The organism is Methylobacterium marchantiae (genome assembly GCF_042679825.1).
GTDB lineage: Bacteria > Pseudomonadota > Alphaproteobacteria > Rhizobiales > Beijerinckiaceae > Methylobacterium > Methylobacterium marchantiae.
In genome coordinates this window covers 178,123-233,077 of record NZ_JBHTND010000001.1, presented here as the reverse complement: position 1 = coordinate 233,077, position 54,955 = coordinate 178,123, and the positions used below count along the sequence as shown (strand labels likewise).

At 67.5% G+C, this 54,955-nt stretch carries 55 protein-coding genes, 1 tRNA gene, 1 pseudogene and 1 riboswitch (2 of these 58 running past the window's edge); of the genes and pseudogenes, 32 read left to right on the top strand and 25 right to left on the bottom strand.

The features are described from left to right. The 3 genes from ACFQ4G_RS01130 to ACFQ4G_RS01120 all read left to right on the top strand — a co-directional run. A protein-coding gene (locus ACFQ4G_RS01130) for a Trm112 family protein (protein ID WP_238206926.1) crosses the window boundary here: on the top strand, positions 1-41 show its final stretch. It extends 166 nt beyond the left edge of the window; the window shows 41 of its 207 coding nt (coding positions 167-207); its start codon lies off the left edge, out of view; the stop codon is at positions 39-41. A gap of 8 nt (positions 42-49) precedes the next feature. Continuing rightward, positions 50-1,039, top strand: coding sequence for an asparaginase (locus ACFQ4G_RS01125; protein WP_238206928.1), 990 nt, complete (start codon positions 50-52; stop codon positions 1,037-1,039). Between the two features lie 312 nt (positions 1,040-1,351). Then, positions 1,352-1,744 carry a hypothetical protein gene (locus ACFQ4G_RS01120; RefSeq protein ID WP_238206930.1) on the top strand — a complete coding sequence of 131 codons (393 nt, stop codon included), beginning with the start codon at positions 1,352-1,354 and terminating at the stop codon, positions 1,742-1,744. A 3-nt stretch (positions 1,745-1,747) separates the two neighbouring features. Here the strand turns inward: ACFQ4G_RS01120 and ACFQ4G_RS01115 are convergent, their stop codons facing one another. Both ACFQ4G_RS01115 and ACFQ4G_RS01110 read right to left on the bottom strand, forming a co-directional pair. Then, the gene (locus ACFQ4G_RS01115; protein WP_238206933.1) at positions 1,748-2,107 is read right to left on the bottom strand and encodes a SpoIIAA family protein; all 360 of its coding nucleotides are present in this window, start codon (positions 2,105-2,107) and stop codon (positions 1,748-1,750) included. 104 nt (positions 2,108-2,211) lie between these two features. Then, positions 2,212-4,398 (bottom strand): primosomal protein N', encoded by a 2,187-nt coding sequence (locus tag ACFQ4G_RS01110; protein ID WP_238206934.1) that lies wholly within the window; start codon positions 4,396-4,398, stop codon positions 2,212-2,214. A gap of 188 nt (positions 4,399-4,586) precedes the next feature. Between ACFQ4G_RS01110 and ACFQ4G_RS01105 the strand changes: the two genes are divergently transcribed. After that, positions 4,587-5,327: an esterase/lipase family protein gene (locus ACFQ4G_RS01105; RefSeq protein WP_238206935.1), complete on the top strand. Its 741-nt coding sequence runs from the start codon at positions 4,587-4,589 to the stop codon at positions 5,325-5,327. 112 nt (positions 5,328-5,439) lie between these two features. Here ACFQ4G_RS01105 and ACFQ4G_RS01100 read toward each other — a convergent pair whose 3' ends face one another. After that, on the bottom strand, positions 5,440-5,571 hold the full coding sequence (locus ACFQ4G_RS01100; protein ID WP_379039517.1) for a hypothetical protein: 132 nt from the start codon (positions 5,569-5,571) through the stop codon (positions 5,440-5,442). Beyond that, on the bottom strand, positions 5,572-5,886 hold the full coding sequence (locus ACFQ4G_RS01095; protein WP_238206937.1) for a hypothetical protein: 315 nt from the start codon (positions 5,884-5,886) through the stop codon (positions 5,572-5,574). Between the two features lie 653 nt (positions 5,887-6,539). On the opposite strand from ACFQ4G_RS01095, the gene ACFQ4G_RS01090 reads away from it, so the two are divergent. From ACFQ4G_RS01090 to ACFQ4G_RS01075, 4 genes are all read left to right on the top strand, one after another. Then, positions 6,540-7,619 carry an ABC transporter ATP-binding protein gene (locus ACFQ4G_RS01090; RefSeq protein ID WP_238206938.1) on the top strand — a complete coding sequence of 360 codons (1,080 nt, stop codon included), beginning with the start codon at positions 6,540-6,542 and terminating at the stop codon, positions 7,617-7,619. Between the two features lie 134 nt (positions 7,620-7,753). Next, on the top strand, positions 7,754-8,773 hold the full coding sequence (locus tag ACFQ4G_RS01085) for an extracellular solute-binding protein (RefSeq protein WP_238206940.1): 1,020 nt from the start codon (positions 7,754-7,756) through the stop codon (positions 8,771-8,773). Between the two features lie 10 nt (positions 8,774-8,783). After that, a complete protein-coding gene (locus ACFQ4G_RS01080; protein ID WP_238206942.1) occupies positions 8,784-10,511 on the top strand; it encodes an ABC transporter permease in 1,728 nt (575 codons plus the stop codon). A gap of 37 nt (positions 10,512-10,548) precedes the next feature. Then, a tRNA-Val gene (locus ACFQ4G_RS01075) sits at positions 10,549-10,623 on the top strand. A 6-nt stretch (positions 10,624-10,629) separates the two neighbouring features. Here the strand turns inward: ACFQ4G_RS01075 and gph are convergent. Next, entirely contained in the window at positions 10,630-11,319 is a 690-nt protein-coding gene (gene gph, locus ACFQ4G_RS01070; RefSeq protein WP_238206945.1) for a phosphoglycolate phosphatase, read from the bottom strand. Between the two features lie 326 nt (positions 11,320-11,645). Between gph and ACFQ4G_RS01065 the strand changes: the two genes are divergently transcribed. From ACFQ4G_RS01065 to ACFQ4G_RS01050, 4 genes are all read left to right on the top strand, one after another. Next, positions 11,646-12,098, top strand: a complete 453-nt coding sequence (locus tag ACFQ4G_RS01065) for a hypothetical protein (protein WP_238206947.1) — start codon at positions 11,646-11,648, stop codon at positions 12,096-12,098. Positions 12,099-12,257: 159 nt separating this feature from the next. After that, on the top strand, positions 12,258-12,968 hold the full coding sequence (gene rpiA, locus ACFQ4G_RS01060; RefSeq protein ID WP_238206949.1) for a ribose-5-phosphate isomerase RpiA: 711 nt from the start codon (positions 12,258-12,260) through the stop codon (positions 12,966-12,968). 55 nt (positions 12,969-13,023) lie between these two features. Next, the gene (locus ACFQ4G_RS01055; RefSeq protein WP_379039513.1) at positions 13,024-13,617 is read left to right on the top strand and encodes a DUF2059 domain-containing protein; all 594 of its coding nucleotides are present in this window, start codon (positions 13,024-13,026) and stop codon (positions 13,615-13,617) included. A 21-nt stretch (positions 13,618-13,638) separates the two neighbouring features. Further along, positions 13,639-14,856, top strand: coding sequence for an O-antigen ligase family protein (locus ACFQ4G_RS01050; protein WP_238206951.1), 1,218 nt, complete (start codon positions 13,639-13,641; stop codon positions 14,854-14,856). Positions 14,857-14,870: 14 nt separating this feature from the next. Here ACFQ4G_RS01050 and ACFQ4G_RS01045 read toward each other — a convergent pair whose 3' ends face one another. Together ACFQ4G_RS01045 and ACFQ4G_RS01040 are read right to left on the bottom strand one after the other, a co-directional pair. Continuing rightward, the gene (locus ACFQ4G_RS01045) at positions 14,871-16,244 is read right to left on the bottom strand and encodes a PleD family two-component system response regulator (RefSeq protein ID WP_238206953.1); all 1,374 of its coding nucleotides are present in this window, start codon (positions 16,242-16,244) and stop codon (positions 14,871-14,873) included. A gap of 54 nt (positions 16,245-16,298) precedes the next feature. Then, positions 16,299-16,679 (bottom strand): response regulator, encoded by a 381-nt coding sequence (locus ACFQ4G_RS01040; protein ID WP_019905553.1) that lies wholly within the window; start codon positions 16,677-16,679, stop codon positions 16,299-16,301. Between the two features lie 76 nt (positions 16,680-16,755). Between ACFQ4G_RS01040 and ACFQ4G_RS01035 the strand changes: the two genes are divergently transcribed. Further along, entirely contained in the window at positions 16,756-17,061 is a 306-nt protein-coding gene (locus ACFQ4G_RS01035; RefSeq protein WP_238206955.1) for a DUF3572 domain-containing protein, read from the top strand. Further along, on the top strand, positions 17,058-18,338 hold the full coding sequence (locus ACFQ4G_RS01030) for a DNA polymerase IV (RefSeq protein WP_238206967.1): 1,281 nt from the start codon (positions 17,058-17,060) through the stop codon (positions 18,336-18,338). Before ACFQ4G_RS01035 ends, ACFQ4G_RS01030 begins: the two co-directional genes overlap by 4 nt. 12 nt (positions 18,339-18,350) lie before the next feature. Here ACFQ4G_RS01030 and ACFQ4G_RS01025 read toward each other — a convergent pair whose 3' ends face one another. Continuing rightward, on the bottom strand, positions 18,351-19,214 hold the full coding sequence (locus ACFQ4G_RS01025) for a cell envelope integrity EipB family protein (RefSeq protein ID WP_238206969.1): 864 nt from the start codon (positions 19,212-19,214) through the stop codon (positions 18,351-18,353). Positions 19,215-19,524: 310 nt separating this feature from the next. On the opposite strand from ACFQ4G_RS01025, the gene ACFQ4G_RS01020 reads away from it, so the two are divergent. Next, entirely contained in the window at positions 19,525-20,049 is a 525-nt protein-coding gene (locus ACFQ4G_RS01020; protein ID WP_379039510.1) for a GcrA family cell cycle regulator, read from the top strand. A 304-nt stretch (positions 20,050-20,353) separates the two neighbouring features. Here the strand turns inward: ACFQ4G_RS01020 and ACFQ4G_RS01015 are convergent, their stop codons facing one another. From ACFQ4G_RS01015 to ACFQ4G_RS00975, 9 genes are all read right to left on the bottom strand, one after another. Continuing rightward, positions 20,354-21,637, bottom strand: a complete 1,284-nt coding sequence (locus ACFQ4G_RS01015) for an aminotransferase class I/II-fold pyridoxal phosphate-dependent enzyme (protein WP_238206973.1) — start codon at positions 21,635-21,637, stop codon at positions 20,354-20,356. 68 nt (positions 21,638-21,705) lie between these two features. After that, entirely contained in the window at positions 21,706-22,626 is a 921-nt protein-coding gene (locus tag ACFQ4G_RS01010) for an ROK family protein (protein WP_238206974.1), read from the bottom strand. An 11-nt stretch (positions 22,627-22,637) separates the two neighbouring features. Beyond that, the gene (locus ACFQ4G_RS01005) at positions 22,638-24,029 is read right to left on the bottom strand and encodes a dicarboxylate/amino acid:cation symporter (protein WP_238206975.1); all 1,392 of its coding nucleotides are present in this window, start codon (positions 24,027-24,029) and stop codon (positions 22,638-22,640) included. 268 nt (positions 24,030-24,297) lie between these two features. After that, a complete protein-coding gene (locus tag ACFQ4G_RS01000; RefSeq protein WP_238206976.1) occupies positions 24,298-25,191 on the bottom strand; it encodes a hypothetical protein in 894 nt (297 codons plus the stop codon). 296 nt (positions 25,192-25,487) lie between these two features. Then, positions 25,488-25,895: a peptide-methionine (R)-S-oxide reductase MsrB gene (msrB, locus tag ACFQ4G_RS00995; protein WP_238206977.1), complete on the bottom strand. Its 408-nt coding sequence runs from the start codon at positions 25,893-25,895 to the stop codon at positions 25,488-25,490. A 64-nt stretch (positions 25,896-25,959) separates the two neighbouring features. Beyond that, positions 25,960-27,039, bottom strand: a complete 1,080-nt coding sequence (locus tag ACFQ4G_RS00990; protein WP_238207062.1) for a YihY/virulence factor BrkB family protein — start codon at positions 27,037-27,039, stop codon at positions 25,960-25,962. Between the two features lie 162 nt (positions 27,040-27,201). Next, positions 27,202-28,722, bottom strand: coding sequence for a malonate--CoA ligase (locus ACFQ4G_RS00985; protein ID WP_238206978.1), 1,521 nt, complete (start codon positions 28,720-28,722; stop codon positions 27,202-27,204). Between the two features lie 54 nt (positions 28,723-28,776). Next, complete coding sequence (locus ACFQ4G_RS00980; protein WP_238206979.1) at positions 28,777-30,183, bottom strand: malonyl-CoA decarboxylase; 1,407 nt, start codon at positions 30,181-30,183, stop codon at positions 28,777-28,779. A 172-nt stretch (positions 30,184-30,355) separates the two neighbouring features. After that, complete coding sequence (locus tag ACFQ4G_RS00975; protein WP_238206981.1) at positions 30,356-30,550, bottom strand: hypothetical protein; 195 nt, start codon at positions 30,548-30,550, stop codon at positions 30,356-30,358. A 399-nt stretch (positions 30,551-30,949) separates the two neighbouring features. On the opposite strand from ACFQ4G_RS00975, the gene ACFQ4G_RS00970 reads away from it, so the two are divergent. After that, positions 30,950-32,146, top strand: coding sequence for an MFS transporter (locus ACFQ4G_RS00970; protein ID WP_238207064.1), 1,197 nt, complete (start codon positions 30,950-30,952; stop codon positions 32,144-32,146). On the opposite strand, the gene cobD is transcribed toward ACFQ4G_RS00970, so the two are convergent. Then, complete coding sequence (gene cobD, locus ACFQ4G_RS00965; protein ID WP_238206983.1) at positions 32,147-33,166, bottom strand: threonine-phosphate decarboxylase CobD; 1,020 nt, start codon at positions 33,164-33,166, stop codon at positions 32,147-32,149. A 51-nt stretch (positions 33,167-33,217) separates the two neighbouring features. Here cobD and cbiB point away from each other — a divergent pair, with 51 nt between their 5' ends. Then, positions 33,218-34,219: an adenosylcobinamide-phosphate synthase CbiB gene (gene cbiB, locus ACFQ4G_RS00960; protein ID WP_238206986.1), complete on the top strand. Its 1,002-nt coding sequence runs from the start codon at positions 33,218-33,220 to the stop codon at positions 34,217-34,219. Between the two features lie 35 nt (positions 34,220-34,254). Continuing rightward, positions 34,255-35,328 (top strand): DUF3616 domain-containing protein, encoded by a 1,074-nt coding sequence (locus tag ACFQ4G_RS00955; RefSeq protein WP_238206988.1) that lies wholly within the window; start codon positions 34,255-34,257, stop codon positions 35,326-35,328. 229 nt (positions 35,329-35,557) lie between these two features. Here ACFQ4G_RS00955 and ACFQ4G_RS00950 read toward each other — a convergent pair. The 5 genes and pseudogenes from ACFQ4G_RS00950 to cobU form a co-directional block, all read right to left on the bottom strand. Further along, positions 35,558-35,740: pseudogene (locus ACFQ4G_RS00950) on the bottom strand (MFS transporter); the annotation flags it as partial. A 137-nt stretch (positions 35,741-35,877) separates the two neighbouring features. Then, the gene (locus tag ACFQ4G_RS00945; RefSeq protein WP_238206990.1) at positions 35,878-37,338 is read right to left on the bottom strand and encodes a cobyric acid synthase; all 1,461 of its coding nucleotides are present in this window, start codon (positions 37,336-37,338) and stop codon (positions 35,878-35,880) included. A 45-nt stretch (positions 37,339-37,383) separates the two neighbouring features. Further along, the gene (locus ACFQ4G_RS00940; protein ID WP_238206992.1) at positions 37,384-38,052 is read right to left on the bottom strand and encodes a hypothetical protein; all 669 of its coding nucleotides are present in this window, start codon (positions 38,050-38,052) and stop codon (positions 37,384-37,386) included. Positions 38,053-38,087: 35 nt separating this feature from the next. Next, positions 38,088-38,693 (bottom strand): cob(I)yrinic acid a,c-diamide adenosyltransferase, encoded by a 606-nt coding sequence (gene cobO, locus ACFQ4G_RS00935; protein ID WP_238207066.1) that lies wholly within the window; start codon positions 38,691-38,693, stop codon positions 38,088-38,090. Between the two features lie 11 nt (positions 38,694-38,704). Continuing rightward, a complete protein-coding gene (gene cobU, locus ACFQ4G_RS00930) occupies positions 38,705-39,238 on the bottom strand; it encodes a bifunctional adenosylcobinamide kinase/adenosylcobinamide-phosphate guanylyltransferase (protein ID WP_238206994.1) in 534 nt (177 codons plus the stop codon). 85 nt (positions 39,239-39,323) lie between these two features. After that, positions 39,324-39,517, top strand: a riboswitch (cobalamin riboswitch). Positions 39,518-39,572: 55 nt separating this feature from the next. Between cobU and ACFQ4G_RS00925 the strand changes: the two genes are divergently transcribed. The 9 genes from ACFQ4G_RS00925 (at position 39,573) to cobJ (ending at position 49,156) form a co-directional block, all read left to right on the top strand. After that, a complete protein-coding gene (locus ACFQ4G_RS00925; RefSeq protein ID WP_238206996.1) occupies positions 39,573-39,749 on the top strand; it encodes a CbtB domain-containing protein in 177 nt (58 codons plus the stop codon). A 29-nt stretch (positions 39,750-39,778) separates the two neighbouring features. Continuing rightward, the gene (locus ACFQ4G_RS00920) at positions 39,779-40,558 is read left to right on the top strand and encodes a CbtA family protein (protein ID WP_238206998.1); all 780 of its coding nucleotides are present in this window, start codon (positions 39,779-39,781) and stop codon (positions 40,556-40,558) included. Next, positions 40,551-40,985, top strand: coding sequence for a DUF1636 family protein (locus tag ACFQ4G_RS00915; RefSeq protein WP_238206999.1), 435 nt, complete (start codon positions 40,551-40,553; stop codon positions 40,983-40,985). The genes ACFQ4G_RS00920 and ACFQ4G_RS00915 overlap by 8 nt, the downstream gene beginning before the upstream one ends. Further along, positions 40,982-42,016: a cobalamin biosynthesis protein CobW gene (gene cobW, locus ACFQ4G_RS00910; protein ID WP_238207000.1), complete on the top strand. Its 1,035-nt coding sequence runs from the start codon at positions 40,982-40,984 to the stop codon at positions 42,014-42,016. The genes ACFQ4G_RS00915 and cobW overlap by 4 nt, the downstream gene beginning before the upstream one ends. 160 nt (positions 42,017-42,176) lie before the next feature. Continuing rightward, positions 42,177-45,551, top strand: coding sequence for a cobaltochelatase subunit CobN (cobN, locus tag ACFQ4G_RS00905; RefSeq protein ID WP_238207001.1), 3,375 nt, complete (start codon positions 42,177-42,179; stop codon positions 45,549-45,551). Then, positions 45,548-46,981 carry a hypothetical protein gene (locus ACFQ4G_RS00900; RefSeq protein ID WP_238207002.1) on the top strand — a complete coding sequence of 478 codons (1,434 nt, stop codon included), beginning with the start codon at positions 45,548-45,550 and terminating at the stop codon, positions 46,979-46,981. The genes cobN and ACFQ4G_RS00900 overlap by 4 nt, the downstream gene beginning before the upstream one ends. After that, positions 46,978-47,610 carry a precorrin-8X methylmutase gene (locus ACFQ4G_RS00895; protein WP_238207003.1) on the top strand — a complete coding sequence of 211 codons (633 nt, stop codon included), beginning with the start codon at positions 46,978-46,980 and terminating at the stop codon, positions 47,608-47,610. The genes ACFQ4G_RS00900 and ACFQ4G_RS00895 overlap by 4 nt, the downstream gene beginning before the upstream one ends. After that, on the top strand, positions 47,610-48,401 hold the full coding sequence (locus tag ACFQ4G_RS00890; protein WP_379039504.1) for a precorrin-2 C(20)-methyltransferase: 792 nt from the start codon (positions 47,610-47,612) through the stop codon (positions 48,399-48,401). The genes ACFQ4G_RS00895 and ACFQ4G_RS00890 overlap by 1 nt, the downstream gene beginning before the upstream one ends. Continuing rightward, on the top strand, positions 48,398-49,156 hold the full coding sequence (gene cobJ / locus ACFQ4G_RS00885; protein WP_238207004.1) for a precorrin-3B C(17)-methyltransferase: 759 nt from the start codon (positions 48,398-48,400) through the stop codon (positions 49,154-49,156). Before ACFQ4G_RS00890 ends, cobJ begins: the two co-directional genes overlap by 4 nt. 98 nt (positions 49,157-49,254) lie before the next feature. Here the strand turns inward: cobJ and ACFQ4G_RS00880 are convergent, their stop codons facing one another. Continuing rightward, positions 49,255-49,992 carry a cobalt-precorrin-6A reductase gene (locus ACFQ4G_RS00880; protein ID WP_238207005.1) on the bottom strand — a complete coding sequence of 246 codons (738 nt, stop codon included), beginning with the start codon at positions 49,990-49,992 and terminating at the stop codon, positions 49,255-49,257. A gap of 14 nt (positions 49,993-50,006) precedes the next feature. Here ACFQ4G_RS00880 and cbiE point away from each other — a divergent pair, with 14 nt between their 5' ends. From cbiE to ACFQ4G_RS00860, 4 genes are read left to right on the top strand one after another with little or no spacing between them, the layout of a single operon-like run. Beyond that, on the top strand, positions 50,007-51,251 hold the full coding sequence (gene cbiE, locus ACFQ4G_RS00875; RefSeq protein WP_379039501.1) for a precorrin-6y C5,15-methyltransferase (decarboxylating) subunit CbiE: 1,245 nt from the start codon (positions 50,007-50,009) through the stop codon (positions 51,249-51,251). Continuing rightward, positions 51,248-51,814, top strand: a complete 567-nt coding sequence (locus tag ACFQ4G_RS00870) for a cobalamin biosynthesis protein (RefSeq protein ID WP_379039499.1) — start codon at positions 51,248-51,250, stop codon at positions 51,812-51,814. The genes cbiE and ACFQ4G_RS00870 overlap by 4 nt, the downstream gene beginning before the upstream one ends. Next, positions 51,811-52,593 (top strand): precorrin-4 C(11)-methyltransferase, encoded by a 783-nt coding sequence (gene cobM / locus ACFQ4G_RS00865; RefSeq protein ID WP_238207009.1) that lies wholly within the window; start codon positions 51,811-51,813, stop codon positions 52,591-52,593. The genes ACFQ4G_RS00870 and cobM overlap by 4 nt, the downstream gene beginning before the upstream one ends. Further along, complete coding sequence (locus tag ACFQ4G_RS00860) at positions 52,590-53,918, top strand: cobyrinate a,c-diamide synthase (RefSeq protein WP_238207011.1); 1,329 nt, start codon at positions 52,590-52,592, stop codon at positions 53,916-53,918. The genes cobM and ACFQ4G_RS00860 overlap by 4 nt, the downstream gene beginning before the upstream one ends. A gap of 10 nt (positions 53,919-53,928) precedes the next feature. Here ACFQ4G_RS00860 and ACFQ4G_RS00855 read toward each other — a convergent pair whose 3' ends face one another. Then, positions 53,929-54,327 (bottom strand): helix-turn-helix domain-containing protein, encoded by a 399-nt coding sequence (locus ACFQ4G_RS00855; protein WP_238207013.1) that lies wholly within the window; start codon positions 54,325-54,327, stop codon positions 53,929-53,931. Positions 54,328-54,779: 452 nt separating this feature from the next. Here ACFQ4G_RS00855 and ACFQ4G_RS00850 point away from each other — a divergent pair, with 452 nt between their 5' ends. Beyond that, positions 54,780-54,955, top strand: partial view of an antibiotic biosynthesis monooxygenase family protein gene (locus ACFQ4G_RS00850; RefSeq protein WP_238207014.1) — the 5' portion only. Its footprint extends 172 nt past the window's final position; the window shows 176 of its 348 coding nt (coding positions 1-176); it begins with the start codon at positions 54,780-54,782; the stop codon falls past the right edge of the window.

Below are 54,955 nucleotides of genomic sequence, written 5' to 3'. Positions count from 1 at the left end.
CGATCATGCTGCCCGAAGAGGCGCGGCCCCTCACGGATTGAGGCCGGATATGGCCGGCATGTCCCTGCCGACGGTGGCGGTGGTCGCCACCGGCGGCACCATCGCGATGAAGGTCGATCCGGTGACGCATGCACCGGTGCCGGCTCTGTCGGGTGCCGACCTCGTCGCCGCTGCGCCGGGCCTGGAAGGGCTTGCGCGCATTGCCGTGACGGAGTTCTCGAACATCCCGAGCGCGGAGATGGGACCGGACCTGTGGCCCTCGCTCACGCGAGCCGTCGAGGGATTGCTCGGCGATGCGGACGTCGCCGGCGCCGTGATCCTGCACGGGACCGACACCCTCGATACCACCGCCTTCTTCCTCGACCTGACCCTTCGCAGCGACAAGCCGGTCGTGGTCATCGGCGCTCAGCGCAACGCCTCCGATCCCGACAGCGACGGCGCGCGCAACCTGCTCAACGCCGTGCGCCAGATCCTGACGCCAGGCGCCGCGTCGCTCGGCGTCACGGTGACGCTCAATCACGCGATCAACGCGGCGCGCGAGGTGAGGAAGACCCACACCAACAACGTCGAGACCTTCCGCTCCGGCGAGACAGGCTATCTCGGCACGATCGACGAGGATCGGGTGGTGCTCCGCCGCGCCCCCCTGCGACGGCAGACCCTGCCCCTGCCCGACCGGCTGGCCAGGGTGGACATCGTCGGCATGTACGCCGGCGCGGACGGCAGTCAGATTCGCCATGCCGCCGAGACCGGCGCCGAGGGGATCGTGGTGGCGGCCCTCGGCATGGGCAACGTCAACGCAGCCCTCCTCGCCGCGATCGAGAGCGTCATCGCCCGGGGCGTGAGCGTCGTCATCGCCACCAAGCTCGAGAATGGCCGCGCCCTGCCGGTCTACGGCTTTCCCGGCGGCGGCAGCACCCTGAAGACGGCCGGCGCGGTCTTCGCCGACGATCTGACACCGGACAAGGCGCGGGTGTTGGCCCAACTCGCCCTGCCGATCACGCGCGATCGCGACGCCCTGCAGGCCTACTTCGATCGTTGAAGCGAACCGGACTACCGATCGGCCCGTTTCGCGGCTTCCGCGCCTGACGCTTTGGCGAGACATCAGCGTGGCTATAGGTCTCGCACGAAATCACTTCATTTTTGTTTCGCTAGTGATTTCGAACGATTCGGCTCGTCGTCCGTCAATATTCCCTCGATACAACGGCAACGCTTAGCTCGGCAAATGCCATAAATTTGCCCTTCGGCTCCGATATCTATAGATTCTAACGATTCACTTAGCATTCGATTCCTTTCAAGAGCGCCGAGAGGCTGCCATGGGAATCCTTTGTCCATCTTCAACGCAGGGGGAAACATGTCGAAACTCGTCGCTGTGCTGGTGCTCGGAGCAGGACTGTCCTCGGCCCATCTTCAACCGGCGATCGGCCGTGAGGGCGCCAACTTTAACGGTGCCTGGTCGGTGGAGCTGGTGACCGAGAGCGGCATCTGCGACAGCCGCTACAGCTACTCGGTCTCGGTCCAGGACGGTCAGGTCCGGCTCGTCTCCTCGGCGGAGCGGGCGACGATGACGGGCCGCGTCGGCACGGACGGGACCGTGGGCCTCAGCGTGTCGAACGGATCGGCCACCGGCGCCGCTTCGGGCCGGCTCGACGCCCGTTCCGGACGCGGTACCTGGAAAGTCTCCCCGCTCTGCTCGGGAAGCTGGACGGCGCGGCGCCAGACCACGCGCACCGCCCAGGCGGAATAGCCGTTACGCAGCGGCGAGCCAGCTCCGCGCCTCGTCGATATGGGCGCGGTCGAAGGTCTTGATCTGGGCCGGCGACACCTTGCCGAACGTATCGGCGATCATGCGCAGCCAGGACGCGTCCGTGACGAGGGCGACGTGGCTGACGCCCTTCATCATGGCCAGACCGAAGCGCACGTCCTTGAAGAAGGCGGCCGGCTCCATGCCCTTGAACTCGCGGACATCCTCCAGCAGCTTGAGTTTGCCGCCCTTGTCGAGGTCGGCCTGCATGGCGGCGATGACGGTGTTCATGTCCTGATCGGTGATCTGACCGTCGACGACGATCTCCGCGACGGTCGAATCCGGCTTCTTGGTGTAGGTCAGCACGTGCAGCACTCCTGATCAGATCGCGGGTCTTCGTCGGGTCAGATGACTTCGTCGGACCGCAGGTCTTCGCGTCGAACGCCACCCAAGCGAACGTCGGGCCAGTGTTATAGGAAACTCTGGGGGTCGACGTCGATGGCGACCTTCACGTTGCCGCGAACCTTCGGTCCACGCTTCAGCCAGTCCCGCAGATAGGTCTGGAGATCGACCGCGCGCTCGGTCTTCACCAGCAGCCGGAAGCGATAGCGCCCGCGGATCAGCGCGAGGGGCGCCTCGGCCGGCCCGAGCACCATGACGCCATCGGGCGGCTCGGCGGCGCGCGCCAGGGCCTGCCCATGCGCTTCAGCGACGTCACGTTCGTTGGCCGACACGATCAGCGCGGCGAGCCGACCGAAGGGCGGCAGGCCGGCGGCCTCCCGCGCGGCGATCTCTTCCTCGTAGAACCGCGTCGCGTCGCCGGAGAGGAGTGCCGCGATCACCGGATGGTCCGGCTGGTAGGTCTGGACCAGGGCGCGGCCCGGCCTCTCGCCGCGCCCTGCCCGGCCCGTCACCTGCTGCAACAGCTGGAACGTGCGCTCGGCCGCGCGCGGATCGCCGGAGGTGAGACCGATATCGGCATCGAGCACGCCGACGAGGGTGAGGTGCGGGAAGTTGTGGCCCTTGGCGACGAGCTGGGTGCCGATGACGATGTCGCAGTCGCCGTCCGCCACGCTCTGCAGCTCGGCGCGCAGACGTTCGGCGCCGCCGGGAAAGTCCGAGGAGAGCACGATGACGCGCTTGTCCGGAAACAGTGCCGCCACCTCCTCGGCGATGCGCTCGACCCCCGGCCCGCACGGCGTGAGGTTGTCGAACGTGCCGCATTCGGTACAGGCCTCCGGGCGGCGCTCGGCATAGCCGCATTGATGGCAGACCAGAGCCCGGCGGAAGCGATGCTCCACCAGCCAGGTCGAGCAGTTGCGGCATTGGTAGCGGTGGCCGCAGGCGCGGCACAGGGTGAGCGGGGCATAGCCCCGCCGGTTGAGGAACAGCAGCGCCTGATCGCCGGCCTCGATCGTGGCGCGGACGGCATTGACCAGGGGCGGGGCGATGAAGCGGCCCTTCTCCGGCTTGTCGAGGCGCATGTCGATGGCGTGGATGTCCGGCAGCCGCCGCCCGCCGAACCGTTCGGGCAAGACGATATGGGCGTAGCGCCCCTTCTCGGCATTGACCTTGGTCTCGATGGAGGGGGTCGCGGAGGCCAGCACCACCGGGCAGTTCTCCAACCGTCCCCGCACCACCGCCATGTCGCGGGCATGGTAATGGACGCCGTCCTCCTGCTTGTAGGCGGCCTCGTGCTCCTCATCGACGACGACGAGGCCGAGATCGGCGAAGGGCAGAAACAGGGCGGAGCGCGCGCCGACGACGACGGAGACCTCGCCGGCCGCCACCCCGGCGCGCAGGCGCTCGCGGCGCTTCGCTCCGATGCCCGAATGCCACGTGGCCGGGCGGACTCCGAAACGCTCGGCGAACCGACCGAGGAACTGCGCCGTCAGCGCGATTTCCGGCATGAGGATGAGCGCCTGATGCCCGCGCCGGACAGCTTCGGCCACGGCCTCGAAATAGACCTCGGTCTTGCCCGATCCGGTGACGCCTTCGAGGAGGACGGTCGGAGCCTTCGGCGCCCCTTCGCCCTCTGCGGATGGGAAAGCGAGGTCGATGAGGTTCTGCGACGCCTCGGCCTGCGCCTCAGACAGGGGAACGCGCGCGTGGTCAGGGTCGGGCGGCAGCGCCACCGGCTCGGGGGCCAGGGCGACCGCCTCCAGAGCGCCGTCGTCGATGAGGCCGTCGACCACGCTGAGCGAGACGCCGGCTTCCTTGGCGAGCGCGCTCTTGCCGCGCATCGTCCCGTCGGCGGCCACGGCGAGCACCTTCATTCGCGCCGCCGTCGGCCGGGCGGGCGGCTTGCCCGAGGCGCGTACGCCGATGCGGGACGTCTCGCTGCGGGCCGCCTCGTCGGGCAGGCGCAGGGCCATGGCCAGGGCCGAGCCCTTCGGCGCCAGGGTGTAGCGGGCGAGCCAGTCGACGAGTTCCCGCAGGGAGTCGGACAGGGGCGGCGCCTCGACCCGGCCGGTCACCGGCCTGAGGTTCGACCCGCCGGGGCTTTCCGACACCTGCCAGACCACCCCCACGGTCTCGCGAGGACCGAGCGGCACCTGCACCACATCGCCGGGCGCGAGGATCAGACCTGCGGGCACGGCGTAGCTGTAGGCGTTGTCGAGCGCGAGCGGGATCAGGATGTCGGCGACGCTGGGCATGGGGTCTTCTGTACCGGAACAGCGTTCTATGTATGTCCTCTCGGACCCGCATGCGAATGACGGTCGCGCGCCAATCCCAGGGCCACCAGCAAGATCGCGCATTTCCTCGCTTGCATCACGGCCGTTGCCCGCACTACCCCGCCCAAAGCCCGCTTATTCTCGGGCGATGCGTTGCGGAGAGCAATCCGATGGCGGCTCTAGCGCTCTCGACTGTCGGTCTCCAGACGCGGGATTCGGCCCGGCAAGGCGTAGAGGGCGTCGTACTCCTTCACGGCATTGCACGCCGCTCGGCCTCCCTCGGGCGGATGGAACGCGCGTTCCGCGCGGAGGGCTATCAGACTCTCAACATCGATTATCCCGGACGAAGAGCCAGCATCGAGAGCATCGTCGCGGGTGTCGCGCCGCAAGTGGACGCCTTCGCGTCGGGCGTCGACCACTTGCATTTCGTCACTCATTCCATGGGCGGCCTCGTCGCGCGCGGGGTCATCACCCGGCACCGTCCGGCCAATCTCGGGCGCGTGGTGATGCTGGGCACGCCCAACGGCGGCAGCGAGGTGGCGAATTTCCTCCACCGGATGCTGCCCTACCGGCTGTTCTTCGGACCGGCTGGCGCACAACTGACGACCTTCCGCAATGCGGAACTCAGTGCGCTCCTCGGCGAAGTCGACTTCCCGCTGGGGATCATCGCTGCCAACCGCTCGTTCTGGCCGATCGAGTCGCTCCTGATCCTGCCACGCCCCAATGACGGACGCGTCAGCGTGGCGCGAACCCAGGTCGCCGGCATGACCGACCACCTCACGATCGGCTCGACCCACGACCTAATGATTCTCAATCGGACCGCCATCGCGGCCTCCCTGCGCTTCATCCGGCATGGCCGGTTCCGGATGGACGACGTTACGTTGTTCGCCTCCGATCTACCTTCGTTCTGAAGCGGATTCGGTGGCCAGCAGGGCGCCACTAAAACGTATAGGTCAGCGTACCGAGGACGGTTCTGCTCGTGCCAACGAAGCAATCTCCGCGCGAGAGGCAGGTGGAGACATATTAAGTGCCCGCGATATTCGATACGTTGATCTGCGCGCGCCAATGTTCGTCTTCACAGCCGACCATCGCGTCGGCCAGAGTCACCGCCGGAGTGTTGAAGCTGTTGGTCGATCCGTCGAAGGATTCGCCCATTTAGCAGACGCTGCCGCCCACCCGTAACCCAGGAATACCAAATAGGGAGAAGCGATGCTTCACCCAGACCGAAACCAAGTGCAAAGGCATCGATTCTACGCTTGCACCAACCGTGTCGCCGGGGAGCACCCGCGCATCGGTACAGGCATAGGCGGCGATGACGTCGGTATTGCCGGCGATGGTGACGAGCGCCTCGATCTCGCCGCCCTGAATGCCGACCTTGCCCGTCTGGATCGCGAGGAAGGGGTTGGCGGGATCCGAGGTCAGCTGTTGTGCTCGACCGTGTCGTAGATCGATGCGTTGACCCTCAGCCAAGGCATCGGGTTGTACTTGATACCGCCCTCGATCTGCTTACCCTGCAACGACTAGCACAAGCCGGCACCTCTCGCCCGCTTCGTTTAGCGGCAGGCGATGCCATCCAAGATCAGGTAGACACAGTCGGGATTGTCACCAAAAGCGGATGAGATCGGCCCCGGACCCGACACTTTGCGGCTTCACACTGATCCGTCAAAGGGCCGATTTTCGTCCTCGAATAGCATGGAAAAGCTTTGGAGTTTGAGGATCAAAGGACTTCCTAAGAGACGATGGTGTTTCGGATCGTCTTTGGCTTGGTCATTGCGGCATCGACAGACTCTATTATGCTGCCGCATTGCCTCTCGTCTAAAATATACACTCGAATGGAATCGACAGATCGAGCGCTAAAGCCTCGAACACGATCGACATAAGCCCTGTAATTCCAGTTTATTCTATATTATGCGACGTAACCCAGTTCCAAGGACGGATATGCGGGAAGTAGGGTTTCCCACTGACACGATCCGACGCGACGTGGCCGCCCCCTTACCCGCGCTGCGGTCAACCTAGATCGGCGATCGACGAACCGCCCGGCATGCGAAGCGGCCGCTTGACCTGACGCGTCATCCGGCGAGAAGCGCTTGATTCCTTCCGCGCCAGCAAGTGAGAGACAGGTCATGGCCGAGCCCGATCCGACCGAGGGCCGCCGCTCCGACGATCCCCCCCCGCGCCTCGAAACGCGGGGCCTCACCATCGCATTCGGCCGGAAGACCGCCCTTGACGGCGTCTCGTTCTCGGTCCGGGCAGGCGAGATCATCGCGCTTCTCGGTGATTCCGGCTGTGGCAAGAGTACCCTTCTGAGAGCAGTGGCGGGGCTCGAACAGCCGAGCGCCGGTCATGTTCTGCTCGACGGGCGGGCGATGAGCGCTCGGATGCCGCCGGAGGAGCGCGGCGTCGGCATGATGTTCCAGGACTACGCCTTGTTTCCTCACCTTACCGTTCTGCAGAATGTGCGCTTCGGCCTTCATCGATGGAGCAGCGGCGAGGCCGATGCCATAGCCAAGGCACGGCTGGAACAGGTCGGCCTCGCCGACCGGGCCTCGAGCTATCCCGGCACGCTCTCCGGCGGAGAGAGTCAGCGCGTAGCGCTGGCCCGCGCCTTGGCACCGGGACCGCGCGTTCTGCTCCTCGACGAACCCTTCTCGAATCTCGACCGGCGCAACCGGGACAGAGTCCGGGCCGATACCGTTTCGGTCCTGCACGCCACCGGCGCAACGGCGCTGCTGGTGACGCACGACCCTGAGGAAGCGCTTCTGGTGAGCGATCGTATCGTCCTCATGCGGGAGGGCCGCATCGTACAGATCGGGTCGGGAGCGGATCTCTATCGACGCCCGACCTCGCACTTTGCCGCGAATTTCTTCGGCGACCTCATTACATTCCCCTCTCGCTGCATGGACGGCGTCGCCAGGACGCAACTCGGCGCGTTCCCGGCTCCCGGCACGGCGGACGGAGCACTGGTTCTCTCCTGCGTCAGGCCGGAATCCATTACACTCTCCGATCCCGGCGCCGGCTGCCCGGCGCGCGTGATCCGGCGTCGCTTCCTCGGTGCCTTCTCGGAACTGATCCTGGCAGCGGAAGGACTTGCAGAGCCTTTGCGCCTGACAGTCGCGAACGACATCTCCACGCGGGAGGGAGACATCGTCGGCCTGCATGTCGACAGTGAGGCAAGCTTAGTTTTTCCAATCGAACCGGATTAAACAAGCCTATCCGTTCGTGGCCTCCGGCAACCCGAAGTACAGATTTTAACTGTAATAAATCAAAGACATAGCGCTTGCATTTCCTCCCATGATGCCGCCCTGAACCGTTCACTAGGAAAATGGGGACGGACATCATGGTCGGTTGGGTTTCGCAATGTCTACTCGGCGGTGCCGTGGCATTCGCCTGGATCACCGGAGCTTCCGCGGCCGAAGTGAATCTTTACACTACGCGGGAGCCCGGATTGATCAAACCGCTGCTCGATGCCTACACCGCCAAGAGCGGCGTCACGGTCAACACCGTCTTTGTCGAGAAGGGCCTCGCAGAGCGGGTGGCCGCTGAGGGAGAACGCTCGAAGGCGGACGTGCTCATGACCGTCGACATCGGCAACCTGATCGAACTCGTGGATCGCGGGCTGGCGCAGCCGGTGCGCACGGAGGCCCTGGTCGCCGCCGTTCCGGCGCCCCTGCGCGATTCCGGCGGCCTCTGGTACGCGCTCTCCATGCGCGCCCGCGTCGCCTATGCCGACAAGGACCTCACAGATACCGCCCTGACCTACGAGGATCTCGCCAACCCGAAATGGAAGGGCAAGCTCTGCCTGCGCGCGGGCCAGCATCCCTACAACACGGCGCTGATCGCTCACTTCATCGTCAAGCACGGACCAGAGAAGGCGAAGGATTGGCTCACCGGTGTGAAGGCCAACCTCGCACGCAAGCCCGCTGGCGGTGACCGCGACGTCGCCCGCGACATCCTCGCCGGCACCTGTACAGTCGGTCTCGGCAATTCCTACTATGTGGGCCTGATGCGCTCGGGTAAGGGCGGTCCGGACCAGCAGAAATGGGGCGACGGCATCAAGGTCGTTCTGCCGACCTTCGCCGGCGGCGGCACCCACGTGAATGTCTCCGGCGCCGTCGTTGCCAAATCGGCGCCGAACCGTGACGAGGCGGTCAAGCTCCTCGAATACCTCGTCTCCGACGAGGGCCAGGGCCTCTATGCGAAGGGAAATTTCGAGTATCCGGTGAAGCCCGGTGCGCCGGTGGACCCGCTGCTCACCGCACTCGGCCCGTTGACCATCGATACGGTGCCCTTGGCCGACATCGCCCGCAACCGCAAAGCGGCGAGCCTGCTGGTCGATACGGTCGGCTTCGACAACTGACGCAAAGCCGATGTCGGTCACAGTCGAGTTGGCCGAGACGCGGGCCGCAATTGGCTCGGGCGCCGCTGACGTCACGGCGCCACGCCTGCGGGCCGCCCCTCTCGCATGGGCGGCGGCGGCCGTCGCCCTGGCCGCTCTGATCCTCAGTCCGGTGGCGTCCCTAACGCTGACGGCGATGCAGGGCTCGGGCGAGGTCTGGCCGCATCTCCTCGCGCATGTGCTGCCGCAGGCCACGATGACCACGGCCCTGCTTCTGGGCGGTGTCGGCATCGTCGTGGTTGTGCTCGGAGTAGGTGCGGCCTGGCTCGTCTCGGCCTACGAGTTCCGGGGCCGGCGCCTCATCGAGATCGGCCTGCTGCTGCCATTGGCGATGCCGACCTATATCGTCGCCTTCGCCTATCTCGACCTGCTTCATCCGATCGGCCCGGCCCAGAGCGGCCTGCGCGACCTCCTCGGCGTCACGCGGCCGAAGGACCTGCTGCTACCGGAAATTCGCTCCCTGCCGGGCTGCGTCATACTCCTTGGATTCGTGCTCTATCCCTATGTCTACCTGCCGACGCGGGCGCTGTTCCTGATGCAGGCGGGCAGCCTCATCGAAGCGGCGCGCATCCTCGGGCGGTCGCCGTCTGCAGTCTTCCTCAGGATCGCCCTGCCGCTGGCCCGCCCGGCCATCGCGCTCGGCACCAGCCTCGCCCTGATGGAGACGCTCAACGATATCGGCGCCGCCGAATTCCTCGGAGTCCGGACGCTCACGGTGCAGGTCTATGCCACCTGGATCAATCGCTCGGACCTACCCGGCGCAGCGCAGATTGCTCTGGTGATGTTGGCGATGGTGCTTCTGCTCCTCGCGATCGAGCGTTGGGGGCGGCGCGGCCGCGGCTATGCGGGCTCTGCCCAGCGCCAGCGCAGCATGGCCCGTCACCGTCTTTCCGGTGCGTTGGGTCTGGCCGCGCTCGGCCTCGGCATGGTCCCTATTGTTATCGGCTTCCTGGTCCCGGCGGCCTACCTCGTCCACTCCGCGATCGCCCGGATCAGCCGACTTGGGTTCCCGCACGGCGTCATCGCCGAAGCTGGCAATACACTGCTCTATGCAGGGCTCGGTACGATGCTCGCTGCGGCCTGTGGTTTCTTCGTCGCCGCCGCCCCGAGTCTCGTCTCACGCCGTTTCGGACAGGGACTGATCCGGCTCGCCGCCCTCGGCTATGCCCTCCCCGGCGCGATCCTGGCGATCGGGCTGCTCGGCCCGCTGACGCTCGCGGATGGAGCCGTGTCCGGCGTCACGACGACGCTCTTCGGCACCGCACCGGCCATCATCGGCGTCGGTGCGGGGGGCGCCCTCGTGGTCGCCTATCTCGTCCGCTTTCTCGCGGTCGGAGTCGGCGCCTGCGAGGCAGGATTGTCCAAGGTGCCAGGCTCCCTCGCAGAGGCCGGACGTATGCTGGGCCGGACTCCCATCGCCACGCTGCTGCGCGTGCACCTGCCGATGACGTGGCCGGCAGTGCTCAGCGGCGCGCTGCTCGTCTTCGTTGATTGTGTGAAGGAGTTACCGGCAACCCTTCTCCTACGCCCGCTCAACGTCGAGACCTTGGCGACCCATCTCTACGGCGAGGCGATCCGCGGCACCTACGAAGACGGCGCGGTGGCCGCCCTGCTCATCGTCCTCGTCGGCCTGATCCCGGTGGCACTGTTGTTACGGCTCGGTTCGCCGGCAGACACGAGAGCGCAGAACGGCCCTTGACGGGTCGGCAGGGCTCGCCCTAGAAGGCCGTCGGTCCGGGTGCGTAGCTCAGCGGGAGAGCATTCGCTTCACACGCGAAGGGTCACAGGTTCGATCCCTGTCGCGCCCACCATTCACCTCAGACCGTGCCTGAAGCCGGAATGAGGGCTTCGACCGCGTCTTCCAAAGCATCGAAATGTTGGATCACCGTGGTGGGGCCGAGTTGCTCCACCGGAAGGTCGGTATAGCCGAACGGAACCGCGATCACCGGAATGCCCGCCGCCTTCGCCGCGTCGATATCGGCACGGGAATCCCCCACCATGACGGCACGGGAAACGTCGCCCTTCGCCCGCTCGACCGTGAGCGTGATATGGGCCGGGTTGGGTTTGTGGACCGGGAAGGTGTCGCGTCCGCAGATCGCCGCGAACCGTTCAGCGACGCCGAGTTCCTCCAGCAATTGCTTGGCATGAGCCTCGACCTTGTTGGTGCAGACCGCCAGCAGGAAACCACGCGCACTCAACGCATCCAGAGCCGCCTCGACGCCGGGGAACAGGTAGGAATGCTCGCTCAGATGGCGGCCGTAATGGTCGAGGAAGTCGACGAAGAGCGTCTGCAGGCGGACATCATCGATGGTCTCTCCGGCCGCCTCGAAGCCACGCTGGATCAGCGCTTTCGCGCCGGCACCGATCATGTCGCGTGCCCGATCGAGGGGAAGCGTCGGAAGGCCCTCGCGAGCGAGGATCGCGTTGAGGGTGCCAACGAGGTCGCCTGCCGTCTCGGCGAGGGTCCCGTCGAGATCGAACACGACGATGGGCGGCAGGCTGGGCATGATCACTCACGAGGGTTGGTCAGATGGAAGGCGCGACGGGAGCGAAAGGGCTTCGCTCGGGTGTCGGCCTTCGCTAAACACCCCCGGTGATGCGATTAAGGCGCTGCCGAGCGGGCCACGGTTGCGCCGCAAGGCCTCTATAGAACGGCAGACACGAGGCTCCCGGCATCCATCTTCCCTTGCCGGTGCTCCGAATTCCCTGTCTCCATCAGGACACGAAGGCGATCATGCGTTCGATGCTGCCCACTGATTTCGCGCTCACGTCGATCATTCCCGCCGCGCTCCTGCGATCGGGCAGGCGGAGCCGAACGGGCCTAGGCTGGCGTATGGCGGCGTTTGCCCTCCTTTGCGTGACGGCCAGCGAGGCCGAGGCGGCGTCCTATGAATTCGTGCCCGCCCCGCAGATCGACCTCAACCGGGTCTACCGTGTGGACAAGGTGACCGGCGAGGTTACGTCCTGTCAGTATGGTCTGCGCGAAGGTGCTGTCGGCAGCGTCGGCCTCACTGTCTGCTATGGTGCAGGGGAAGGCGCCAGCGCCCAGGCTCCGTCGGAATACGGCCTCGTCGCCTCCCGTCATACCCGCGAGGCCGGGGTGTTCCGCGTCAACTACCGCACCGGCGAGATGAGCATCTGCTACGTCCAGCTTCAGAAGGAGGCGGTGGTGTGCACGGCGCAGGCGAATCCGGCCACGAGCGGCACCGACGAGGCCGCCGCGACCGGGCAGGCACCGGGCCGCGCCGGACCGAGCGCCACGCCACCCCAGAACACGCGGCCCTGACGACTGGCGCTGATCGTTGCGAGTCTTCGGCGCAGCCTGCGTTGGACGGCGTTGCCAGCCGTGCTAGGGCCTCCGGACTTTCAGCGGCGCAGTCAAGCCTTAGTCCGAGAGCCTCACCATGCGCCTCGTTTCAACCCTCTCCACTGACAGGACTGACTCGTGAGCGCTCCGGACCTGCGTCGCGCCGCCGCCGCCCGCGCCATTGGTCTCGTCGAAGACGGGATGCGGCTCGGCATCGGCACCGGCAGTACCGCCAATGTCTTCGTGGAGCTTCTCGGGGCGCGGGTACATGATGGCCTGAAGGTCACGGGCGTCCCCACGTCCGAGGCGACGCGCGTCGCGGCCGAGCGCGTCGGCATTCCCCTGGCCACCCTCGAAGACCTGCCCGAACTCGACCTCACGATCGACGGCGCCGACGAGATCGATGCCCGGATGCGCCTGGTAAAGGGCGGCGGCGGCGCGCTTCTGCGGGAGAAGATCGTGGCCTTCGCCAGTCGCCGTATGGTGGTGATCGCCGACGCGGCGAAATCGGTGACGACGCTCGGAGCGTTTCCATTGCCGGTCGAAGTCAACGCGTTCGGGCTCGGCGCTACCCGCATCGCCTTGGAAAGGGCGATCGAGAGGGCCGGTTGCACCGGTGACCTCGTCCTGCGCATCGGTCCTGGCAATGCACCGTTCTTCACGGATGGCGGCCATCTGATCCTTGATGCCCATCTGAAGGTCATCGCCGATCCGGAACGCCTATCCGCTTCGCTCTGGGCTGTGCCGGGAGTCGTCGAGCACGGTCTGTTCCTGGGGCTCGCCACCGGTGCGATTCTCGCGGAGGCGCGCGACGGGCAGGCTCACGTTACCTGTCTCGGCGCGGTCTGACGCGACTCCACGTCTCCTTTTTCCTCTGATCGACACGCCCTCCGGAGCGCTCGCCATGTCCCGCCGCCCCCTCTTCTCCGTTCTCACTGCTCAAGTCATGGCGGGTCTCCTCGCCGCGACCGTTCCGACAATCGGCCATGCCCAGGCTCAGAAGCCGACTGCACCGGCCAAGCCCGGCGCAAAGCCAGCGGCCCCTGCCCCCACGACGCCCGCCGCCCAGCAGCCGAGCTTCACCCCGAACCATCTGGCCCTCGCCCGCGAGGTCACGCTCAGTTCCGGCATCGCCCGCTCGTTCGATTCGATCCTTCCGGCCTTCGGCCAGCAGATCAAGCAGGCCGCCATCACCCGCCCGGACCTGACAAAGGATCTCGACGAAGTCCTGGCTTCGCTGGCGCCGGAGATGGAACTGCAGAAGCAGATGATGATCGAGACGGCGGCCAAGATCTATGCGAACCGCCTGTCCGAGGCTGAGCTCACCGAGATCGTCGCCTTCTTCCATTCGGCAGCCGGCAAGCGCTACGTCGAAACCCAGCCGCAAGTGCTCGACGAGATCGTCCAAGCCATGCAGACTTGGACACAGGGCGTATCGGAATACATGATGGTTCGCGTGCGTGCCGAGATGGGCAAGCGCGGCCACGAGCTTCAGTAGTCGCCGGGCTCCCCCTTTCCGATGTTAGCGACACTGCCTCGATCGGACACGGTCGCGCGCCTGCGCATTGCTGGTGCCATCACCCTCGCCGTGCTTCCCGTGGCGATGGCGCTAGCGAACCGCTCGAGCCCCGTCGTCGTCGGTCTCGGCGCCCTCCTTTTCCTCGCCGCAGGGCTGATCGAGGATCGACGCGGAACGATGCGGTTCGTGCTGAACCCCCTCGCCACGCCCATCGGCCTCGCCGCGCTCGCCTTCATCGGCTGGGCCCTTGCGAGCATCGCCTGGAGTCCGTTCGCAGGATTGTCCTGGCGCAGCATCGGCGAGTTCCTGCCGACTCTCGTCGCGGCCTATCTCCTCGCCCGCCTGGCGCCGGGAAACATGCCGGCCTTCGCCCCCAGGCTCGCCGCTTGGTCCATCGCGCTCGCCGGCCTCTACGTCGTCGCGGCCCTGGCCACCGACCTCCCCCTCCATCGGGCCATGGGTTCGCGGGTCGCGCTGTTCGTCCTGAACCGGCCAGTCCTCACAATTCTGCCGATCGCGGGGCCCCTCGTCTTCCTTCTCTACCGGCGTGGATACAGGATTGCGGCGCTTCTCGTGCTCGCGATCAGTGCCGCGGCGATCCTGCGGTCGATCAGTGGTGCCGCCGCCATGGGGCTCGCAGCCGGTGCCGCCATGGGGCTCATCGCATTCCTGGTTCCGAGGAGAGTCAGTCTCGGCATCGCAGGCTTCGCCCTTGCCCTCTCCTTCATCCTCGCCCCCGTGGAGGGCGACCTCCTCAACAGGGCGATGCCGGAGGCGATGCACGAGCGGCTGGTCCAGAGCTCTTCGCGTGCCCGGGTCGCCATCGCCCGCAGTTTCGGCGCGGCCGTGGCGCTCGACCCCTGGCGCGGGGCCGGGTTCGGCACCTCGGCGCGGTTCATCGAGACGCCGGTCGCCGCGCGGATCGAGCCGGACCTGCGGCCGATGCTGGCGGTGGGCCACCCGCACAATATCTTCCTGCAGATCTGGGCCGAGCTCGGCATCGTCGGCGCCGGCCTGGCCGCGGCGATTCTGATGATGATGCTGGCGCTCATCGCACGCCTGCCGCGGGGTGAGAGCGTGGTCGCCCTCGGCCTCGTCGGCTCGTGCACGGCGGTGGCCTTCGTCGAGCACGGGGCCTGGCAGGGCTGGTGGATCGCTGCGCTCGGTGCCGCCATCGCCTGGGCGCGCGAGGCCGGCAAGGCGCCTAGGCAATTCTGATCCCCGGACGGGTCTCAGGCGGCTTCGGCTTCGACCCTGTTCCGCCCTGAGGACTTGGCGCGGTAGAGGGCGAGATCCGCCCGCTTCAGCATGTCCGCCGGTCCCTGGTCATCAGCATGACGGCACGCCACCCCGATGGAGACGGTGACGCGGACTTCCCGCGTCTCACGCTGGATCAGGAACGGTACGGCCTCGATGCGCTCGCGGATACGCTCGGCGATGACATGGGCCGCGTCCGGCTCCGCATCGGGCAGGATGATGACGACCTCCTCGCCGCCGTAGCGGGCGACGATGTCGATGCCGCGGGTATGCAGGCGAATGCGGCCGGCGAAGGCACGGAGCACCTCGTCGCCGGCTTCGTGGCCGTAAGTGTCGTTGATCGACTTGAACCGGTCGATGTCGAGCATCAGCGCCGAGACCGGTCGGTGCCGCAGCGCCGCGTCGCAAAACAGCACGGAGAGATGGCTGTCGAGGTAGCGCCGGTTGTGCAGGCCGGTGAGGCCGTCGGTGACGGCCATCTCCATCGAAGCCTGCACGGCGCCGCGAAGGGTCTCCGAGAATCGGCTGCGGCGCACCTGGGTGCGCACGCGCGCGACGAGTTCGTTCCGGTCCACGGGGCGCATGAGATAATCGTGCACGCCGAATTCGAGGCCACGGATCACCCGAGCACGATCGTGCTCCTCGGCGATCATCATCACCGGCATGTTCCGCGTACGGTCGAGGGAGCGCAGCTGGCTGCAGAGGCGCAGGCCGTCGAACCCCTGCAGATCGAGGCTCACGAGGGCGAGTTCGAACGTCCCTTCGGCGGCGAGGACGAGGGCATCGTGCGGATCGGCGGCGACCGTCACTTTATGGTGCTGACCCAGCGCCGCCGAGAGCCGCTCGGCCGAACTCTTCCGATCCTCGACCAGAAGGATCGAGGCGTTCTGGCCGGTCTCCGCAGCGGCCAGAGCGAGGGGATCGCCCATGCCGAACTCACGCGAGGCCAACGCCCGGTTGCGAAGTTCGTCGGTGACCGCCTTCAGTCGGACGAGGCTGCGTACACGTGTGAACAAGGCGGTGTCGTCGATCGGCTTCGTCAGGAAGTCGTCGGCTCCGGCATCGAGGCCGCGCAGACGATCCGCCGGCTGATCGAGTGCCGTGACCATCACCACCGGGAGATGGGCGGTGTTGGGATTGCTCTTGAGTCGGCGACAGACCTCGAACCCGTCCATGCCGGGCATCATCACGTCGAGCAGGACGAGGTCGCACAGACCTTTCTCGCAGATCGCGATGGCATCCGGCCCGTTCATCGCTGCCAAAACGTCGAAATACTCCAGCGACAGCTTGGTCTCGAGCAGCTTCACGTTCGGAAAGAGATCATCGACGATCAGGACTTTGGCCGACATCGGTCCTCGCGATCTAAAATGAACTCGGCCAGGCGACACCGCCGATGGTCGCAATTATGAACGGACGCCGTCGCCGAGATAGAGACGGACGGTGGCAAGAAATTTAGCCACGGAGATCGGCTTCGAGAGATAGGCTTCGCAGCCGCCTTCACGGATGCGCTCCTCGTCGCCCTTCATGGCGAAGGCCGTAATGGCAATGACCGGAATATGCTTGAGGTCGTCGTCTTCCTTCAGCCACTTCGTGACCTCCAGTCCGGAGACCTCCGGAAGCTGGATGTCCATCAGGATCAGGTCGGGCCTGTGAGCGCGGGCGAGCTCGATCGCCTCGATGCCGTTGGCCGTCTTGAGTGTCGCGTAGCCGTGCCCTTCCAACAGATCGTTGAAGAGCTTCATGTTCAGTTCGTTGTCCTCAACGATGAGCACGGTCTTCGTCATGGCTCATTGTTCCCGGCAGGCTGGCGGCGCATTCTGGAAGGATCGACGTCCAGCTCGAAAAGACCTTAAGTGATACATGTTGACGAAACGCAAACCTGACCATCCAGACGATTCCGCAGAGCGTCTCGCCATCTCCGTGCTCGGGTGGCTCGCGGAGGATTCGGACAGGCTCCTGCCGTTCATGGCCGCCTCCGGCCTGACGCCCGACACATTGAGGGCGAGCGCCACCGATCCGACCTTCCTTTCGGCGGTTCTCGACCATGTCACGGGGGACGAGGCGGTGCTCGTGGCCTGCGCCCATGCCCTCGACGTGAAGCCGGAGCGCATCGCCGCCGCCTGGCGTCGGCTCGGGCCACCCGATCCCGACGCCGATTTCGCGTGACGTCGGTCTGCCGCGACTGCTGCACGTCCCAGCCGGGCACCGGTCGCTGCCGGGCCTGCGGATCGCCGCGGCTGCTGGCGCATCCCGAACACGACCGGTTGACCATCGCGCATGTGGATTGCGATGCCTTCTACGCGGCGATCGAGAAGCGTGACGATCCCTCCTTGAGGGACAGGCCGCTCATCATCGGCGGCGGCCGGCGCGGCGTGGTGTCGACGGCCTGCTATCTCGCCCGGGTCTCCGGCGTGCATTCCGCGATGCCGATGTTCCAGGCCTTGAAGGCCTGTCCCGACGCGGTCGTCATCCGGCCGAACATGGAGAAATACGTCCGGGTCGGCCGGCAGGTGCGCGCGATGATGCTGGACCTGACGCCCCTGGTCGAACCGGTCTCCATCGACGAGGCCTTCCTCGATCTCTCCGGCACCGAGCGCCTGCACGGGCGGAGCCCGGCACTGACGCTGGTGCGTTTCGCGGCGCAGGTCGAGGCGGAGATCGGGATCAGCGTCTCGATCGGCCTGTCCGACACCAAGTTCCTCGCGAAGATCGCGTCCGACCTCGACAAGCCTCGCGGATTCTCCATCCTCGGCCGTGCGGAGGCCGAGGCGTTCCTCGCCGACAAGCCGGTCTCGATCCTGCCCGGCATCGGGCAGGCGGCCAAGGCCCGGCTCGCCGAACTCGGCCTGCGCAAGGTCGCGGACCTGGGACGCTCGGACCCGCGCCTCCTCCAAGCCGCCCTAGGCCGGGACGCGTCCCGCCTCGCGAAGCTCGCCCGCGGCGAGGACGAGCGCCCGGTGCGCAGCGAGCGCGAAACCAAGAGCGTCTCGTCCGAGACGACGTTCTCCGCCGACCTGAAGGCTTTCGAGATCATGCGGCCGATCCTCTGGCGGCAATGCGAGAAAGTCTCGGCTCGGCTCAAGCGTGCGGGCCTCGCCGCGTCGAGCGTGACACTCAAGCTGAAGGACGACGGCTTCCGCCAGCGCACCAGGACGCGCGGAGGCCTCGCGCCGACGCAGCTCGCCGACAGTCTCTTCGTCCACGGCGAAGCGCTCCTGCGCGAGGCCTGTGACGGGACCGCCTACCGGCTCATCGGTATCGGCGGCGGCGACCTGTGCGACGCGACCCATGCCGATCGGGGCGACCTCGTGGACGGCTCCACGAAGCGCATCCGCGAGAGAGAAGCCGCTCTCGACCGCGTGCGGGAAAAGTTCGGCGACCACTCGATCCAGCGCGGGCTCGCCTTCGCCAGCGCCCCCTTACGTGAGAGGGGCAAGGCTTGAGCCGTTACCACTTCACGGCTTGCACTCGGCTTCCGCCTTCGCGTCGACTTTCGCGAGATCGAGACGGGTGAGGTCGCCGGCGATGGTGAAGTCGCCGTAATTGAGGCTGAGGCCGCCGCTCACACCGTTCTCGTAGAGGAGAAAGGTCAGGACGTAGACCGGGGTGCGCTCTCCCTGGCCGGAGGTGAAGTAGCTCAATGTCACCGGCCAGCGCTTCATCGAGGCCATCTCCCCATCCCGCAACGGCTTGTCGCGGTCGGCTTCACCCGAAGCCTTCGCCGGCTCGACTGCTGTGATGGGTTTCCCGATGACCGCCAGCGTATCGAAGATCTTGCGGCCGTCATCCGACCCGTCGAACACCTTGGCCGACATCGTCGTCTCGCCGGCCTGCGCCGCCTCGATCACGCGGCGCATGTGGAACGTCGGAAACAGCACCGGGCCGTTCTCGGTATACTGGTCGCGCTTGGGCTCCTTCAGTTTCACCTTGAGGGCCTCGGCGCCGCTCTCGGCCGTGCCATCCACCGCCGCGGACGGGCTGCCGTTGAGCACCGTGTTGGTCTTGAAGCGGAAAGTGTGGCCGTCGCCACCCTCGAAGGTGGTGTTGCGCAGATCGGAGAGGCGCTTGCCGGTCTCGCCGCTGTCGAGTTCCGTCACCTGCCGGGTCTGCATCGTGTAGCCCTTGCAGGCATCCCCGCTGAAATCGAGCACGATGCGGCCACGTGCACTCTCCACCGCCCGCGCCCCACGGCTCTCGACCAGCGACAAGTCGTAGACCGCGCGATGGCCGGCCAGTCGTATCGGCGCGGCTACGGCAGTCGCCCCGGAGACGGTCAGAAGACTGACCACGGCGACGAGGGTGGAACTTGGCAACCGCATGAGGTCTCCCGATGGACACGCCGGAGAAAGCGGGCGGCGTGCCGGACGCGTCGACACAGATAGGGGGTCGACGCCGGAGCGGCAACGGCGGCCTTCCCGGCCGGCCGCATCGGTTTGCCGGTGGAAAGTCCCCCCCTCCTTCCGGGCGCTCTTGCATCGGTGTCGAGCCGTCCTGTACGGTTCGTGTCGTCGCCGGAAGGGTGCCCTGGGCGACCACCATCTGTACGGTAGTGGACGGATCGGCTACGCGCGCTGTCGCGGGGCTCGTTCGGTGTCGGTCAGGGGAATCGAGCGGATGTCGGAGGGGGCGATGACGGATACGGGTTCTGGCTGGACGGACGAGCGTGTCGACCTCCTGCGGCGCTTGTGGGACGAAGGGTTGAGTGCGAGCCAGATCGCGGCCCAGCTCGGAGGGGTCACCCGTAACGCCGTCATCGGCAAGGTGCATCGGCTCGGTCTTTCGGGCCGCGTCAAGGCCGCGGATTCACCGGGCAACGGCCGCAAGAAGCCCGCGCCCCGCGAGGCCGAGGCGGACAACGTGGTCGAACTCGCAGCAGCGGCCGATCCCGTCGCGGCCCCGATCCTGTCGTTTCCCGAGACGGCTCCGGTGATCGTGCCGCAGAGTGTTCCGCTGGCCGTATCGAAGCGCGTCACCATCATGGATCTGCGTGAATCCATGTGTCGCTGGCCCCTCGGTGATCCGACATCCCCGGATTTTCACTATTGCGGCGATCGCTCGATCACCGGATTGCCCTACTGCACCCACCACGCTCAGATCGCGTATCAACCCGCAGCCGAGCGCAAGCGCGACCGGAGGGTCGGCGGTTTCCGCTGAATCACCGACCGGGCGATCTTTGTCTCGGTGTCTCGTGGCATCGTCGCGTCAAAATCCGCTGAGCCTTTGATCTCAGAAGCGATGAAAGGACGGCGACGGTGGCGTTGCCTTCTTTGGAAGGATCGACGGGACCACGGCACTTGCAGTTCCTCTCCGCGAAATTTGACGGAGATGTCCAGCATTCGAGCCGCCGGGCGAGTCCCGGGCGGCAGATCAATCATCATGTCAGTCTGATGCGAATGCCCTCCCTGCGGGCGGGGAGAGGGAAGTTTTCCAAAGCAGAAGCGATCACCCGGCCACCGTATCAGGCGGCCTCGGCCGTTTGGGTCTCGAGCCCGGCGAGCAGGATGCAGAGCGCGATACCCTCTGCAGCCGCCTTCACGTCCGAGAGCGACGGAAACGTCGGCGCGAGCCGCAGGGTGCGGTCGTGCGGGTCGCGTCCGTAGGGTGAGGTCGCACCGGCTGGCGTCAGGGCGATTCCGGCATCCTTGGCGAGGGCGACGACCCGCTGTGCCGCGCCATCCACCGTATCGACGGTGATGAAATAGCCCCCTTCCGGCTTCGTCCAGGTCGCGGCACCGGTTCCGCCGAGCCGCGCTTCCAAAGCATCGAGGACGGCCTCGAATTTCGGCGCGATGAGGGTGCGCTGCTTCTCCATATGCGATTCGATGCCGGCCATGTCCTTCAGAAATCGCACGTGGCGCAATTGATTGAGTTTGTCCGGCCCGATCGTGCGGAAGAAGGCGCGACCGAGGAACCAGCGGACGTTCTCCGGCGACGATGCGAACACGGCGAGACCCGCGCCCGCGAGGGTCACCTTCGAGGTGGAGGCGAAGATGAACGCCCGGTCGGGATGGCCCGCCTTCTCACAGAGGGAGAGGATGTCGGCGAGGGGATGCCGCGTCGCAGTGAGATGGTGGACGGCGTAGGCGTTGTCCCAGAACAATCGGAAGTCGGGCGAGCCGGTCTCCATCGCAGCGAGACGCCGGACGGTCTCGTCGGAATAGATCTCTCCGCTCGGATTGGCGTATTTCGGTACGCACCACATGCCCTTCACGGCGGGATCGGCCGCAAGCTTCTCGACGACGTCCATGTCCGGCCCCTGACCGGTCATGGGGACAGGCAGCATGCGGATTCCGAGGGCCTCGCAGATGGCGAAGTGACGGTCGTAGCCCGGTACGGGGCAGAGGAAGACCGGCTCCTGCTCCTGCGACCAGGGCTTCACCGAGCCGGGCACACCCTTCAGCAGCGCCCAGGCAACGCAATCGTGCATCAGGGCGAGGCTCGAATTGTCGCCGATGACGATCTGCGCAGGGGGCGCCTGGACCAGTGGCGCGAACAGGGCGCGGGCTTCGGGCAACCCCTGGAGACCGCCGTAATTGCGCGCATCCTCTCCCGATTCAGCGAAATGATCGCCGTTGCCGGGAAGCGACATCATCGCGCTCGACAGGTCGAGCTGTTCCGGCGCCGGCTTGCCCCGGGTCATGTCGAGCTTGAGACCGCGCGCCTTGAAGGCCTCGTAGGCCTTTCGGGTCTCGGCACGAAGCGCGTCGCGTGCAGCAGGATCAAGGGAAGCGAGGGTCGTCATGGGAATACGCTCGTGTCGGTCTGCGATGGCCCGTCCATACCGACTGCCGGCAGAGATGGGGAGAGGGTTCAGGCGGGGATGTCCCATAACCAGGCTGCGCCCCGAACGCCGGATGCGTCGCCGTGACGGCTCACCCGGATCGGCGTTCCGCAATCGTCGGAGAAGACGTGGGGCAGGACGAGCCCGGCGAGACCGCCGGTCAGTTCCGGCACCGTGGACAGGCCACCGCCGAGGACCACTACATCGGGGTCCAGAATGTTGATGACACCGGCGATGCTGCGGCCGAGACGATCGCGATAACGGGTGATGCTCTCGACAGCCGCCGCATCGCCAGCACGGGCGGCCGAGATGACGGCCTCGCCGGTCGTGACGACAGTTCCGGCGCGCCGGGAATGATCGGCAGCGAGGCCCGGACCGGACAGCCAGGTCTCGATGCAGCCGCGGCGACCGCAATAGCAGGCGGGACCGGGACGCTCGTCGTCGTGGGGCGCCGGCAATGGGTTATGCCCCCATTCACCGGCGATGCGATTGGCCCCCGACAGGGCACGTCTCTCGATCGCGATACCGGAGCCGATCCCGGTGCCGAGAATGACGGCCCAGACGATCCGGGAATCCTTGCCGGCACCGTCGACCGCCTCCGAGACGGCGAGGCAATTGGCGTCGTTCTCGGCGCGGACCGGCCGGCCGAGCCGGGCCTCAAGGTCGGTGACGAATGGACGTCCGTTCAGCCAGATCGAGTTGGCGTTCTTCACGAGGCCGGTATGGGGTGTGATCGCGCCCGGCATGCCGATGCCCACGCTGCCCCTGCCGCCGGCTTCCGATTCGAGGCGGCCGACGAGAGCGACGATCGCGCCGAGGGTGGCGTCGTAATCGTTACGCGGCGTCGGTATCCGGGCCTGGGCGCGAACGATTCCGCCGACATCGAGGGCGATGCCGGCGATCTTTGTGCCACCCAGGTCGATCCCGATGCGCAGCGGCGCCGGGTTCATGAGCGTCGGCTCTATTGAGCGGCCACGGCCGGACGGGGAGCGGCTTCCTGGTCCATGTTCGGCGCGTGGTCGGAGATTTCGGTGCCGATGGAGAACGGATGCGCCATGACCTGGTTCAGCTTCTCCTGATCGAGCTCGCCCTCCCAGCGGCTGACCACGACCGTGGCGACGCCGTTGCCGATCAGGTTGGTGATGGCCCGGCATTCCGACATGAACTTGTCGACGCCGAGGATCAGGGTCATGGCAGCGACCGGCACCGGGTTGTTGGGGATGGCGCTGAGCGTGGCCGCAAGGGTGATGAAGCCGGCGCCGGTGACGCCGGAAGCGCCCTTCGACGTCAGCATCGCCACGAGGATGATGGTGGCGTACTGGCCGAAGGACAGGTCCGCGCCCACGGCCTGGGCCAGGAACAGCGACGCCAGGGTCATGTAGATGTTGGTGCCGTCGAGGTTGAACGAGTAGCCGGTGGGGATGACGAGGCCGACGACGGAATCCGAGGCCCCGAGGCGGCGCATCTTCGTCATCATGTGGGGCAGCACCGTCTCGGAGGACGAGGTGCCGAGCACGATGAGGAGTTCGTCCTTGATGTAGGCCAGGAACTTGAAGATCGAGAAGCCGGCGACCCGGGCGATGCCACCGAGCACCAGCACCACGAACAGGAAGGCGGTGACGTAGAAGGTCCCGACGAGCCAGGCGAGATCGATCACCTTGCCGATGCCGTATTGCCCGATGGTGAAAGCCATGGCGCCGAAGGCGCCGATGGGTGCGAGCTTCACCACGAGACCGATGATGCGGAAGAAGATCTGCCCCGCCGAATCGATGGCATGGGTGATGGCCTCGCCGCGCTTGCCCATACCGGTGACGACGACACCGGTCAGGATCGAGATCAGCAGGACCTGCAGCAGATCGCCCGTGGCGAAAGCATCGAAGAAGCTCTTGGGGATCAGGGCCATGATATGGCCTGTGACGGAATCGTCGGCCGCCATCTTGGCGTATTTCTCGACCGACTTGCCGTCGAGCTTGGTCACGTCGGCGTTGAAGCCCGCGCCCGGCTTGACCACCTCACCGACGAGGACGCCGATGAGGAGCGCGATGGTGGAGACCACCTCGAAATAGACCAACGCCTTCAAGCCGACGCGGCCGACCTTCTTGAGGTCGCCGATGGAGGCGATGCCGTGGACGATGGTACAGAAGATGATCGGCGCGATCATCATCTTGATCAGCGCGATGAAGGCGTCACCCAGCCATTTGACGGATTTACCCCATTCGGGATGCAGGTATCCGAGAAGAATGCCGAGCGCGATGGCGATCAGCACCTGGATGTAGAGCACTTTGTACCAGGGCTCGTGAGGGGTCGGTACGGCGGGCGCGCTCCCTCCGGCATGGACGGTGGTCTGAGCCATGTTCCCTCACTGGCGCCTCTTCGGGCGTACGCTCGTATGTCTTGCCGAGACGCTAGCGATTTTAATCCCTCTGCTCAACGAGACTTCGGGGGATAATCTTTGTTTCTCGCGGAAAAGGTGAGGGTAGGCTGCTTCTGTAACTCGACTGAAGAAACGCCTCGGCACTTTGCCCATGATCTGCGCAGGCCGAAGAGGGGCCACACGATATCGGTGCGGTTCCCACTGCTTCGAAAAGGGCTGCGCTCAGTCGCCGGCTACGCGCGGAGTCTCAGGTCTGCTGGTTGCGGCGGGGACGCACGGTCCAGCGTTCGAATTCCGCGGCGGGATCGTTATCGCGGCTGGGAGCACGAGGCTGTTGCGATGCTCCGAGAGCCTGGGACAGGCTCTCGATCACGTCGTCGATCCGGGCATCCGCCCGATGCTGGGTGTCGGCCGTGGATGTTTCGTCCGCGGGGGGCTCCTCTCGGCGTTCCTCGTTCCCCTCGTCGACGACAGGCTGGGGTGCAGGCTCCTCCACCTGCGTGACCGCAGGCACCGGCGCCTTGGCAGCGAGCGCCGCGGCACGGCGACTCGCGCGAAGACTCGCCTCGTCCTCGCCGGCCTTCGGCGACGGGGCGTTGAAGCGGCCGAAGCCGAAGCGGGGCTCGAGGAGATCGAGGATCGCGTCGAGGGCCGCGTTACTCAAGGCGATCTCGCCGGATTGCGGAGCGCCCTGGATCGCGACGGCGTGGCGGTCATAGGCGGAATCGTCGGAGACTTCGTCGCCGAACCATGCCGGAGGCGCGAAGGCGGCAGCCTGACCCGGCTCATCGAATACGACGCTGAGCAGGTCGAGCGCGCCCGGCGTAAGGTATCGATCGACCAGCACCTCACGGCCGTTACCGAGCGCCACCACCGCACGATCGTAGGCCGCCTTGCCGGAACATACATCGAGCAGCGCGTCGCCATGGGCGCGGGGGACATCGGTCCGTTCTTCGCTCGACGTACCGTCGGCCGCCGTGGTGACGAGGACGAGATGGCAGTTTTGACCGTCGACGCGGACATACGAGGTGCGACCGGCCTGGGGAGCGAAGTAACCTTCGGTAATCTTCGAGCCGCCACGCTCCTTTCGGATCAGGCGGACGAGAGAGGGTGCGACCAGGAACCGACGAACGACACTCATGTACTTTCTCCCTTGGTCGACTCGTCACGGCCGGCGGTTCATCGGGACCATTGGGCCAGAGGCGCAGTATAGATGCGCCACGGATAAGCCCTAAGCCTGTTTCCGCCGAGACGGAACCGCCACCCTGTGGATATGGCCCTGCAGGGCCGTCCGGATACGACCGTCTTCCCGGCCGACGCCCAGTACAACGCGTATCGCGGGCGAAGACCTTACCTCTCCGACTAAGGAAAAAGTCGCCGAAATCAAGGCCGCGCGGCTCGCGATCCACCCATCGTCGCGTAGGATACCGATGCTGATCAGGTCTTCGGCTCGAAGCGCAGCGAGATGCCGTTCATGCAGTAGCGCAGCCCCGTCGGCGCCGGACCATCGTCGAAGACGTGTCCGAGATGGCCTTGGCAGCGGGCGCAATGCACCTCGGTCCGCACCATCCAGTGGCTGCGGTCGGCCTTGGTCTCCACTGCTCCATCGATGGGATCGAAGAAGCTCGGCCAACCCGTTCCGGACTCGAACTTGGTGGTGTTCTCGAACAGAGGCGCGTCGCACCCAGCGCAGTGGAAGGTGCCCGGCCGCTTCTCGGCGTTCAGGCAACTCGTCCCCGCCCGCTCGGTCCCATGCTCGCGAAGGACCCGGTACTGGTCCGGCGTCAGGATTTCACGCCACTCGGCTTCGGTGCGACTGACGGGGCCGGCCTGGGTCTCGCTCATGATGATCTCCGGTTCATCGACATGGACTGGGGAGATAGGTATTCCAGCGTCGTCCGGCACCCTGTCACGCTGCCGCGCCGATCGTGTCGGCCATCCGTGCCTCACGGTCGCCCATGGGTCTCTCCGGGCCGGTCGTGGTGTCGCGGGCGGTCTGGTGCTCCATCTCGGCGTTGATCTCGGCTCCCAGAAGCACGATCGTGGTCGAGATCCAGATCCAGGTCATGAAGCCGATGGCAGCGCCGAGCGAGCCGTAGGTCTCGTTGTAATTGCCGAAGCTGGAGACGTACCAGGAGAACAGGATCGAGGCGAAGAGCCATAGCAGACCGGCGACGGCACCGCCGGTGCCGACCCAGCGCCAGCGCGGTCGCTCGCGGCTCGGGCCGTAGCGGTAGAGCAGCGAAAGGCCGCCGAGAAGGACGATGAGGAGGCCCGGCCAGCGCAGCAGGGCGATCAGCCTGGCGCCCTGCCCGAAACCGAAGAAATTGAACACGACCGGCAGCACGACGATGCTGGTGAGCGCAAGGATCGTGAAGCCGAGCGCTCCGACCGTGAAGGTGAGCGAGCGCAGGTTCAGCATCAGGAAGGAGCGCTTCTCGTCTTCTTCGTAGACGACGTTCAGGGCGTCGAACATCGCCTTCATCGCGGCGTTGGCGCTCCAGAGCGACAGGACGAGGCTGGAGAAGAAGGTCAGGCCCAGCGTACCGTTGTCCTTGGCGGCGATGCGCTTCACCTGCTCGCCGATGATGTCGATGGCGCTGGAAGGCAGCACGCCCTGCATGCTGGACAGGTGCTCGTTGATGGCGCCCACATCGGCGACGAGGCCGTAGCAGGTCACCAGGGCGGCGATGGCCGGGAACAGCGACAGCAGGGTGAAGAACGTGACCCCGGCGGCGACCGCGAGCACGCGGTCCTTGTTGAACTCGAGATAGACGCGGACGGCGATGTCCTTCCAACCGGCGCGGGTGATCTCGGTCGGGCTACCCGCCGCCCGGCCGCGATGAACCTGCGTGGCGGCGACCCATTCCGCCGTGCGCCCGCTATGCGATCGCGCGCCCTCGGTGCGGCGTGGCTCGGGCTCGTCCTTGCCGGTGTTCCGGCCCTGCGAGCGCGGCGCCAGAGACAGGGCAAGGAGCGCCGCCCCCATGGCCAGGGTCCAGAGCACCGTATGTGCCGAACCTGGCCCGGCAGGGTCCGGAGATGGGGGCTGAGACGAGGGCATGACGGCAACCGGGACGGAGACGGCGCGAGCTTGGCCGTTCGATGACGAGAACCGCCGGCCCGCCAAAGCGTTCCGTCGCCTCAGCCGTCAGCGGCGGTAGAGTTCCGCATGCGCCTCACGCAGAAGGTTCTTCTGCACCTTGCCCATGGCGTTGCGCGGCAAGTCCTCGGCGAAGAGAATGCGCTTGGGGCATTTGAACCGAGCGAGGCGCCCTTCGAGGATGCGCAGGATCTCCTCCTCACCCGGCGCATCGGGGCGGGCGACGACGATCGCGGTGACGCCCTCGCCGAAATCGGCATGGGCCAAGCCGATCACGGCGGATTCGACGACCCCCGGGAGGGCGTCGATCTCATTCTCGACCTCCTTCGGGTAGACGTTGTAACCGCCGGTGATGATGAGATCCTTGCCGCGCCCGACGATATGGACGTAGCCGCGCTCGTCGACCTTGCCGAGATCGCCGGTGATGAAGAATCCGTCGGCCTTGAACTCGGAGGCCGTCTTCTCTGGCATGCGCCAATAGCCCCTGAACACGTTCGGCCCCTTCACCTCGATCATCCCGACCGCATCGGCGGGCAACGCCCTGCCCGTATCGGCATCGACCACCCTCAGCGAGATTCCGGGAAGGGGCAGCCCCACCGTGCCGGCGATGCGCTCGCCGTCATAGGGGTTCGAGGTGTTCATGTTGGTCTCGGTCATGCCGTAGCGTTCGAGGATGGCGTGGCCGGTGCGGGCCTGCCAGTCCCGGTGCGTCTCGGCGAGGAGCGGCGCGGAGCCGGAGACGAACAGGCGGATCTTCGCCGCCGCCTCGGGGGTCAGGCCGGGCTCCCTGAGGAGGCGGGTGTAAAAGGTCGGCACGCCCATCATCGCTGTCGCCCGCCCCATGAGGGCGAGCACCTGCTTCGGATCGAACTTCGGCAGGAAGATCGCGGTGGCGCCGGCCAGCAGCACGATGTTGGTGGCGACGAACAGGCCGTGGGTGTGGAACACCGGCAGGGCGTGGATCAGCACGTCGTCGGCGGTGAAGCGCCAGGCCTCCACCAGGGTGATTGCGTTGGAGGCGAGGTTGTCGTGGCTGAGCATGGCGCCCTTCGAGCGCCCGGTCGTGCCCGACGTGTAGAGGATCGCCGCCAGATCGTCGGCGCCGCGCGCGACATCCGCGAAATCGGTACCGGCGGCGTCCGCCGCGTCCGCCATGCTGCCGCGCCCCGACCCGTCGAGGGTGCGCAGGGCCGTCACCTTCGCTTCGGCGGCGACGGGCTCCAGGGCGGCGAGCCGGGCGGAATCGCAGACGAACAGGGACGCCTCTGCGTCCGACAGGAAATACGCGATTTCGGGGGCGGTATAGGCGGTGTTGAGCGGCAGGAAGACGGCGCCCGCCCGAACCGCGCCGAGATAGAGGAACACCACCTCGGCGCTCTTCTCGACCTGGACGGCGACGCGGTCGCCCGTCCTCACCCCGAGCGCCCTCAGAGCGGAGGCATAGGCGGCCGACCTGTCGAGCATGTCGGCATAGCTGATCCGAGTGCCGTCGCCGGTCTCGATGAAGGTCCGGGTAGCGGGATCCGCGGGCAAGCTCGCCCGGATGAGGTCGAAGAGATGGTTACGCATGACGTCGTCCAGCCGTGGTCGAGCCGACAGCCGTGGCCGGACGACGACTCGAAATCAAGCCTCTGCCAGCGCGACGGCGCGAATCGGCGGCAGGTTGGCCTTCAGCTCGCGGCTCACGTTGCTCGACGCCGCGACCGTACCGAGATTGGCATAGGTCTCGTGATTCTTCTCGATGGCCGAGAGGTCGTAGAGGTAATTGACCATCAGCCCGCGGGACTGCGCCAGCCCCTTGCTCGAAACATCACCGAGGAAGTTGAGCCGCTCAAGCCGCGCGCCGTTGCCGAGGTGGAACCGGGCCACCGGGTCGAGGGGCTTGCCGCGCTCGTTCTTGGCCCGCAGGAAGTAGGCGGCGGCGGCCGGGATCAGGGCCTTCTTCACCGCATCGGCCCTGGCCTTGTCCGCATGCCAGCCCGGTTCGTCGATGGCCCGCAGCGCCTCGATATCGTCACGGGTCAGTCCCTGCGGCGCATCGGAGCGGCGCTCGCGATCGAGCCAAGCGGAGAAGCCGGGCACCGGCGAGAGCGTGACGAAAGTCTTCAGGCTGGGAATCTCGCGGGCGAGGTCCTCCACCACCTGCTTGATGAGGAAATTGCCGAATGTGACGCCGGCGAGGCCCTTCTGGCAGTTCGAGATCGAGTAGAAGATGGCGGTCGTGGCCGCACGGGTGGGGAGCAATTCGCGCTCATGCGCCAGGATCGGCGCAATGGCCGGCGCGATGCCCCCGGTGAGGGCGACCTCGACGAAGATCAGCGGCTCGTCCTGCAGGGCCGGATGAAAGAACGCGAAACAGCGCCTGTCGGACGGCTCGATGCGTCGACGCAATTCGTCCCAGCCTGCGATCTCGTGCACCGCCTCGTAGCGGATGATCTTCTCCAGGATATGGGCCGGCGTCGTCCAGTCGATGTGGCGCAGAACGAGGAAGCCGCGGTTGAACCACGATGCGAACAGATGCTCGAAATCGCTGTCGAGGCTGTCGACCGCATCGACGAGAACATGGTCGGCCTCGTCCCCGCGCAACGCCTTGCGCAGGGCAAAGAGATCCTCGCGCATTCGCACCAGAGCGAGGGTGCCGTTGCGGGCGAGGTTCAGCCGGCGGATAAGTTCCTGGCTGCGCGGCTCGGCCGCTTCGTGCAGCACGCCGAGGGCGGCGCGGGTCGGATCTCGACGATAGGCGGCGATGGCCTCGTCTACCGCCTCGTGATCGGCCCCGAAGACGGTCGCGATACCCTGCAGGAACACGAGCCGCTCGGGCTTCGCGAGGCTGGAATAGCGCTCCAGGATCAGGCGCGCGAGCGCCACCCCCGACGCCTCGCCGCGCCGGGAGATCAGATCCTCGCAGAGCTTGATGAGTTCCTGCGCGTTGGCCCTCGAGGCGAGGTCGCCCCGGCCGATTCCGATGAGATCACGACCGCGGTCGCTGATGGTCTGAAGCAGGTCGCCGAAGAACGAGATCGCCGCCATGGCTCGCCGCCTGCCCCTTAACCTGTCGCCCGCCCGGGGAAATGCCGGTCTCGCGGAACCTCGCCTACGCGAGCATCAGTCTATGATGCGGGGCGAAGAAGAGCCAGGGCTCCGAAAGCGGAAACATGCCGCAGGTTCAGGGGGATGGGCAGACAAGACCTCGTCGTAGAAATCACATTTGAGCAGTCTCCACAGCCACTTGATCGGCCCGCTCACGCCAATCCTCGATACCGTGCTGGCGCGCGAAACGAAGTTCCGCCGCACGTTGAGCCCGGCGCGGATCTCGGGCCCGTGAAATCTCTACAGCGCCGATTGTGAACGGCACGCCGAGGATTTGCTTGGCGAAGCTGACGCGATAATTCGGCATTCCAAACTCCGGTGTCGAGACGCGGTGCTGTCTCCGGCATCATGGAACGACTCGTCTCGACAGTCGGAACTGTGGCAGAAAGACTTGGCTTCTGCCAAGTGGGACTCTGCCGGACGCGACGCACCAAGTCTTTGTCCGATAACAGTCCGTATATGGGGATCGCCGCATCCGATGAAAGATCGCGGTCTCATGGCGCGTCATGTGCGGCAACGGGACCCTTTCGTGCCGGTGCGAGTTGCTCAGGCGCGTCGCCGCCCCCAACCGCGAGACGCAGCCTCTCCCTTGGCCGTTCACGGAACCGATCCACCGGATGACGAGACTCCCACCGTTCTTCCATGCACCGTTCTTCCATGACCACGGCGCGATGGGCCGCGACCTTCCGGTGTACGCTTGAGCGTCGTGCCGGACAGGAATCCGAGCCACGGTTTCACCGCCAGGACGCGCTTCGGCCTGACCCTGATCGCCGGGGGCGCCGTCGCCAACATCTACTACAACCAGCCGCTCCTCGCGGTCCTGGTCAGCGAATTCGGTGCGCGCGCCGCACTTCTCGTCCCCACGGCCTGTCTCGTGGGCTACGGCCTCGGCATCCTCGGTCTCGTCCCGCTTGGAGATGCCTGGCCGAGGCGGACGCTGATCGTGGCGCAGCTCATCGGCCTGAGCGTGGCGCTGCTCGGGGCCGCTCTTTCGCCGAATCTCACGGTCCTCACGATCGCCTGCCTCTTCATCGGGTTCCTCTCCTCTGCGGCGCAACAGGCGGTCCCCTTCGCTGCGGAACTCGCACCGGACGAGAGCCGCGGGCGAATGGTCGGGCAGGTGATGACGGGGCTCCTCACAGGCATTCTGCTCGCACGCACGGCGAGCGGCTTCGTCGGTGCGCATTTCGGCTGGCGGGCGGTGTTCTTCGCCGCCGCCTTCGTGGCTCTGGCCATCGCCGCCGTAGCGGCCGCGACCCTGCCGAAGACGAAGCAGACCAGGCCGCTGCGCTACCGTGCGCTGATGCTGTCGATCCTGCATCTGGTGAAGACCCAGCCGATCCTGCGCAATGCCAGCCTCTCGCAAGGCCTGCTGTTCGCGAGCTTCAATGCGTTCTGGGCAACGCTGGCCCTGCTGGTCGAGGCCCCGCCCTTCGATCTCACAGCCGCCGGCGCCGGCCTGTTCGGGGTGATCGGGGTCTGCGGGGCGTTCGTCGCGCCGCTCTCGGGCCGCTATACCGACCGGAAGGGTGCGCGGCCGGTGGTGGTGACCGGAGCTGCTCTCGTCCTCGCCTCGTTCCTGGTGCTTTGGCTCGGGGGTGAGGTCTCGCTGATCGCGGTGGGGATCGGCGTGCTCCTCATCGATATCGGCCTCAACGGCGCGCTCATCGCCAATCAGACGAGAGCCTATGCCCTCGTCCCCGGCGCCAGGGGACGGATCAATACCGTGCTGTTCACGGTGATGTTCGTGTTCGGTGCGCTCGGCGCCTTCGCCGGCTCCCAGGCCTTCCTCCTGGCAGGATGGCCCGGTGTCTGCGCGGTGGGCGGCGTTCTGTCGAGCGCGGGACTCCTCGTGGCGATCTTCGACCGGTCGCGGGCGGCTTCCGCCACGAAGCCCGCCTGATCAGGCGGGCTTGAGCAGCCTAGACAGGCGGCACCACTCGCCCTTGTCCGCCGGCAGGCCGAAGCGCAGCCATCGCGGGTTCGCCTCGAACCGACGCACATAGATCCCGGCTTCACCGAGGCGACGGAAAAGACCCGGCGCATCGTCGAACTCGGCCGTGCGGAACAGGCAGGTCCCGCCGACAACGCGCCCTCCCCTGCAGATCAGCAGCCGGTCGAGACGCATCGCATCGGCATGGCGCGCGATCCTCGCCTCGCGCAGCCAGGCGTCATCGACCAAGGCCGCCCGGCCGATGGCGAGGGCCGGTCCCGGCACGGCCCAGGGGCCCAGCGCTCGCGCGATCCGCAGGGCGAGAACCGGATCGGTGAGAGCGAAGCCGAGGCGGATGCCGGCGAGTCCATAGGTCTTGCCGAAGGATCGCAGCACCACCAGTCCCGTCCTCGATCGCGACGCCAGGGATTCGGCCTGTTCGAGATCGATGAAGGCCTCGTCGACGACGAGCCATCCTCCGCGCCCGGCAAGCCGTTTCGCGAGGTCGAGGAGCCGGGAAGCCTCCCAGATCCGACCGTCGGGATTGTTCGGGTTGACGACGACGACGACGTCAGCTCCCTCGGCCCCCTCCACATCGGACACCATCGCTACCGCGTGCCCACCGCGGAGCCAGGCGGCTTCGTGCTCGCCATAGGTCGGGCCGACCACGGCCACCTGCGAAGATGACCTCAGGCGCGGGAGCGTCTCGATGAGAATCTGGGTGCCGGGTGCAGCAGCGACATGGTCCGGGTCGGCGGCGCCATATGCCTTGGCGGCCGCCTCGCGCAGGGAAAGCAGATCGGCGCGGGAGGGAAGCCGCCGGAACGCGCTGGCATCGAGAAGCGGACAGGGATAGGGGACCGGGTTGATGCCGGTGGAAAGGTCGATCCAGGGCTCCTCGACATCGGGGAACAGCGCCCGGGCGGCGTCGAGATCGCCGCCATGGGCGATCGACCGGACCTGCTCGTTCGCCGCCTCGTTCCCGCTCATCGAGCCCACGTCACGCTCCCGTACACCAGCCTGGACTTGGCCCCCGAACCGATGACCTGGACCGCTCTTTCGCATCCGCCGGATACGCTCGTAGTGCTGGCCCTCGCCCTCGCCATCGAGGCAGCGGCCGGCTATCCGGACCGGCTCTACAGGGCGCTGGGCCATCCTGTCACCTGGATCGGCGCGCTGATCGGCAGTCTCGACCGGGCGCTCAACGCAGGTGGCGAAGGGCAGCGACGCGCAGCCGGAATCGCCGCCCTGCTCATCCTCCTGACGACGGTCGGGGCGATCACCATCGGAGTGACGGCGCTCGCCGCCGCCACAGGTTTTCTGCCCGCCGTTCTGTTGCTCGCCATTGTCTGCGCGACCCTGCCCGCGCAGCGCAGCCTCGATGATCACGTGGGCCGCGTCGCCTCGGCTCTCCGTGCGGAAGGTTTGGCGGGCGGACGGCGCGAGGTCTCGATGATCGTCGGCCGCAATCCGGACAGCCTCGACGAAGCCGGCATCTGCCGTGCCGCCATCGAGAGCCTGTCGGAGAACTTCTCGGACGGTATCGTGGCGCCCTCCTTCTGGATCGGGATCGGCGGATTGCCGGGAGGCGCGCTCTACAAAGCGATCAACACCGCCGACAGCATGATCGGCCACCGCACGCCCCGGCACGAATCCTACGGCTGGGCCTCTGCCCGCCTCGACGATCTCGTCAACCTGCCGGCTTCGAGGCTCTCGGCAGCGCTGATCGCTGCGGCGGCGCTCCTCCATCCCGGCGCTTCGGCCACGGAGGCGTGCCGTTCCGTATGGCGCGATGCGGGCAAGCACCGCTCACCCAATGCCGGGTGGCCCGAGGCGGCGATGGCGGGGGCGCTCGGCCTGAGGCTCGCGGGACCGCGCGTGTACGGCGCGCAGACCGTGGAGGATTCCTGGATGGGGAACGGCCGGGCCGAGGCAGGCCCGCACGATGTGGAGCTGGCGCTCGCGCTGTATCGCGTCGCTTGCGCCATCCTTTTAGGACTTGTCGCGACCGGCGCCATGATACTCAAGGTTGTTCTAATATAACCGACATCGAGCGGTTTCGAAGGGGCGAGCGAGTGATGATTCGGACTGGTTTTCTGGCGATCCTGCTGCTTCACGGAGCCGTCGCGTCGCAGGCGCTCGCGGCGGGAAGCGCCATGCGCGATCTCGTCCCGGTCGATCCGCCTTATACCGTGACGTCGGGCCTGAGCGGCAAGGACGGCAAGCCGGCCAAGGACATCAGCGGCATCGCCTGCATGCCGCCGAGGGAGGACAAGCGCCGCTGTCTCGTGGTCAACGACGAGAATACCGGCGCCCAGTTCATCACCATCGACGGGCACACGATCACGCCCGGCGCCGATATCGACATCGTCGGCGGCGGACCGAATTCGGGCACGCTCGGCACTCCACCCTCGAAGAACGGCTGTTCGGGCGGTGAAGGCAAGTTCGACGATCTCGATGGCGAAGGCGTCGCCTATGCCGCCCCGTATTTCTACGTCGTCGGCTCGCATGGCTGTTCGCGCGGCAAGGCGAAGTTCAAGCTGTCGACCTTCGTGCTGGCGCGCATCAGGGTCGATGCGAAGGGCGAACCGGAGGGGCCGGGCGCCGTTGAGACCACCTACCGCCTGGGCGACGCCCTCGGCGCGGCGGAAGCCGTGAGCGCCTACTACACCCAGGACCTCCAGACCGACGATGGCGACGCATCGCCGAACGGTCTCAACATCGAGGGCGTCGCCGTCGATGGGAAGCGCCTGTTCGCCGGCCTCCGCGCACCGTCCCGGGACGGCAAGACCTTCATCGTCGAGGCCGATGTCGATGCGTTGTTCGCGGAGGGACACGTGCCGCTCAAGGCGGCCCCGCAGGTCATCCCCCTCTCGGTCGGACGCGGCGCCGGCATCCGCGATCTCGCCATCCTGCCGGACGGCCGGCTGCTCGTCCTCACCGGACCCGCACAGGGGCAGACCGACGTACCCTACAGCCTGTTCGCCGCCGGAGCGCGGTCCAACGGCAAGATCGAGGCGATCGGACGGCTCACCGGCGCGCAGCCCGGCGCCAAGGCGGAGGGCGTCGCGGTCCTGGGGGACAAGCGAATCCTCGTGATGTTCGACAGCGTCAAGGACGGCGGACCGCTCGAATACAAACTTCCGCAATAGCCGAACTCACGCGCTCCACCTTCCGTCTTTAGGCCGGAGGCGGCGCGGCGGCGGGCGTCGATACGCCCCGCCGCGAGGCGTCCCGGTGCAGGGCCGACAGCACCACGCGCCGGACCGGCCCGCTCGATCGGGCCGCATGGCGCGCCACCCACCACAGAGCAAAGGCAGTGACCAGCCGCAGCATGATGATGATGATGAAGCTGTTGACGGTGTTCGACACCTCGAAGCTGCGCACCGTGACGACGTTCGAGGGCACCTCGAACAGGAAGTAGCCGAGGAAGAACAAGGACGCCCCGAGCCCGTAGGCACTCTCGCTCAGGGACAGGTCACCGACCATCTGGAGCTTGGCGCAGGAGATGTTCTGCCGGTCGATATCGGCGATGAGATACATCAGCCCGAGGAGCGGCGTCATACGCAGCGTCACGGTCCTGACCGTATCAAGCGCGAGGCGCCGATCGACCTGAGGGAGCGGCGGCGTCATCGGCTGTTTCCTCGACGGCTAGCCCCTCGAACGTGAGTTTCACAGGCAGAGCCTACGCCGCCGGACGGCTAGCGCGCCAGCGCGAGCAGGCGGTCGCAATCGACATGGTCCTCGAGATGTCGCGCCAGGGCGTCGAGGACGCGCTCGACCTCTCCCTCGTGGGAATGGCCGTCAGACGCCGCCCCCAGGCGCGCGAGCCAGGCGACCCGCTGGCGATCGTCGGCGAAGAGACCGTGGACGTAGGTGCCGCAGACCCGCCCGTTCTCCGACACCGCACCGTCAGTCCGTCCGTCTTCGAAACGCAGGAGCGGCGTCGCCGCGTCGGGACCCGACGTGTCGCCCACATGCATCTCGTAGCCGCTGAAAGGCAGGTCGTCGGCGAGCGTCCGGCCGCTCACTGCCTCGAGGCGCTTCAGGGGGGTCATGACCGTATCGACGTCGAGGAGCCCGAGACCGGGGACGCTGCGCGGATCTCCCTCGATCCCGTGCGGGTCGCTCACCACGCGCCCGAGCATCTGGTAGCCGCCACAGAGGCCGAGCACATGGCCGCCGCGGCGCAGATGGGCGTGGATATCCACGTCCCAGCCCTCGCGCCGCAAGGCTTCGAGATCGTCGATCGTGGTCTTCGAGCCCGGCAACAGGACGAGGGCGATGTCGCCGGGAATCGCCTCGCCTGGCCTGATCAGCACGACCTCCACCTCCGGCTCGGCCCGCAGCGGGTCGAGATCGTCGAAATTGGCGATGCGCGGCAGCACAGGCACCGCGATGCGGATGCGCGTCCGGCTGGAGGAGGCGGAGCCGGCGAGGCCGAGGGCGTCCTCGGCCGGGAGCCGAGCGGCTTCGGGGAAGTGCGGCACGAGGCCCAAGGCCGGCCATCCGGTGGCCTTCGCGACGATACGCATCCCGTCCGCGAACAAGGTGGGATCGCCGCGGAAGCGATTGACGATGAAACCGGCGATCATCGCCGCATCCTCGGCCTCGATCACCGCCCTGGTGCCGACGAGGCTGGCGATGACACCGCCCCGGTCGATGTCTCCGAGTAGGATCACGGGCGTATCGGTGGCCCGGGCAAAGCCCATATTGGCGATGTCGCCCTTGCGCAGGTTGACCTCCGAAGCCGAGCCGGCACCCTCGACGATGACGAGGTCGGCCTCAGCCTTCAGATGATCGAAACTCTCCAGAACGGAGGCCAGCAGCCTCGGCTTCCAGGCCTGAAAGTCCCTCGCCTTCGCCGTTCCGACCATGCGGCCCTGAACCACGACCTGCGAGCCGGTCTCGCTCTGGGGCTTCAGCAGGACTGGGTTCATGTGGATGGAGGGCGCCACGCGGGAAGCCCGCGCCTGCAAGGCCTGCGCCCGGCCGATCTCGCCGCCATCGGCGGTGACGGCGGCATTGTTCGACATGTTCTGCGGCTTGAACGGCCGCACCGTCAGCCCGCGTTGCGTGAAGGCCCGGCACAGGCCCGCGACGATCAGCGACTTGCCGACATCCGAGCCGGTGCCCTGGATCATGAAGGCGCGGGCGGTCATGCGTTCAGATCGGGTCCGGCGAGAGGGAAGGCGTCGCGAGCCCTATCACGGTCGTGACGGCGAGGCACAGGCAGGATCGTCAGGCCGCGCGGCCCGGCGGAAATCGAGGATGGCGGCAGCGTAGGTTTCCACCACCTCCGAGAACGGCACCCGCTCCGCCGTGAACAGGACGGCGCGATGGCTGAAGAGGCGGTCGGGAATCGCGAGGGTACCGCATGCGGATGCGGGTGGAGCCGCCTGGTCCCATCCGGGCGGGAGGGGATGCCACAGGATGTCCGCGCCGATCGTCTGGCGCGTGGCTCCCAGCGCCTGGACCGCCCTGCCGAAGGGCGTGTCGGTCGTCTCGAGGAGGCGGTTCATCTCAGGCGTCAGCCGCTCGGGCACATACCAGTTGTCGGCTTCCGACAGGACGTGGTCGCCGCAGGCGAGCCGGACGCGGCGATACTTCAGGACAGTCTCCGGTCCGGCCGCAAGTCGCCGTCGCGTCTCCTCGGAGGCGGGCTTGTCCACGTCTCGCAGGAGGGTCGCTGCGAGTCGTGGCGTCGGCGCCATGCCGTGCTCGGAACACCAGCCTTCCAGCGTCGCCGTGGCGCTGCGACTCGCCAGAAGCCTCGCGTTGAGCCCCTCCATCACCGCGAGCGCCTCGACGCGACCGAGATAGGTGTCGGGCCATGAGGGGACGGACTCGGAGCGAACCTGCTGAACGCCACTCATGACCAACAGTCCGAGCGCAACGAAGAACACCCGCATCAGAACTCGATCCCCTCCTGCGCCTTCACGCCCGCGGAGAAGTGGTGTTTGACGCTGCCCATCTCGGTGACGAGGTCGGCGGCCTCGACGAGGGCCGGCTTTGCGTTGCGGCCGGTGACGATGACGTGGAGGTCGGACCGGCGCGCGCGGAAGGCGGCGACCACTGCGTCGATGGGCAGGTAGTCGTAGCGGAGCGCGATGTTGAGTTCGTCGAGGAGGACGAGGCGAATGGTCGGGTCGGCCATCAGCTCCTCGGCCTTGGCCCAGGCCTGCTCCGCGGCGGCGATGTCGCGGGCCTTGTCCTGGGTCTCCCAGGTGAAGCCCTCGCCGAGCGTATGCCACTCGATCCGGTCGCCGAAAGCCTTCAGCGCGTGTTTCTCGCCGGTGTCCCAGGCGCCCTTGATGAACTGGACCACGCCCACCCGCCAGCCATGGCCGAGCGCTCGCAGGACGAGGCCGAGTCCCGCCGTGGTCTTGCCCTTGCCAGGGCCGGTATTGACGATGAGGAGCCCTTTCTCGATCGTCTTCTCCGCGACCTCCGCGTCCTGAACGGCCTTGCGCTTCTCCATCTTCTCGCGGTGACGGTCGGCCTCCGCATCGCTCATGTCCGCGTCGTTCATGCGCTCGCTCCCGGTTGGGGTTTCACGATCATCGGCAGCCCCGCCACCATGAACACCACATGGTCGGCCCGCGCGGCGAGGCGCTGGTGCAAACGCCCCGCCGCGTCGCGGAAGCGACGGGCCAGCGCGTTGTCCGGCACGATGCCGAGCCCGACCTCGTTGCCGACCAGCACCACCGGCCCCGGCGTCCGATCGAACGCCTCGATCAGGGCCGCGGTCGCTACCTCGCTGTCAGCCTCGGACAGGATCAAATTGGTCAGCCAGAGGGTCAGGCAATCGACCAGCACCGGCCCGGTCGATGCGGCGACGGCCTCGGCCAGGTCGACGGGCACGTCCCGCGTGATCCATCCGGCCGATCGGCGAGATCTGTGAAGGGCGATGCGCTCCCGCATCTCGTCGTCCCAGGCCTGTGCGGTGGCGAGGTAGAGCCAGGGTGCAGGGCAGGATTCGATCAGCCGCTCGGCGTGGAGGCTCTTGCCGGAACGGGCGCCGCCGAGCACCAGAGTCAGTCGGGGAGGAAGCTGCCGCATGGCTCCCTTTAGCGCGAAATCACGGCGCGTGGTCAAAGCCGTTAAAACGTCCTGACGGCGCGTTGTCAGCGCTCGCGCGAGCGCGTAGAAGCGAGGTTCGGACGGTGCCCCGGCGACGGGGTGAAAAGGGAATGCGGTGAGGGCTCGCGCCTGAAACCGCAGCTGCCCCCGCAACTGTGAGCGGAGACGGGCCTGCCATCGGCCACTGGAGCGATCCGGGAAGGCGGCAGGAACGGACGACCCGCGAGCCAGGAGACCTGCCTTCCGAAGGGGACATCTGTCCTCCCGCTCGATTCTCGAACGCCGCCGGCGGGGCGGCCGGAGACATGACACGATGACGACCAACACCCTCGTCCTGACCGGCATCCGCAGCAACGAGCGCCTCGGCGCGGTGCTCATGGCCGCTTTCCTCGGCCTCGGCCTCGTTTTCATGGCCGGCTTCGCTCCGGCGATGGCGCTGCACAACGCAGCCCACGATTTCCGGCACGCCCAGAACTTCCCCTGCCACTGACCGCCTCGCGCTCAGGCAGGACCCACCTCATGATTATCCGGCTCGTGTCGGCGGCCCTGGTCGCCGGCTTCCTCGCGGCTGTGGTCGCGACGGGACTTCAGCTCGCCCTCACCTCGCCGCTGATCATCGCGGCGGAGCGCTACGAGAGCGGTGAAGCCACCGCACCGGCGGCGCACTGGATGCCGCGCGACGCGTCTCCGGCCTCCCTCATCATCCGCGCGCATTCGAGCCACGAGCATGGCGGAAAAACGGAAGGTGTCGAAGGCGGCGAGGTCGCTCCGGCTTGGCAGCCGGGCCCCGGCCTCCCGCGCATGGCCTTCACGGCCCTCGCCACCCTCGTCGGCGGCGTCGGCTATGCGCTGCTTCTCGGCGCGGCGCTGATCGCCTGCGGACGCGAACCGAACCCGGAAATAGGCCTGCGCTTCGCCATCGCCGGCTTCCTCGCCGTCGCCCTTGCACCGGCACTCGGCCTGCCTCCCGAGCTTCCCGGCATGGAGGCGGCCCCGCTGGCCGAACGCCAGTTCTGGTGGATCATGACCGCGGCGGCCACCGCCATGGGGCTGTACCTCATCGCGATCCGCCGGTCCTCCATCGCCATCGCAGGCGGCATCGTGCTGCTCGTGGCGCCCCATCTGGCCGGCGCGCCGGAGACCAGCCACACCGCCTCCGCCCTGCCGCCAGGCTATGCGGCACAGTTCGCCGCGCGCTCGCTCGGCATCGCTTTCGTGTTCTGGGCAGTGATCGGCCTGGCTTTCGGGTGGGCGTGGAACAGCTTCGGGCGGAAGATCGCGGTGGCGTCCCGTGCCTGACGACGGCACCGCAAACGGCGTCGGGGCCGGCGATCCCGTCGTCCTCTACGTCTGCGCCACCTGTCGCGCTGCAGGTGATCCGTCCGAGCCTCGTGCCGGCGCGCTGCTGCTGTCGGCCCTGAGGGAAGCGGTCGCGGAGACCGTTTCATCAAACGTCAGGGTAGAGAGCACGGAATGTCTCTCGGTCTGCAAACGCCCCTGCACCGTCGCCGTGGCCTCCGAAGGCCGCTGGACCTACGTCTACGGCGATCTCGACCCTATCGAATCCGCCAGGACCATCCTCGCGGGCATCGGCCTGTATGCGGAGACCCCGGACGGCATCGTGCCCTGGAAGGCACGGCCGGAGGCGTTCCGCAAAGGCGTCGTCGCCCGCATCCCCCCGTTTCCCCCGCGTCACGCGGTCAGAATTCCGGACGCCGCCGAATGAGCATCGTCGAGAAGATCCCCTGCACCATCGTCACCGGCTTCCTCGGAGCCGGGAAGACGACCCTCGTGCGCCACCTCGTGGAGAATGCCGGCGGACGGCGGCTGGCCATCATCGTCAACGAATTCGGCGATATCGGCTTCGACGGGTCGTTCCTCGCGGCCTGCGGCATCGAGGGCTGCCAGGACGAGGACATCGTCGAGCTCGCAAACGGTTGCATCTGCTGCACCGTGGCCGACGATTTCGTTCCGGCCCTCAACAAGCTCCTCGACCGGGCCGACCCGCCCGAGCACATCCTGATCGAGACGTCGGGCCTTGCCCTGCCGAAGCCCCTGGTCCAGGCCTTCCACTGGCCGGCGATCCGTTCGCGGGTGACGGTGGACGGGGTCATCGCGGTGATCGACGGCCCTGCCGTCGCCGCCGGTTTCTTCGCCGACGATCCGGCGGCCCTCGCCGCCCAGCGCGCGGATGATGCCAGCGTCGACCACGACAACCCGTTGGAAGAGGTATTCGAGGACCAGCTCCTCTGCGCCGACCTCCTCGTGATGAACAAGGCCGACCTCCTCGACGAGGCCGGCAAGGCCAAGGTCCGTGCCGAAGTCGAGCGCCAATTGCCCCGCGCGGTGAAGATGGTCGAATCCGAGCATGGTCGCCTCGATCCGCGCGTGATCCTCGGCCTCGGCGCCGCAGCCGAGGACGACCTCGACGCCCGCCCCTCGCATCACGGCGAAGGGGAAGACCACGATCACGACGATTTCGATTCCGTGGCGATCCCGGTTTCGTCCACCGCCAGTGCCGAAGATCTCGCCGCCCGCGTGGCCCGTGCCGCCGAGACGAAGGGCGTGCTGCGGATCAAGGGCTTCGCCGAGGTCACCGGCAAGCCGATGCGTCTCGTGGTCCAGGGTGTCGGCGCACGCATCGCCCATCATTACGACCGCCCATGGCGGGCAAGCGAGAACCGGGACGGCCGCCTCGTCGTGATCGGGCTCAAAGGCTTCGATCAGGCGGCGGTGGCATCCGCCCTGGCGGGATGAGGCCGCTCATGCGCCTGCGCGAACGAGCGTCACTGCGCCCTTCGTGGCGCGCGGCGGCGTTGGTTTTGGGCCCTGCCGACCCCATCCAGGCTAGCGGCTGTTCCGGCAGGCGCCCTCGCCCCGAGGCGCCGGCGCCTGCAAGCGCCGCGCGGCGCCCGCCATGCATCTGATTCGCGTCGACACGGTCAGCCTCGACGAGGGCGAGGCCGCCATCGATCTGGGCCAGGCGCCCGGGGACATCGTGTTCCTGTCCTTCACCGATTCCGACCTATCGGGGCTGGCCGGCGCCCACGCGGCCGAGCGGGACGCGGCCGGGGACGGTTTCCCGACCCTGCGCCTCACCAAACTCGCGCGGCTGCGACACCCGATGTCCGTCGATCTCTACGTGGACGGCGTCATCGCGCGCTCGAAGATCGTCGTCATCCGCTGTCTGGGCGGCCTCGATTACTGGCGCTACGGCATCGAGCGGGCCGCCACGGCGGCCCGTGCCGGCGGCGTCAAGCTCGTGGTGATTCCCGGCTGCGACAAGCCGGATCCGCGCCTCACCGCCTATTCCACGGTCCCGTCCGATCTCGTCGAGACGCTTGAGAAGTACTGCCGCGCCGGGGGAACCGACAACCTGCGCCAGATGCTCCGGCGGCTGGCGCAGGAGATCGGATATGGCCTCGATGCGGCGCCCCCGATCGCCCTGCCGAGGGGCTTCGCCTGGTGCTCCGGCTGCGGCCCTGTATCCGCGGAGATCGCGCTCGCGGCCGCTGGATTGCATCGCCCTCTCGCCCTTCTCCTCGTCTACCGTTCGGCCGTGCTCGGCGGCGACACAAGACCGATGGTAGAAGTGGCCGCCGCGCTCGGAGAGCGCGGCATCGGAACAGTCACCATGGCGGTGGCGAGCCTGAAGGACCCGGCCGCCCTCGACGTCGTGCGAGGCTCGATCGCGTCGCGCCGGCCCGACATCGTCATCGCGGCCACAGCCTTCTCGGCGCGCGAGGATACCAGCTTCGTCCTCGACGCCGTCGACGTTCCCATCCTCCAGGCCTTCACCATCGGTGCGGCGAAGAACGCCTGGGAGGCCTCGGCGCGGGGCATGAACGCCGCCGACCTCGCCATGCAGGTGGCTCTTCCGGAGTTCGACGGGCGCCTCGCGGGCTTCCCGATCTCGTTCAAGGAGGACGGGCCGGAGACCGACGGCTTCAGCGAACGCCGCGCCGTCCCCTTTCCCGCCGGGATCGCGGCCCTGGCCGACCGCGCCTCTGCCTGGATCGCGCTGAAGCACCGCCCGCGAAGCGAGCGCCGCCTTGCCCTCGTCCTGTCCGACTATCCTGCCCGAGGCGGGCGGGCAGGCTTCGCCGTGGGGCTCGACACGCCGGCGAGCGCACGAGCCATCGCGGAGGTGCTGCGGCACGCCGGATATGCGGTCGGAAACCTGCCGGAGCCGGATGTGCTGATGCGCGGGCTGACGAAGGAAGCGCCGACTTTCGCCGTGCCGCTCGTCGCCTATCGCGGCTGGCTCGCCACGCTGTCGCAGGAGGAGCGCGACACGCTCGAGCAGCGCTGGGGGAAGCCGGAATCCGACCCTTTCTGCGTCGAGGGGGCGTTCCGCTTCGCGATGGTGCTCACCGGCTCTCCCTGTTGTTCAAGATCGCATCCCGAGGTGACGGCGCACGGCGCCGGCCTCGGAGGCCTCGCCGTCTTCCTCCAGCCCGACCGCGGCCGGGCTGCCGACCGGAAGGCGGGCTATCACGATCCCGACGAGCCGCCGACCCATGCCTATCTCGCCTTCCATCTCGGATTGCGCCAGCGATTCGACGCACTGATCCATCTCGGTACCCACGGCACCACCGAGTGGTTGCCGGGCAAGGCGGTGGCACTGTCGCCGACATGCTGGCCGGCGCGGGCGATCGGGCACCTCCCCGTGATCTACCCGTTCATCGTCGACGATCCCGGCGAGGCGGCTCCGGTGAAGCGCCGGCTCGGCGGCATCGCCCTCGGCCACCTGACGCCGCAGACCGAATGCGCCGGGCTGACGCCCGAAGCGGCCCGCCTGCGCGAACTCGTGGAGGAATATTCCTCGGCGAGCGTGCTCGATCCCCGCCGGGCCGAGATCATCGCCCGCGCGATCCTCGACGACGCACGCGATGCCGGCCTGCTCTCGGGCGCCGGAATCGACGCGGACACGCCGATGGCCGACGCTCTCACCGCCCTCGACGCCCATCTGTGCGATCTCGGCGAAGTGACCACCCGCGACGGGCTGCACGTCTTCGGCGATGCCCCCGACGATGCACCAGACAGCGTGAGGGCCTGCGCGGCGGGCGAGCGGGCGGGGCTGCTCGCGGCCCTCGACGGGCGCTTCGTTCCTCCCGGCCCCGCCGGGTCGCCCTCGCGCGGGCGCACCGACGTGATGCCCACCGGGCGCAACCTCACGACCCTCGATCCGCGCAGCCTGCCGACGCGGGCCGCCGCCCTGCTCGGAGCCAGGGCCGCCGACGCCGTTGTGCGGCGCTATCTTCAGGACGAGGGCGAGTATCCGGCCCGCATCGTCATGGATCTCTGGGCCTCGCCGACCCTGCGCACCGGCGGCGAGGACGTGGCCCACGCCCTCGCGCTGATGGGCGTCCGCCCGACCTGGGACCACGCCTCCACCCGCGTCACCGGTTTCGAGGTGCTGCCCCTCGCCCTTCTCGACCGGCCCCGGATCGACGTGACCATGCGGGTCTCCGGCGCGTTCCGCGACACGTTCCCCGAGACCCTGTCGCTCCTCGCCCGCGCCGCCGACGCCGTGGCCGGACGCGACGAGGAGGATGCGGAGAACCCGCTCGCCGCCGCGCGCCGCCGGGGCGAGGCCTCGGCCCGCGTCTACGGTGCCGCACCCGGCCGTTACGGAGCCGGCGCCGGCGAACTCGCCCTCGACGGGCAATGGCAGAGTCGCGAAGAACTCGGCCGAGCCTATCTCGATGCCACCTCGCATGCCTATGGCGGCCAGCAGGATGCGGCGGATGCCGGCTTCACCGCCCGCGTCGCGCAGGCCGACGCCTATGTCCACGCCTTCGACGTCGCCGAACGCGATCTCCTCGACGGCGACGCCGCAGTGGAGGCCATGGGCGGGTTCGCCTCGGCCGCCGCCCTCACCGGCGCAGTACCCGCGCTCTACAGCCTCGACGTGGCCGACCCCGAGACCCCGAAAGCCCGGACCGCCCGCGAGGATGCCGCCCGGCTCATCGGCGCCAAACTCTCCAATCCGCGCTGGATCGCGGCGCAGCTGCGCCACGGCTATCGCGGCGCGCAAGAACTGGCGCAGGGGATCGATGCGGTGTTCGTGCTCGCCGCCACCACCGATGCCGTCTCCGACGCGGATCTCGACCGGCTCTACGGCGCGATGATCGCCGACCTCGACACGTTCGACGTCCTGCGCGCGGCCAATCCGGATGCGGCCCGCGCCATCCTCGAGCGGTTCGACGATGCCCGCCGCCGCGGCCTCTGGACCACCCGCCGCAACGCCATGGCCGCCGACGAACTGATGCCGGAGGCCGCCGAATGAGCGCCCCGCGCCGCGTCTTGCCAGAACCGTCGCGCCGGGGCTGGTGCCCAAGCCTGGCCCGCCCGATGCCCACCGGCGACGGACTGCTCGCCCGCATCCACCCGCCGCTGGGAATCCTCTCCCCGGCGCAGGCACGTGCGATCGCCGACGGGGCCCGGCGCCACGGCAACGGCCATATCGACGTCACAGCGCGGGCGAACCTGCAGATCAGGGGCGTCTCAGACGAGACCGCCGAGCCGCTCTCTCGCTGGCTCGACGGCGCCGGCCTCGGCGATGTCCGCGACGATGGCGGCCCGCAGCGCCTGACCCTGACCGCGCCGCTGGCGCCGCCCGAGGTGATGGCACTCGCGGCGACGATTGAAGCGATCGGCCTCGGCATCCCCGGACTGCCGGCCAAAACCATCGTCATCGTCACATCGGCCATCCCCGGCATCTTCCCCGGACGGGCGGAGCACGAGCGGAGCCCAGTCGAAGAGGTCTCGCAGCGTCGATGTTCGGGCGCCATGGTTCAGGAGCCGCTGGCGCGGCCCATTCTCGCCTTGGATCCCGGATCGTCCTCCGCTCACGCTGCGAATGTCCGGGAAGGGGGAGCCGGCCTGTCAGAGACGGAAGCCGACCTTCGCGTGGTGGTCGTGGCCCCCGGCCGGGTCGCGCTCGCCCTTGCCGATTCGGAATGGTTCGCCGAAATCGATGCGGATCGCGTACCAGACGTCGTCGCGGGGACATTGCATGCGCTCGTAGGAAGCGGCCAGCGGCGGATGCGGGACATCCCGGCTGAGGAGCGAGCGAAGCTCGCCGCTTCCCTGGGCCTGCAGCCGGGACCGATGTCCCTGCCGGCACGGTCGCCATCCGCCGGCCTCACGCCGTTGTCCGACGGACGAACCGCCATCCTCCTCGACGCACCGTTCGGCCGACTCACGGCGAGCGCCCTCGATCGCCTCGCAGATCGTGCGGAGGCAATGGGAAGCGACATCCATCTCGCACCGTCCCGTGGCTTCGCCCTCGTCGCGTCGGATGGGGCAGCGGCCCGTGGTGCCCGCGACGCCCTCGCCTTCCTCTTCATCACCGAGCCCGACGATCCGCGCGGGAGCATCGCCGCCTGCCCCGGCGCGCCGGCATGCGCTTCCGGATCGACTCCGACCCTCGTCGACGCGGCCCGGCTGGCACAGGCCTTCCGGCCCTTCGCGGCGATGGGCCTCTCGGCTCATGTGTCCGGCTGCGCGAAAGGCTGCGCCCATCCGGGTGCCGCATCGCTCACCCTCGTCGGGCGCGACGGCCTCTATGGCATCGTCATCGGCGGCCGACCCGATACGTTGCCGGCGACGCTCCTCACTTTCGACGCGGCGCTGGAGCGGGTAAGGAGAGCCGATCCGACCCATCACGGCAACCTCGCCGACGCCCTAGCCCACGCTTTCAGGACACCGACATGAGTTCGCGCCTCGACTATCTGCGCGACGGCCAGGCGATCTACGCCCAGTCTTTCGCCATGATCCGCGCCGAGGCCGACCTCGCCCGCTTCACCGGCACCGCCGAGCGCGTCGTCGTGCGGATGATCCACGCCTGCGGCATGACCGACCTGCCGAAGGACGTGGAGGCCTCCGAGGATTTCGCGAGCCGTGGCGAGGCCGCGCTGAAGGCCGGCGCGCCGATCCTGTGCGACGTCCGCATGGTCGCCGACGGAGTCACCCGCTCGCGCCTGCCCGCCGACAACCGGGTGATCTGCACTCTCACCGATCCGCGCGTGCCGGGGCTCGCCGCCGAGATGGGCACCACCCGCACGGCTGCCGCCATGGAACTCTGGCGCGAGCACCTGCCTGGCAGCATCGTCGCCGTCGGCAACGCGCCGACCGCCCTGTTCCGTCTCCTCGAACTTCTCGACGAGGGCATCGCCCCTCCGGCGGCGGTGATCGGCATTCCCGTGGGATTCGTGGGTGCGGCGGAATCCAAGGAGGCCCTCGCCCGCGACGGCCGCGTGCCCTTCATCGTCGTCCACGGTCGGCGGGGCGGCAGCGCCATGACCGCATCGGCGATCAACGCACTCGCCAACGAGATCGAGTGATGGATTCGAGCGAGCGGATTCCTCCCGCCGAGCTGGCGGACTTCACCGAGATCCCGCGAACGGTCACCACCGGAACGCTCTACGGCGTCGGCATGGGACCGGGCGATCCGGACTACCTGACCGTTCGCGCCATGAAGGTCCTCGCCGAGGCGCCAGTCCTGGTCCACTTCTGCAAGAAGGGCCGGCGCGGCAATTCGCGGACCATCGCCGACGCCGTGATGTGCGACCCCGCCCGCGAGTTGGCCCTGGTCTATCCCTACACCACAGAACTGCACCCGGAGCACCCGGACTACGTCTCGGCGCTGGCAGCCTTCTACGACGACGCGGCGAGCCGGCTTGCCGACCATCTCGGAGCCGGGCGTGACGTGGCGATCCTGTCGGAGGGTGACCCGTTCTTCTACGGCTCGTTCATGCATCTGTGGCGGCGCCTGAAGGACCATTTCCCAGTGGAGGTGGTACCCGGCGTTACCGGCATGTCCGGGTGCTGGACGCGGGCCGGCACGCCGATCACCTGGGGTGACGACGTGCTGACGATCCTGCCGGCGACCCTCGGCCATGAAGCCCTGGTGGAGCGGCTGCGCATCACCGATGCCGCCGTCATCATGAAGCTCGGGCGGCACCTGCCGAAGGTCCGCATGGCATTGGCCGAGACCGGGCTGCTCGACCGCGCCGTATACGTGGAGCGGGGCACGATGGCCGGCGAGAAAGTCATCGCATTGGCCGACAAGCCGGATGATGCGGCACCCTACTTCTCCATGGTGCTGGTGCCCGGCGAGGGACGCCGTCCGTGACAGGCTCCGTCACGGTGATCGGCCTGGGCCCCGGCGATCCGCGCCTTCTGACGCAGGCGGCGAGCGAGGCCCTGGCGCAGGCGCAGGACCTCATCGGTTACATTCCCTACGTTGCCCGCGTGCCCGACCGACCGGGGTTGACCAAGCACGCCACCGACAACCGCGTCGAGATCGACCGCGCCGGCCATGCCCTGGCGCTCGCCGCCTCAGGTCGCCGGGTCGCGGTGGTGTCGGGGGGCGATCCCGGCGTCTTCGCCATGGCGGCCGCGATTTTCGAGGCGGTGGAGAACGGCGCCCCGGAATGGCGCCATCTCGCCATCACCGTTGAGCCCGGCATCACGGCGATGCTTGCGGCAGCGGCCCGCCTCGGCGCCCCTCTCGGTGGGGATTTCTGCGCCATGTCCCTGTCCGACAACCTCAAGCCCTGGGAGGTCATCACCGCGAGGCTCGAGGCGGTCCTGCGAGTGGATTTCGTGATCTCGCTCTACAACCCGATCTCCTCGGCCCGGCCTTGGCAGCTCGGCGCGGCCCTCGGCCTCGCCGCCGAGCATCGTTCGCCCGAGACGCCGGTGGTCTTCGCCCGCGCCGTCTCGCGCCCGGACGAGGCGATCCGAGTGCTGACATTGGCGCAGGCACGGGAAACTACGGCCGACATGGCGACGATGGTGATCATCGGCGCCTCCGGTACCCGGTTGATCCCGCGCGGCGACGGCGCGGCCCCCTTCGTCTACACCCCGCGCAGCGTGCCGGCGTGAGAATGGGCCTCGCGGTGCCGACCTCGTCTCCCCCATCCGCGGACCTCATCCTGAGGTGCCTGCGCAGCGGGCCTCAGGATGAGGGTGCGGGTGGGAGGTTAGTGCTCCAGGCGTCTTTCCAGCCACGCCAGCGCACCGGCCGCATCCGTCACTCGCTCCACGTCGGGCTTCCGCGGCGGTCGCACGATCAATACCGGCAGAGAGAGCGTGCGGGCGGCGGCGATCTTCCCGTAAGTAGCGGGGCCGCCGGAATTCTTGCTCACCAGAATTTCGATCCGCCGCTCGGCGAGAAACGCCGCTTCGGCGACTTCGTCGAAAGGTCCGCGCGCGGCGATTTCCGTGAGGCGCGGGACCGGCAGCGCATCACCGACCGGTTCGATCGCGCGGACCACGTAATCGTGCTGCGGGGCGACCGCGAAGGCGCCGACTTCGAGGCGGCCGATGGTGAGGAACACACGGCGGGGAGCGGTGCCGAGGCAGGCCGCGGCCTCCGCCATGGTATCGACTTCTGTCCAGACATCCCCGGCCTGCCGCTCCCAGGCTGGGCGGCGGATGGCGAGAAGCGAAACGCCGACTGCCTCGCAGGCCAGTGCCGCATTGGCGCTGATCCGGGCCGCGAAGGGATGCGTCGCATCGATCACCGCCTCGATGCGGTTTTCGGCGATCCAGGCGGCGAGGCCTTCAACCCCGCCAAAACCACCGATACGGGTGCGCACCGGTTCACGCTTCGGTGCGCTGGTGCGGCCGGCAAGCGACAGAATCGCATCGATCCTCGAATCGAGACCTTTGACCAATGTGCTCGCCTCGGTGGTGCCGCCGAGGATCAAAACTCGCATCGTCGCCTTCTCCCATGGCAGCCTTGTCCATGAGCCCTGCGCCCGTGTCGAGCACGCCCCCCTGGCTCAGCATCGTCGGAATTGGAGAGGATAGCCGCGCGGGCCTCAGCCCTGCCGCTGCCGCCGTCCTCGACGCGGCGGAGGTGGTGTATGGCGGCGCGCGCCATCTCGCCCTCGCCGCACCGGTGACGGCGGAGACCCGGATCTGGCCACGCCCGATCTCCGACGCCTATCCGGGCCTCCTCGCCCGGCGTGGCCGGCCCACCTGCATCCTCGCAACCGGCGACCCGTTCCATTACGGCATCGGCGCAGAGATCGCCCGACTGCTTCCGGCGGCCGAGATGCGGGTCTTCCCACACCCTTCCGCCTTCAGCCTCGCAGCGGCACGGCTCGGCTGGCCGCTGGCCGAGAGCACCTGCCTCACCCTGCACGGGCGGGCGCTGGAGCGGATCGTGCCTCATCTCCAGCCCGGCGCCCGCCTCCTCGTCCTGACCTGGGACGGGACCACGCCGCAGGCCGTCGCGACACTGCTCACTGAGCGCGGCTTCGGCCGCTCGCGCCTCACCATTCTCGAAGCCATGGGCGGGCCGCGCGAGAGCCGTCGCGAGGCCGTGGCCGACGCCTTCGCCCTCACCGGCATCGATCCGCTCAACACGCTGGCGGTGGAGATCGTCGCCGATGCGGACGCACGGGTCGTCACGCTCAGTCCCGGCCTCGACGACGCCTGGTTCGAGAATGACGGCCAGCTCACCAAGGCCGACATCCGGGCCGTGACGCTTGCCGCCTTGCGGCCACGCGCCGGCCAGCTTCTCTGGGACATCGGTGCGGGAGCCGGCTCCATCTCCATCGAATGGATGCTGCGCCACCCGAGCCTGCGTTCGCTCGCCATCGAGGCGAACCCGTTGCGCGCGGCCCGGATCGCACGCAACGCCGCCCGCCTCGGCGTGCCGGACCTGCGCATCGTGGAAGGCGCGGCGCCCGCTGTTCTCGACGGGCTGGCCCCGCCCGACGCGATCTTCATCGGCGGTGGCGTGGCGGGAGATGGCGTACTCGCCAGCGCCGTCGATGCCCTTGGGCCGGGCGGTCGGCTGGTTGCGAATGTCGTCACCCTGGAAGGCGAGGCCGTGCTACTCGCCGCCTTAGCCCGCCACGGCGGTCGATTGAAGCGCCTGTCGATCGCCCATGCCGATCCGGTCGGCCATCTCCACGGCTGGCGCGCCGCGATGCCGGTGACGCAATGGGCCTGGACGAAGCCGTGATTCGCCGTCTGCCGGGGACTGATCGGGTGGGAGGGCGGCTCCGAGACGAGCAGACCATATCCGGCATTGCCCCCCTCTCCCGCTCCTCTCTGCAGGAGGGAGGAGATGCAATCTCATCGGACCAGTGCCGCCATATCGAGAGTCCTGACGGGCAGGAGCGACGCTCCCTCGTCGCTGGGATCGGCTTTCGACACGGAGCCGGAGCAGACGAGATCATCGCCCTGATCCGCCGCGCGCTCGCGGAGAGCGCTCAGGCGGCGGACCGCCTCGCCGCCATCGCCACCGCCGAAGACCGCGTTGGCGAGCGGCCGATCCGCGAGGCAGCCGCCGCGTTCGGCATCGTCCCCACCGGAATCTCGCCCTCGGCCCTGACCGCCGTAGACCGCCACGTACCGACTCGCTCGATCCGGATCGAGGCGAGCCGGAATGTCGGGTCGGTGGCGGAGGCCGCCGCCCTGGCCGCAGCGGGCGACGGCGGGATCCTAATTCTGCCGCGCATTGCTTCTCCAGCGGTCACATGCGCCCTTGCGCTTCCCGTACATTTCGCCACTCAGGCGCCATGACCGTTCATTTCATCGGCGCCGGCCCCGGTGCCGCCGACCTCATCACCGTGCGCGGGCGCGATCTCATCGCCCGCTGCCCCGTCTGCCTCTATGCCGGGTCGCTGGTGGCGCCCGAGATCCTGTCTTGGTGTCCGGCCGATGCCCGCATCGTCGACACCGCCCCCTTGGACCTGGACGGGATCGTGGCCGAGATCGTCTCCGCGCATGAGGCCGGTCGAGACGTGGCACGCCTGCATTCCGGGGACCTCTCGATCTGGAGCGCCCTCGCCGAACAAACCCGCCGCCTCGACCGGATCGGCATTCCCTACACGGTGACGCCGGGCGTACCGTCCTTCGCCGCCGCCGCCGCACTGCTCCGGCGTGAACTCACCGTTCCGGGCGTGACGCAATCGGTGGTCCTGACACGCACCTCCGGCCGGGCGAGCGCCATGCCGGAGCGCGAGACGCTCGCAGCCTTCGCGGCCACCGGCGCGACGTTGGCCCTGCATCTCTCCATCCACGTGATCGAGACCGTGGTGGCCGAACTGGTGCCGTTCTACGGGGCGGATTGCGCCGCGGCCGTAGTGTTCCGGGCAACCTGGCCGGACGAGCGCGTCCTTACCGGGACTCTCGCCACCATCGCCGAGGAGGTGCGCTTCGCGTCCATCGAGCGGACGGCCCTGATCCTCGTCGGCCCCGCCCTGGCGGCCGATGAGTTTCGCGAGAGCGCACTCTATTCCACCGACTACGACCGGCGTTTCCGCCCCACGGGGCAGCCGGTTCCGAAGGCCGGCGCATGACGATGCCGGGAAGGCCGAATCCGCCGGGCCTGCTCGTCGCCGCGCCGCGGTCGAGTTCGGGCAAGACCACCGTGACGCTGGCGCTGATGCGGGCGCTTGCCCGACGTGGCCTCGCCGTCCGCGGCGCCAAATGCGGGCCGGACTATATCGACCCGGCCTTCCATCAGGCAGCGACCGGTCATCCCAGCGTCAATCTCGACAGTTTCGCCATGCCCGATGCCATGCTCGATTCGGTGGCGACGATGGCTGGGCGAGATGCCGATATCGTGATCGCGGAAGGCTCCATGGGCCTGTTCGACGGCATCGTTGCAGGCGAGGGCCGCACTGGCGCCAATGCCGACATCGCGGCGCGCTACGGTTGGCCCGTGCTTCTTGTGGTCGACGTGTCGGGCGCGGCGCAATCGGCTGCGGCCGTGGCGCTGGGCTGCGCCAGCTACGATCCGCGCATCCGCATCGCCGGAGTGGTGCTCAACAAGGTCGCCAGCCCCCGCCATCGTCGCCTCGTGGAGGCCGGGCTCACGCGGGTCGGCATCCCGGTGCTCGGCGTGCTCATGCGCGACGCGACCCTTGCCCTGCCCGAGCGCCATCTCGGTCTGGTCCAGGCCCGCGAGACCGGCGATCTCGACGCCCGCCTCGATCGCCTCGCCGATCTCGCCGAGGCTAGCCTCGATCTCGATGCCATCCTCTCAGCGGCAGCGGGGCGCTTGCCCGACCTGGCGGAGCTGACCCTGCCCCCTCCTCCGGGACAGCGCATCGCCGTCGCCTCGGACGAGGCGTTCTCATTTCTGTATCCGCATATGGAAGCCGGCTGGCGCGCCGCGGGCGCGGAAATCGTCGCTTTCTCGCCCCTCGCCGATGAAGCCCCGCCCGACCGCTGCGACGCCTGCTGGCTCCCGGGCGGATATCCCGAACTCCATGCCGAAAGGCTGGCGGCGGCCGCGACGTTCCTCAATGGACTGAGGAGCTTTGCCCGGCACAAGCCCGTTCATGGTGAGTGTGGCGGCTACATGGTGCTCGGAACCAGCCTCGAGGACGCTGCCGGGATTACGCATTCGATGGCGGGGTTGCTTCCGGTCGCAACCTCATACAAGGCGCGTCGACTGCATCTCGGTTATCGCGTCGCGACGTTGATCGCCGATGGAACACTCGGTCGAGCCGGCGCCCGGCTCATCGGCCACGAGTTTCACTATGCCAGCGAACTCACCGCGACACCCGGTCCTGATATCGCATTAGCGAATGTGACTGATGCCGAAGGTATTCCGCAAGGACTGGCCGGACATCGGTTCGGGCAAGTCTCAGGCAGCTTTTTTCATCTGATTGGATAGCGAAAAGGGATCATGCGCTCACGGGCACTTCTGCGCGTTTTCCCATCTTTGCGGCGGTGCGAACGATCGCTAATACGTCACGCCGTAGCTGATCGTCCTCGATCAAGGCATAGGCTCGCAGCAACTCGATCGCACCCTGAGCGCTCAAAAAACCGAACACATCCGACTGAGTTCCTTGGGTCTCGTCTTCCTCGAAGAAAGCGGACACGGGCACTTCAAGGAGACGTGCGATCTCGCGGAGACGTCCTGCGCCGACCCGGTTCTGCCCCTTCTCGTACTTCTGCACCTGCTGAAATGTAACACCGACAGCGGTTCCGAGCGCAGTCTGGCTAAGGCCACGAGCCTTGCGCAAGGCTGTGATCCGTAGCCCGACTAGGCGATCGACGTCGGTCGTTTGCTTTGGCATCATCACTCGTTTCAGTGCTCAATACGGTCGTTCGCAACCGTTCCGATCTTTGCGGTCGACACGCCATCTTCGATATGACTGACTCGGCTTGCCCGAGGGTCAAATAGAACATGGCCTATCAGGCACCCTGAGGTATCCCAGAATAGACCGAAATCTCCAGGGTCGTTCCGCAGGGCAACGATCAAAACGACGCATCAAAATGCGCAAAACAGCTTGACCACAAACTAGGCATGGATGGCAAGAGTGGCGGCAAGCTTGGCGTTGCGAACGATGCATGGCAGGAAGCGGCCCTCTTTCTGAGAGAAGGAACCAGTCTTATCTCGGAGTCTTAATATAACACAAAAAGCGTCATTTTCGTATCCAGAAAACTAACTGTTTCCATTCATTTCTCAAGCCATCCGAGTCGAGCTAGAATGAGGTGCTCGTAATTTGCCGACAACGGGAAAAGGGTTTCCATGTTCATCGCCATGAACCGATTCAAAGTCGTGAAAGACGCAACGGCAGAATTCGAGCAGGTATGGCTCGGACGCGACAGTCAACTGGGCGAGATGGATGGGTTCGTCGAGTTTCAGCTCCTGCGCGGCCCGGAGCACGAAGACTACGTATTGTATGCATCGCATACCGTCTGGGC

Coding starts and splice junctions, on each gene's coding strand:
- msrB (WP_238206977.1), bottom strand. CDS start 25,895: ATGAGCGAGACCCAGGCCGGCCCCGTCAGTCGCACCGAAGCCGAGTGG.
- ACFQ4G_RS00890 (WP_379039504.1), top strand. CDS start 47,610: ATGGATTCGAGCGAGCGGATTCCTCCCGCCGAGCTGGCGGACTTCACC.
- ACFQ4G_RS01020 (WP_379039510.1), top strand. CDS start 19,525: ATGACGGATACGGGTTCTGGCTGGACGGACGAGCGTGTCGACCTCCTG.
- ACFQ4G_RS01085 (WP_238206940.1), top strand. CDS start 7,754: ATGGTCGGTTGGGTTTCGCAATGTCTACTCGGCGGTGCCGTGGCATTC.
- cobD (WP_238206983.1), bottom strand. CDS start 33,166: ATGAGCGGGAACGAGGCGGCGAACGAGCAGGTCCGGTCGATCGCCCAT.
- ACFQ4G_RS00855 (WP_238207013.1), bottom strand. CDS start 54,327: ATGATGCCAAAGCAAACGACCGACGTCGATCGCCTAGTCGGGCTACGG.
- ACFQ4G_RS00990 (WP_238207062.1), bottom strand. CDS start 27,039: ATGGGGGCGGCGCTCCTTGCCCTGTCTCTGGCGCCGCGCTCGCAGGGC.
- ACFQ4G_RS01090 (WP_238206938.1), top strand. CDS start 6,540: ATGGCCGAGCCCGATCCGACCGAGGGCCGCCGCTCCGACGATCCCCCC.
- ACFQ4G_RS01110 (WP_238206934.1), bottom strand. CDS start 4,398: ATGCCCAGCGTCGCCGACATCCTGATCCCGCTCGCGCTCGACAACGCC.
- ACFQ4G_RS00925 (WP_238206996.1), top strand. CDS start 39,573: ATGACGACCAACACCCTCGTCCTGACCGGCATCCGCAGCAACGAGCGC.
- ACFQ4G_RS01035 (WP_238206955.1), top strand. CDS start 16,756: ATGTTGACGAAACGCAAACCTGACCATCCAGACGATTCCGCAGAGCGT.
- ACFQ4G_RS01005 (WP_238206975.1), bottom strand. CDS start 24,029: ATGGCTCAGACCACCGTCCATGCCGGAGGGAGCGCGCCCGCCGTACCG.
- ACFQ4G_RS00940 (WP_238206992.1), bottom strand. CDS start 38,052: ATGAGTGGCGTTCAGCAGGTTCGCTCCGAGTCCGTCCCCTCATGGCCC.
- ACFQ4G_RS01065 (WP_238206947.1), top strand. CDS start 11,646: ATGGCGGCGTTTGCCCTCCTTTGCGTGACGGCCAGCGAGGCCGAGGCG.
- ACFQ4G_RS01055 (WP_379039513.1), top strand. CDS start 13,024: ATGTCCCGCCGCCCCCTCTTCTCCGTTCTCACTGCTCAAGTCATGGCG.
- ACFQ4G_RS01015 (WP_238206973.1), bottom strand. CDS start 21,637: ATGACGACCCTCGCTTCCCTTGATCCTGCTGCACGCGACGCGCTTCGT.
- cobM (WP_238207009.1), top strand. CDS start 51,811: ATGACCGTTCATTTCATCGGCGCCGGCCCCGGTGCCGCCGACCTCATC.
- ACFQ4G_RS01050 (WP_238206951.1), top strand. CDS start 13,639: ATGTTAGCGACACTGCCTCGATCGGACACGGTCGCGCGCCTGCGCATT.
- cbiB (WP_238206986.1), top strand. CDS start 33,218: ATGACCTGGACCGCTCTTTCGCATCCGCCGGATACGCTCGTAGTGCTG.
- gph (WP_238206945.1), bottom strand. CDS start 11,319: ATGCCCAGCCTGCCGCCCATCGTCGTGTTCGATCTCGACGGGACCCTC.
- ACFQ4G_RS01105 (WP_238206935.1), top strand. CDS start 4,587: ATGGCGGCTCTAGCGCTCTCGACTGTCGGTCTCCAGACGCGGGATTCG.
- ACFQ4G_RS00860 (WP_238207011.1), top strand. CDS start 52,590: ATGACGATGCCGGGAAGGCCGAATCCGCCGGGCCTGCTCGTCGCCGCG.
- ACFQ4G_RS01040 (WP_019905553.1), bottom strand. CDS start 16,679: ATGACGAAGACCGTGCTCATCGTTGAGGACAACGAACTGAACATGAAG.
- ACFQ4G_RS01045 (WP_238206953.1), bottom strand. CDS start 16,244: ATGTCGGCCAAAGTCCTGATCGTCGATGATCTCTTTCCGAACGTGAAG.
- ACFQ4G_RS00880 (WP_238207005.1), bottom strand. CDS start 49,992: ATGCGAGTTTTGATCCTCGGCGGCACCACCGAGGCGAGCACATTGGTC.
- cobO (WP_238207066.1), bottom strand. CDS start 38,693: ATGAGCGATGCGGAGGCCGACCGTCACCGCGAGAAGATGGAGAAGCGC.
- cobW (WP_238207000.1), top strand. CDS start 40,982: ATGAGCATCGTCGAGAAGATCCCCTGCACCATCGTCACCGGCTTCCTC.
- ACFQ4G_RS01100 (WP_379039517.1), bottom strand. CDS start 5,571: ATGGGCGAATCCTTCGACGGATCGACCAACAGCTTCAACACTCCGGCG.
- ACFQ4G_RS01120 (WP_238206930.1), top strand. CDS start 1,352: ATGTCGAAACTCGTCGCTGTGCTGGTGCTCGGAGCAGGACTGTCCTCG.
- ACFQ4G_RS00985 (WP_238206978.1), bottom strand. CDS start 28,722: ATGCGTAACCATCTCTTCGACCTCATCCGGGCGAGCTTGCCCGCGGAT.
- ACFQ4G_RS00955 (WP_238206988.1), top strand. CDS start 34,255: ATGATTCGGACTGGTTTTCTGGCGATCCTGCTGCTTCACGGAGCCGTC.
- ACFQ4G_RS00975 (WP_238206981.1), bottom strand. CDS start 30,550: ATGCCGAATTATCGCGTCAGCTTCGCCAAGCAAATCCTCGGCGTGCCG.
- ACFQ4G_RS01080 (WP_238206942.1), top strand. CDS start 8,784: ATGTCGGTCACAGTCGAGTTGGCCGAGACGCGGGCCGCAATTGGCTCG.
- cobN (WP_238207001.1), top strand. CDS start 42,177: ATGCATCTGATTCGCGTCGACACGGTCAGCCTCGACGAGGGCGAGGCC.
- ACFQ4G_RS00900 (WP_238207002.1), top strand. CDS start 45,548: ATGAGCGCCCCGCGCCGCGTCTTGCCAGAACCGTCGCGCCGGGGCTGG.
- ACFQ4G_RS01025 (WP_238206969.1), bottom strand. CDS start 19,214: ATGCGGTTGCCAAGTTCCACCCTCGTCGCCGTGGTCAGTCTTCTGACC.
- ACFQ4G_RS00945 (WP_238206990.1), bottom strand. CDS start 37,338: ATGACCGCCCGCGCCTTCATGATCCAGGGCACCGGCTCGGATGTCGGC.
- cobU (WP_238206994.1), bottom strand. CDS start 39,238: ATGCGGCAGCTTCCTCCCCGACTGACTCTGGTGCTCGGCGGCGCCCGT.
- ACFQ4G_RS00895 (WP_238207003.1), top strand. CDS start 46,978: ATGAGTTCGCGCCTCGACTATCTGCGCGACGGCCAGGCGATCTACGCC.
- ACFQ4G_RS01010 (WP_238206974.1), bottom strand. CDS start 22,626: ATGAACCCGGCGCCGCTGCGCATCGGGATCGACCTGGGTGGCACAAAG.
- cbiE (WP_379039501.1), top strand. CDS start 50,007: ATGGCAGCCTTGTCCATGAGCCCTGCGCCCGTGTCGAGCACGCCCCCC.
- ACFQ4G_RS00920 (WP_238206998.1), top strand. CDS start 39,779: ATGATTATCCGGCTCGTGTCGGCGGCCCTGGTCGCCGGCTTCCTCGCG.
- ACFQ4G_RS01125 (WP_238206928.1), top strand. CDS start 50: ATGGCCGGCATGTCCCTGCCGACGGTGGCGGTGGTCGCCACCGGCGGC.
- ACFQ4G_RS00980 (WP_238206979.1), bottom strand. CDS start 30,183: ATGGCGGCGATCTCGTTCTTCGGCGACCTGCTTCAGACCATCAGCGAC.
- ACFQ4G_RS01000 (WP_238206976.1), bottom strand. CDS start 25,191: ATGAGTGTCGTTCGTCGGTTCCTGGTCGCACCCTCTCTCGTCCGCCTG.